The organism is Dactylosporangium sp. NPDC050688 (genome assembly GCF_040654515.1).
Classification (GTDB): domain Bacteria; phylum Actinomycetota; class Actinomycetes; order Mycobacteriales; family Micromonosporaceae; genus Dactylosporangium.
In genome coordinates this window covers 1-48,432 of record NZ_JBFAIC010000009.1, presented here as the reverse complement: position 1 = coordinate 48,432, position 48,432 = coordinate 1, and the positions used below count along the sequence as shown (strand labels likewise).

Sequence of the window (48,432 nt, the reverse complement as noted above, 5' to 3'; positions counted from 1 at the left end):
TGCCGAGAACCGTATGGCCGAGCGCATAAGCGGCACATCAGGGAGCGACCCCGAGACAACCCCGAGGGGCTTCCGGTTGCTGCTCGGGGCCCGCGGCATCTCGTACGCCGGCGACACCCTGAGCATGGTCGCGTTGATGCTGCACGTGGCCTCGTCGACCGGTCAGGCCCTCGCGGTGTCCGCGCTGCTGCTCGCCGGGGACTTCGTGCCGTCGCTCGTCGCGCCGTTCGCCGGGGCCCTGGCCGACCGCTTCGACCGGCGCCGGCTCACGATCGGCTGCGAGCTCGTCCAGGCGCTCACGGTCGCCGTCATCGCGCTGGCGCTGCCGCCGGTGGGGCCGCTGCTCGCGCTGGTCGCCGTCCGGGCCGTCGCCGGGCAGGTCTTCCAGCCGGCGTCGCGGGCGGCGGTCCCGTCGCTGGTGCCGGCCGCCGGGCTCGCCGCCGGCAACGCCCGGCTCGGGCTGGTCACCAACGTGGCGGAGCTGGCCGGGCCGCTGCTGGCCGCCGCGCTGCTGCCGTGGCTGGGCACCCGCGGCGTCCTGGCCGTGGACGCGGCGTCGTTCCTGGTGTCCGCGGCGCTGCTCACCGGCCTGCCCCGCCTGGCGCCTGCGGCGCTGGCCATCGAGTCGCTGTGGAAGGGCGCCCGGACCGGCCTCGGCTATCTGGCGCGGCACCGGACGGTCCGGGTGGTCGCGCTCGGGTTCTGCGCGGTCGTCCTGTGTACGGGCGTCGACGACGTCGCCCTGGTCGTGCTGTCGCAGGAGGACCTGCGCACGGGCGACTCGGTGGCGGCGCTGCTGCTCGGCGCGGTCGGCCTCGGCCTCACCGCCGGTTACGCGCTGCTGTCGCGGCGCGGCGCGTGGATCCGGATGACGACGCTGTTCGCCGCCGGTCTCGCGGTCAGCGCGGCCGGCAACCTGCTCACCGGCGCGCTCGCGCACGTCGCGTGGGCCGCCGCGGTCGTCTTCGCGATGCAGGCCGGCCGCGGGCTGGGCATCGCCGCCATCGACGTGGCGAGCAACACCCTGCTGCAGCGGCTCGTCCCGGACGCGATGCTCGGCCGGGTGTTCGCCAACCTGTACGGCGCCGTCGGGGCGGCCGCGGCGCTGTCGTACGTGCTCGGCGGCCTGCTGCTGGACGCCGCCGGCGCGCCCGCCACCCTGGTCGCGGCCGGCGCCGGCGGGGTGGTCTGCGCGCTGCTCACCGGTGTGGCACTGCGTGCCCGGCGCGTCGATTGAGGGTCTCGTCACGGCGCCCGGCGCGTCGATTGCGGACATTGACGCGTCTTTTGCTAGCGTCCCCGCTAGCAAACGGCTAGCAGGAGTGTGGGTTGGAAGCGACAGACAACGCGGTGGCGATGCCGCCGCAGCGGCCGCGGTTCGAGCGGGTGCAGCTCAACACGCGGGTCCGGGTGGAGATCGAGCAGACGCTCCAGCGCTTCGTCGAAGACCACAACACCACGGTGCAGAGCTCCGTGGACCTCGCGCTGGCCGAGTTCCTCGCGGCACGGGGCTACTCGCTGCCCGCAACGGATGACAGGAGAAGCCGGTGACCTCGCCGGGCAGTGCGCACAGCAACGGACAACCTGGAATCGGCCAACTCGACGCGGACCTGCAACGGACCGTCCGCCGCACCTCGTACATGCGCCAGCTCTTCTACTTCGTCGTGCTGCTGGTCGCTCTCGCCGGGCAGGTCTCCGGCGCGGTCGAGGCGCTCGGCATCCCGCTGCTGTGGGCCATCCCCGCCGTCGGCGCACTGGAGCTGGGCGGCATCGTGGTCCTGGCCAACGCCGACGTCCGGCGCCGGCTCGGCGAGCGGGCGACCGCGTCGCGGATCCTGTCCGCGGCCATTGCCGGGTTCGCCGTCACGTTCAACTGGATGGCGCACGAGAACAAGCTGCTCGCCGGGTTCTTCGCCGGCATGTCCGCGCTGGGTTACCTGGTGTGGCTGATGCACACCGAGAACCAGCGCCGTGACCGGCTGCGGGCCACCGGCGACCTGCCGCCGACCACCCCGGCGTACGAGGTGGTCGGGCACTGGATCCGGCACCCGTGGCTGACCCTGCGCGCCAAGAACCTCGCGAAGGCCGACGCCCGCCTGGGCCTCTACACCTCCCTGGCCGCGGCCCGCGCCGAGAAGCGCAAGGAGGTGCGCACCAAGGCCATCGCCAAGGTGCTGCACCGCAAGATCCGCGCCGCGGTCGACCCGACGACGGCCGACATCGCCGTCGCCGTGTACGACCTGGACGAGATCGCCGTCCGCCTCGCCGACGGTGCCGACTACGACGGTCTCACCGCCCTCATCGCCGCCGACCTGGCCCCGGCCCGCCTCGCCTCCGACGCGCGGGTCATCTCGGTCGTCGACGAGCCGGCCCCCCGGCCCGCGATCACCGAGACGGCCCAGGAGCCGGTCGAGGAACAGCTGACCCTGCCCGAGCCGCCCGCCGCCGAGGCCGCCCCCGAGCCGGCGGCCTCGCCGCAGCCGGTGGTTTCCCCGCTCGGCGAGTGGCGGGGCGAGATCGCGGAGATCCTGCCGCCTCCCACGCCGCGCCGCGCCCGCGGCCAGTCGAAGGTGGTCAGCCCCGAGCAGGCCCTGGCCGCCACCGACCTCGGCGACGAGCCGACCCTGACCCCGACCCGGGCCATCCGGGAGGGCTCCCTGCGCAGCCAGGTGCACGCGGCGCTGCACGAGCACGTGCCGGACAACGACCCCCGCGACACGATGGCCCTGACCACCTTCGTCGGCGACCTGCTCGAGCTGAACGACGTGGAGCGCCTGACCGCGTCGAACTACGTCCGCACCTGGAAGCGCGAGGTCGACGCCGGCCGCCGGTCCTCGGTGAACGGCCGCCACCTGCAGGACGTGGTCCCGACGAAGCGGTAACCGGAACCGGGGCGGGCTGACCCGGACCACCGCCGGCCCTGAGCCCGCCCGCCCCGCTGCGCCGCGACCTGCTGGTCCCCGGCGTCGAGGAGGCGGCTGCGCAGCCGCTGCTCGCGCCGACGGGCGGCGACCCGGATCGGGCCCGGGCGATCTGGGCCTTCGCGCACGGCATGGTGATCCTGGAGCTCAACGGCCGGTTCCCGCCGGATGCCGAGCTCGACGGCGCCTGGCAGCGGGGTGTCGCCGCGTTCACCCGATGATGAGCTGCTGCCGCTCGACATCGCTCGTCACGGATGCCTCGGACGAGGCTCGACCTCCGGCCGGCCCGGCCCGGCGTGGCGTGGCTGGACGAGACGACCGTGGTGGGTGACTCCCCGTGATGCGCTCCGGTGGCTGGCGTCGTCGGGGTTAGCGTTGGGCTGAGGTTGCCCGGCAGCCCCGGTCGTGCATGGCCACGCGGTTCCGCCACGACCACGGCATCCCGCTGTTGCACCGTCGAGTCCCGAGGAGCGACATGAACAGCGCGAGGGGAGGGCTGATCCGCCGGATGCTGCTCGCCGCCGGCGCGCTCCTGCTCATCGTCGGCGCCACCTTCTCCGTTCTGCTCTACTCGATCGCGGAGCAGCGCGAGACCGCCCGGATAGCGCGGCGCTCGCAGGAGATCTTCGTGGCCGCCGACCATGTCGACCGGCTGACGGCAGACATGCAGATGACGTACCAGCAATTCGTCGTCACCGCCGACCCGGGATTCCGCGCCGACTGGGAGTCCGCGCGGGCCCGGCTCCCGACGGAGGCCGCGGACCTGGAGCGGCTGGCCACCACACCCGCGCAGCAGGACCTGGCGCGGCACATCGCCGGTCTCAGTGAGTCGTACATCCAGGACTATGCGACGCCGGCCATGGCGGCGGCACAGCGGGGCGACCCGTCCGCGCGGAGCGTGGAGACCATGCAGGAGGGCCGGGGCCGCATCGACGAACTACGGACCGATCTGGACACGCTGCGGGTGAACGAGCTGCACATCATCGCGGCCCGCGAGGGGTACACCGACACGGTGATCAACCGCGAGATCATCGCCGTCGTGATCGGCATGATCGGATCGGCGATCGTCATCGCCATGGTCAGCCTGTACCAGACCCGGGTCATGGTGCAGCCGATCCGCCGGGGGGCCGTCATGGCGAACCGGCTCGCCGCCGGACACCTCGACACCCGGATGCCCGAGACCGGCAAGGCCGAGATCGGTCAGCTCGAGCGGTCGTTCAACATCATGGCCGCCTCGCTCGAGAGGAGCCACAACGAGCTCCGCCATCTCGTCGAGACGCAGACCGCGCTGCGCCGGGTCGCCGTGGTCGTCGCGAAGGGCGCGGAGCCGGCCGGGGTCCTGGCGGCGGTCGTGGAGGAACTCGGGCGGCTGATCGGCACCGAGAGTGCGCGCATCGTGCGGTACGAGCCCGACGGTAGCGCGATCATCGTGGCGTCCTGGGGCGGGCCGACCCTCGATCTCCCGGTCGGTATGCGCCTTCCCCTGGACGGCAACACCAGTCCGGGCCGTGCGCAACGCACCGACCGTCCCGTCCAGCTCGACCGCGACGAGGGCAGGCCCGGGTCGTTCGCGGCACGTCTGCGTGAGCACGGACTGCGCGCGGGGGTCGACGCCCCGATCTATGTCGCGGGGCGCCTCTGGGGCGTCGTGATCGCCGGCACGACGCGCGACGAAGCGCTGCCGCCCGACGCCGAGGAACGGCTCGTCGAGTGCACCGACCTCATCGGCACGGCCGTCGCCAAGGCTCAGGCCCACGCCGACCTCGTCAAGTCACGCGCGCGGCTGGTGCTCGCCACCGATCAGGCCCGCCGGCGCATCGAACGCGACCTCCACGACAGCGTCCAGCAGCGGCTCATCTCGCTCGCGCTGGACGTCCGGCGGGTCGAGGGGTCCGTGCCGCCGGAGATGGCGGAGCTGCGCGACCAGCTGTCCGCGGTCGTGACCGAGCTGGCCGGCACCGTCGACGAGGTGCGCGAGCTCTCGCGCGGCGTTCACCCGCCGATTCTCACCGAGGGCGGCCTGCGTCCCGCGCTGCGCACACTGGCCCGCCGCTCCAAGATCCCGGTCGACCTTGACGTACGCCTGGACTCCCGCCTTCCGGAGACCGTCGAGGTGGCGGCGTACTACGTGGTTGCCGAGGCGTTGACGAACGCCGCCAAGCACGCCCAGGCCGAGCTGATCTGCGTCAGCGTGCTGGTGAGCGACGACTGCCTGCAGCTGACGGTGCGCGACGACGGTGTCGGGGGCGCGGTCGCGGGGCGCGGCACGGGCCTCGTCGGGCTGACCGACCGGGTCGAGGCCCTGGGCGGCACGCTGACGGTCTCCAGCCCGCCGGGTGAGGGCACCTGCCTGACCGCGAAGCTGCCCCTCCACCAGACCTGACCGCCTGCCGGTCAGCAGCTGCCGCCCGGCCGTGCAGGCACCGGAGCTCGGTTCCCAGCCCTTACGGCTCGGTGCCCCGGCGCGTGAGTGACACGCACCGGGGCACCGAGGTTGCTGTTACAGGGTCAGGGTCCAGGAGTTGATGTAGCCGGTGTCGGCGCTGGCCGCGTCCTGCACCCGCAGTTTCCAGGTGCCGTTGCGGGTTTCCGAGGAGAGGTTGACCGTGTAGGTCTGGTCGATGTTGTCGGTGCTGCTGCCGGTGCGGTTGTGCAGCAGGTAGGTGCTGCCGTCCGGCGCAACCAGGTTCACCACGAGGTCACCCTTGTAGGTGTGCACGATGTGCACCTCGACCGTGCTGGTGGCGGACGCGGTACCGGTGCAGCCGGCGATGGTGATGGCGCTTTCCACCGTGGTGTTGTCCGGGATGCTCACGTCGGTCCCGTTGGTGCCGGAGCATCCGGGGACGCCACCGCCGCCCAGGTTGAGGGTCCAGGAGTTGATGTAGCCGGTGTCGGCGCTGGCCGCGTCCTGCACCCGCAGCCGCCACGCACCGTTCGCGGCTTCGCCGGACAGGTTGACCGTGTAGGTCTGGTCGATGTTGTCGGTGCTGCTGCCGGTGCGGTTGTGCAGCAGGTACGTGCTGCCGTCCGGCGCAACCAGGTTCACCACGAGGTCACCGATGTAGGTGTGCACGATGTGCACCTCGACGGTGCCGGTGGCCGAGGCGTTGCCGGCGCAGCCGGAGATGATGATGCTGCTCTCCACGGTGGAGTTGTCCGCGATCGCCACATCGGTGGCGTTGCTGCCCGAGCATCCGGGCAGGCCGTTGACGGTCAGGGTGAAGGTCGTGGTGCGGGTCGCCTCGACGCCCGTACCGGTGATGGTGACCGTGTACATGCCGCTCGGGGTCGACGCCGCCGTGCTGATCGTCATGGTCGACGAGCCGCCGTTCGAGGTGACCGACGACGGGCTGAAGCTGGCGGTGGCTCCGGACGGCAGGCCGGAAGCGGAGAGCGCCACGGTCTGCGCCGAACCCCGGATCAGGGCGGTCGACACGGTCGCGGTGGCCGAGTTCCCCGGGTCCACCGCCGCGGAGGACGGCGCCACCGACACGGTGAAGTCGTTGGCCGCGCAGCTCGTGTCATTGCCCGCGACGTTGACGGCGGTCCAGGCGGTCTGGACGGCCTTGTACTCCGTCGAGCACAGGCCGTACAGGTCGGTGGCCGCGGTCAGCGTGTACGCGCGGGCGGTGTTGCCCGGGTTGGTGGTGTTGACGTAGGAGGTGTTGGAGGTGAAGTAGCTGTCCAGGGCGCGGAACCAGATCTTCTCCGCCTTGGCCCGGCCGATACCGGTGACCGCCGGCGCCGACCCACAGACCGGGGAGGTGCCGTACGCCGTGGCGCCGCTGCCTTCGGCGAGCATGAAGTAGAAGTGGTTGGCCACTCCGGAGGAGTAGTGCACGTCGACGTTCTTCGTGCTGGTCGACCAGCAGGAGTGCGACGCGCCGTCCAGCGACGGGTTGTACATGTACCGCAGCGGGGTCCCGTCGCCGTTGATGTCGATCTCCTCGCCGACGTCGTAGTCGCCGGGGTCGCTGGGGTTGTTCGCGGAGAACTCGACCATGTTGCCGAAGATGTCGCTGGTCGCCTCGTTGAGCCCACCGGACTCACCGGAGTAGGTCAGATCGCCGGGCACGACGTTCTCGGTGACGCCGTGGCTCATCTCGTGTCCGGCCACGTCGATGGAGACCAACGGGTTGGAGTTGCCCGAACCGTCGCCGTAGGTCATCTGCGCGCCGTCCCAGAACGCGTTGACGTAGTTGTTGCCGTAGTGCACCCGCGACGCGACGCCCTGGCCGTTGCCGAAGATGCCGTTACGGCCGTGGGTGTTCTTGAAGTAGTCGAACGTCAACGCCGCACCGTAGTGCGCGTCCACCGCGGCTGACTGGTCGTTCGACGGTGACCCGTTACCCCACACGTTGTCCGCGTCGGTGAACGCCGCGCACGTCGTGGTGCCGTTGTTCATGTCGCAGGTGCTGCCATTGCCGTGCGTCGGGTCCATCAGCTGGTATGTGCTGCCGGACTGGGTCGTCGAGACGGTGACCGTGCCGGCGTACACCGAGTTGCCGGTGCCGTCCACCGTCTCGATCTCGTCGTACGAACCGATGAACTGGTCGGTCAGCGCGTCGGAGATGACGTGCAGCCGGGACGGGGTCTGACCGTCCGGGGCCAGGCCCGACACCACCGTCTCCCACGCCAGCCGGCCGAAGCCGTCTGACGCCTCGACAAACAGTTCCGGCGCGCCGACCTCGGCCACCTTGCCGGAGAACTTCGCCTTCGCGGTGTTCCTCGCCGTGCCCGCCGGCACCTTCGCCGTGGTGTCCAACGTCAACGGTGCGGACAACCCCACCGAGCTGCCGGTGTACGCGCCATCCGCGCCGGTGTGGATCACGACATCGCCACCACGCACCCGCAGACCCCGGTACGTACGCGTGTACCGCACATGCGCGGCCCCGTCAGCGTCGACCCGCGAGCTGTAGACAGCGAACCTGTCGGCGCTCGCCGCCCGCACCACACCCATGTTCGACTGCAACGCCCGCTCGGCCCGGCTGAGGGCGTTGGCAGGGCCTGGCTCGGCCGGCGGCGCTGCTGATGCTGACGTAGCGATGCTGGTCAGCAGCGCGCCCGCGAGGAACGCGACGCTCACCGCCGCGATCGGTCTCTTCACAACTTCCTCCAACGGGGACGACATGTGGCGATAACCACGCTTGTCTATATAGCCATCCGTGGATGAGAAAAGGAAGGTGTCCGGGGCAAGAAATTGAACCATCGTTAAGGTCGCTGCAGCGCCTCTTGCACGTAGCGGCAAAACGGACGCAAAATATTGTTTGCAAAGAATGTTTTGCAGCGGTACGGTCGAGACCATGACCGATCCGGACGACGTCCCGGTTGCCGCGCCGGGTTACGTGCCCGACCCTGCGGCGCTCAAGGCACTGGCTCACCCGCTGCGGCTGCAACTGCTCGACGCGCTGGCCGTTCGCGGTCGCGCGACCGCCAGTCAGCTCGCCGAGGATCTCGGGGAGACCAGCGGCGCGACGAGCTACCACCTGCGGCAACTGGCGCGACACGGGTTCATCGAGGAGCTCGCCGGGGTGGGCACCACCCGTGAGCGCTGGTGGCGGCCGGTCACGGGCGGGTGGACGATGCCCGCGAGCCTCTACCGCGATCCGGGCTCGGCCGGCGTCACCGCCGCGACCGTCGCCGGCACGCTGCTCGAGACCTCGCACCGGCGGGCGATGCAGTTCCTCCGCGGCCTGACCCGGTGGCCACTGGCCTGGCAGCGGGTGGTCACCCGGCAGCAGGCCCACCTGCACCTCGACCCCGAGCAGCTGCGGGCACTCGGGCTGGAGATGGAGACCCTGGTCGACCGGTACCGCGACCTGCCGGCGGGACCGGACAGCCGCCGGGTCCGGGTCGAGCTGCTGGCGTACCCGCTCGGCGACCCGTCCGGATCCGGCGATGACTAGCGCCGGCCTGGGCGGCCGCTTCTGGCGCCTGTTCGCCGCCAGCGCCACCTCGAACCTGGCCGACGGCATCGGCCGGGCAGCCCTGCCGCTGCTGGCCGCCACGCTGACCCGCGACCCGTTGCTGATCTCCGGCCTGTACTCACTGGCATTCCTGCCGTGGCTGATGTTCGCACTGCCCGCCGGATCGCTGGTCGACCGCAGTGACCGGCGCCGAGCAATGCTGCTGGCCAATTCCCTGCGAGCGGCCGCGGTCGCAGGACTCGCCGTCGCCACGCTCACCGGCCACGCATCGATCGCACTGCTCTACCTGACGGCGTTCATCATCGGTACCGCCGAGACGGTGTACGACAGCGCCGCCAACGCGCTGCTGCCACAGGTGGTGCGGCCCGGCCAACTCGACCGCGGCAACAGCCTGCTGGTCACCGGCGAGGCAGTGGGCCAGGTCTTCCTCGGCGGACCGGTCGGCGCGCTGCTGTTCACGCTGGCCGCCGCGGCGCCGCTGTTCACGAACGCCGCCGGCTTCGCCGTCTCCGCCCTCATCATGGTGACCCTGGCCGGCACGTACCGGCCGGCGCGCGCATCGACGAAGTCCCTGCGAGCCGACATCGGGGAGGGCGTGCGCTGGATGCTGCGGCACCCGCTGCTGCGCGGTCTGGCCCTCACCTACGGGCTGACCTCGGCACTGCAGTCGATGGTCAACGCGGTGCTCGTGCTGTACGCCCTTGAGGTCCTGCGCATCGGCGAGACCGGGTTCGGGCTGCTCCTGCTGGCCGGCGGCGTCGGCGGCCTGCTCGGTGGCCTGGTCGCGCCGGCGGTCGGCGCGTGGCTCGGCCGCACCGGCACCCTGGTCCTGGTGTCGGTCTGCGCCCCGCTCGGCGTCATCGGCATGGGCTTCGTGCACCACGCAGCCGTCGCAGGCCCGCTGTTCGGCGTGACGGCGCTGCTCGTCATGGCCGGCAACGTGCTCACCATGTCACTGCGGCAGGCCGTGATCCCGGAAGAGCTGTTCGGCCGGGTCCAGGGCGCCTGGCGGACGCTTGTCTGGGGCGGCATCCCGATCGGCGGCGTGGCCGGCGGCGCACTCGCCGCAGCCACCGACGTCTCGACGGTGTTCGTCGTGGCGGGCACCACCAACCTGCTGGTCGGCCTCACCGTCGCGGCGCTGCTGCACCGGCACCGAAGTACGATCCGCGACGCCTTCCGCACCCCGGCCGACCAGCCCGGACAGCTCATACCATCGTGATTCGTCCGCGACGACTATCAATGGGCGACCTCAAGGCCGATCCACGCGAGTGGATGGAGCGGTATTTCGACGCTCACCCCTACCTGGCGAACTGGGGTACCCGCCGGATCGCCCTCCGGCTGCCGGTGCAACTGCTGGAGCCGGCCCTGGCGGCCACCTTCTGCGTGGGAGATTCGGCGAGTTCGTGGGCCACGGACGAGCATGTGATCCTCGATCTGGTCAGCGAGGACGAGGACGGCGACGACGAGTGGTGGGAGGACGAGGGCACGCTCGCGTCGATCGTTCCCATCCGGGCCGAACTGGCCGCCGGAGATCAGCGGCTGCTCTATCTGGCGTGGTTCACGCGCGTAAACCGAGCCTGCTGGACCGGCTGGCGCGCGCAGGTCTCAGCTGAGGGCCGAGCAGCGGTCGTAGGCCATCTGGTACACCGTCGCGCGGGGCGCGCGCCGCGTCAGGCTCGGGGTGGGCTGCATTGGTCTGGTCCTCCTTGGTGCGCTCGGGCGACGGTCAGGCCGGGGTGTCGCTGGGCAGCATGTGGCCCAGCGCCCGTAGCGCCTTGCGGAACTCCGGCTCCCGGTTCACGGCCACGGCGAGGTGCCGGTCACCGACCGGCTGGCACAGGCCACGCAGCCGCCGGTCACCGGCGATCAGGGTGGCGAGCGCCGGGTCGGCGCACTCCACCAGGCGGACCACACCAAGGTTGCGGAGCCGCCCGGCGCGGGCCGCGACGTCGGCCAGCAGGGTGGTCACCGGATTGGGTAGCGCATGGGTGGCACGGGCGGTCAGGAACTCGCGCAGCTGATCCAGGCCGCGGCCGGCGTCCAGCGCGGCCAGCAGGGTCGCCTCGCGCAGTGCCCAGACCCGGTCCGCGGTGCGTTGCGCGTACGCGTCGAGCATCAGCCGGTCGGCCGGCGGCAGCTCGCCGGTGACCACGATGTCCAGGTTGGGCAGCACCTTCAACGCCCCGGCCACCGCCGCATCCGCCGCAGGCGCCTGGTAGCGGTCCGTCAGGCCCAAGGCGTAGGCGCCCAGGGCATTGAGCCGCACCGCCCGCAGCCCGTCGTAGCGGCTGAGATACTCCAGCTCGTCGGTGCCCCAGTTACTGCGGAAGTCGTCCCGGGCGCCGGCCGGGTCGGTGTAGTCCAGGTCGAACAGGCCCAGCGTGCCGGCGTACTCGAACAGCACCGCGAGGGTGTAGCGGCCCTCCAGGATCGGCCAGTCCGCGAACCCGGCGTAGCCGAGGCTGCCGTACTGCGGATCGGTGAGGTACAACCGCCACAACGCCCGGTCGCTGCGCGCCACCGTCGGCGACAGCCCGCCGCTGCGCATGGTGTCGAACAGGTCGTCGATCGCTACCCACTCGCCGACCGGGCAGCGGGACAGCGCCGCCGCAACCGTCTGCCGCCGGGTCTTCGCCGAGGTCAGCGTGTTCGCGGTGCGCTGGCCCTTGATGTGCTCGACCCGGCTCAGTTCGTCGATGACCGCCTTGCCGACCCAGGAGCGCCACACCGCACGGATCGTCTCGGCCGGCGGCCGGCCCAACGCGGCGCGACCCTTCGCGGTCAACTGCAACCGGCCGCCGGCCAGTTCGGCGAGCCCGCCGGCCTGGATCAGCAGCGGCCAGGCGAACGCCGCGATCGGCTCCGTGGGGTAGAAGTCCCCGCCGGCCAGTACCTCGGCCACCCCCGCAACGGTGGCGGCGGACGGCCGCTGGGTCTTCTCGCTGCAGCGCAGCTTGCCCGCGCCGCACAGCTGCAGCACGGCCAGCACGTTGGCCAGCGCCTCAGCCCCTGTCAAGCGGACCGTTCCGTCGTCGGCAGCTTCATCGACATCGGGCAGCTCGTTCGCGCCATGCATAGCCGACCACGTTAGGCGGATACCTACGCCCCGCGGCACCCGCCCCCCCATGCGTTGCTGATCAAGTCCGGTAGTTGCTATGCCTTGGCGAAGCCGAGTGCACGGTAGCCGGGCATGCGGCGTTGGAGCGACGCGGCGAGGATCGGGGTGTCGCGGTCGTGGTAGTCGTGGACCTCAGCGACGGCCTTCCCGGGCGCGGCGCGGATCACCCGGCCGGCGCATTGGATGAGCAGCCCGTCGTAGGAGACCGGCGCGGCCAGGAACAGCGTGTCGAGGGCAGGCGCGTCGAACCCCTCGCCGATGAACGGCGTTGTACCGACGACGAGGACGCCGTCGCCGGCCTTGGCGTCGGCGAGCAGGCCCACGGCGGCACGCCGGTCGGTGGTGGACATCCCGCCCTGCAGCACAAGAGCCCGGTGGCCGCGCGAAGCGAGCGCGGAGGTGAGCGACTCGACGTGCGCGACACGCCGGGTGAGCACCAGGCAGTTGCGACCGCGTTGCAGGGCGGCGCTCACGTCAGCGACAAGCTGCGTGTTGCGTGCCTCGTCCACGGCGAGGGCGCGGTGCGCTTCGGCGATGGCGGTGGGAGCGGACGGCTCGGCATCGTCGGAGCGGAACGCGAAGGCAGTCTCGTGCAGGTACAGCAGGCGCCGTGGTCCGGCTCCGGTCTCCAAGGCCTCCAGGAGCGTGCCCTGATCGTCGTTGCCGGGTACCTCATGGGTGATCGTGTGCCGGACGGGTCCGAGTTGCCAGAGGACGAGTTCACCGAGTCCGTCACGCCGCGCCGGGGTGGCGGTGAGGCCGAGCCAGAACTGCGCGGCGATGCGTTTGACCGAGTGGTCGTACGCGGCGGCCGCGAGATGGTGGCATTCGTCGACGATGACGTGCCCGTACCCGTTGGTGAGTTCGGCGACGTCGTCACGCCTGGCCACGGAGGGCAGCATGGCGATGTCCACCACCCCGCTGAGCTTGCGCCTGCCGCCACCGACCTGCCCTGGCTTGATGCCCAGGAACTGCTCGATCCGGGTGCGCCACTGCCCGGCCAGTGCCTTCCGGTCGACGAGCACGAGGGTCGCGCGAGCACGCCATCGTCATGCGCGAGCAACGCGCCGACCGCCGCGCTCTGTCCGGTGTCGAGCTGTGCCGTACAGGCGACGTCGATCTCGCGGCCAGGATTTCGCACGTCCGTGATGGCGAGGCGCGATCCGGCGCGCTCGACAATCGCTTCGACGGTGTGGCGCAGTCCGCGTGGCAGGAGCAGGCGGTCGTCGAGGGTGAGGTCGTACCCGCGGATGAACCGCGGCGTGTCCCAGGTGGATTTGCGCAGGCGCTGGAGTTCGTAGAACTTCGGGTTGGCCATGGATGCCGCGTGCTTGAACGTCGACAGCGCCGCAGGCGTCAGCTGGGCCGCGTCGACGCTCAGCCCGGCGCCGAGCTCCGCGTGCAGGACTGCGGGCAGCGGCGGATGAACCTTCGTGGCGTCGGATCTGCTCAGCGTGGCGACGTCGGCGCCGACGACCGCCTGTTTCGCGCGCCGGGCGACCCTGGTCGCGTCGCCCGGGCTGAGCCGGTCGAGGGTCGACAGGTACGCCCACTGATCCTCGTGCGGCTCCAGCGTCGCCAGGTCCAGGAACGCCGTCAACCCGTCCCTGCGGCGCCGGCCCTGCAGCGGCGCGGCGATCAGATTCCCGAAGCCGCCCTCTGGCAGCACGTCCTGGTTCGGGAACAGCCGGTCGTAGGAGCGCAGGTCCATCGTGCCGCGCAGCACCATGGCCTCGTGGACCAGCGCGGTGCCGACGAGGCGGGCGACGGCGGCGGAGATCGCCTCGGTGAAGAACACCCACACGTGCGCGCCGCGCCCGGACTGGGAGATCTCGAGCGCTGCCGGTACCCCGCTGGCGCGGGCCGCCTTGGTGTACGCGAGTGCGTCGAGCATCGCGGCCGGACCGTCGAAGTCCGCCACCAGGAAGTGGCATGAGTTGTCGCTGAGCAGCGGGTACAGCCCGACGAAGACGTCACCCAGCAGATGCGCCGAGACGGCCGCGGCCGTCAACGGAAGGTACGTGGCCGACCTCCTATCGGCTCCCTTCCGCCATCCGCCGGCAACCGCAGGCATCCATCCACTCGCCCCGGTTCGGGTGTTCTCCCAGCGCACCGCGTACACGTCGGTCCTGGCCCGGAACCGGTCTGCATACAGGGCCAGTTTGTCCGCCACTGGCGACGCCATATGGACCAGGCCCGGCGGCACGACGGCCGCGGACAGCTGCTCCGGCGGTGGAGCCGTGTCCTGGCCCCGGAGGTCCAACAGCCGCAACAGGCGAAGGTTCTCCGCCCGCAATCGCTCCAGTTCGCGACGCAGCCGGGCAAGCTCGCTCTCCACGGCCGCGTCAGCACCCATGACAGGATCGTCGCACGCGACTACGGAACGCCATGTCTTGGACTCGTTCCGCCAGGTCCTTCGAAGCGCGGCGCGCGGCGGGTCGAGCCCTGAATCAGTCGATTGAGCCGGGAGCTGCCAGCCAGGTGGTCAGTTGCTGGTCGTCCGTGCGATCGTCTCGAAGTCGTGGTCGTAGTCCGGACCACACTGGTCACAAACGCCGATCGGGTGACTGGTGGCCGGTCTCACCAGCCCGAACACGCCGAGGTGACGCCAGGGTGGGATATGCCGCCGCAGGCCAACGTGGGCGTCGGTGCGCTGTGCTCTGCGCCCTTGTAGCTCAGGGGATAGAGCAACGGTTTCCTAATTCCGCCGGGCCGTTGACGAACAACGGCGCGACCAGTGCATTCATGAACGTCAATTAATGTTCAGGTGTCGCGAACTACGACCGCGTGATCGGCGGTTGCACACGCTTTCCCGCCACAGCTGTCGCCCAGCGGGCTTGCGTACCGATTGCTGTCCTGACGCCGGTCCGCCGAAAGAGTGGAGGCATGATGTCAAGTCTGTAATTGACCAACTCCGTTCAGTAGTATCGCGGCAGACTGCTCTGCGACAAGTGGGGGTTGATCTTGCCGGACTGGCGCGACGAAGTCTGCGGCGCACTGGACTTCTGGATCAACTCCATGGGTGGAAGCGCACGTGACCCGAACAAGCCCATCCGCGTTGGTCGTGCACGCCAGCAGGGAGAGCCGGGTTGGTATGCGGTCGACCTGAGGGACAGTCGTGCAGATGCTGACCACGTCGAGTCATTCCGGTTGGCCGGACCCGAAAAGCCCAGCACCGGCGGGTCTTACCAGGTCATGGAGGCCATACGGGACGGGCCAGTACTCCGAGTACGAGTAGCGGAGTTCGTCGACCTCGCGAACGCATTCCTATGGCAGCAGAGGCAGCCCGCCACGCACCTTCTGGTCAAGCTCCGCGAAGGCATCGCTGGGCTGGGTGATGCGGGGCTTGCGAACGATCTCGCGCTGGGCAGGCTCGCACCCCCGCCGGATACGACGCTCGAAATCGCCGGCTTTACGACTCGGCAAAAGGAGGCCGTAGCGTCGTGCTTGGCGCCAGGCGTTCGGTTGGTATGGGGACCTCCGGGCACCGGCAAGACGCGGGTCCTTTCCGAGGCGATCAGCATCCTGCTGGCATCCGGCGCACGCGTGCTGCTGGTGTCATCGACGAACATCGCCGTAGACAACGCCCTCCTCGGTGTGGCCGGGCAACGCCGTCATCAGCAGGGCGATCTTTTGCGCGTCGGGCCTCCCCACCACCCTGGCGTACTCGATCATCCAGACATCTGCTTGCCACAGTTGGTGCGGGAGCGGCTCGCCCAGGTTGAGGACGAGCGTCGCCAGGTGGAGCGAAAAATTCTTCAGATCCAGGACCGCGAAGCTGAGCTTGCGCGGCTGGAGCAGGCAACGGCGGGATTCAGCGAGTCCGATTACCGGCGTGTGAAGGCACTCATCGCCGCTGAAACCGACATTCGCGGTCTGGCTCAAGCCGTCACGGCCGCCCAGGACTTGGTCCGTACCAGGGCTCGAGACGTAGAGGGGCGTCTCCAAAAGTTGCATGAGGTCAGCCGAAGACTCGCGGACATGCAGCCTGCCCGATCTGCGTACCTCGAAATCGATACCATGCAGCATGAGATCAGTGCGTTGGTTCGAGCTGCTGACGCGCTGAGCGGACAGGCTCTGACCGCTCGACACGAGGCCGAGATGGCCGAGAGTGACCTGCGCAGGCTCATGGAGCGTGGCCTCTTCGCGCGAATGCGCGCCGGCTCGTCAATTCAGACTCAGCAGGCGAAGGCGACCGTAGCCCGACTCAAGGCTGACCGACTCACCGTCGAATCCGAACAGGCAAACGCGCTTGTCGAGCGACGGCGTGCGGCGATGCGCCGCGAAACCAGCCGATGGACCAGTTCAGCCACATGCAGCCGAGCGAACATCGCAGAAGCCGAGCACGCAGCAACCGAGGCCGAACGCGCCCATGTCGCCGCGCAGGTGAGTCTCTGCCAAGCCGAAAACGAGCTGGACAGCGCTCAACAAATTCTCCTCGCTGCTGAGGCCCGGCCTCGAGCAACCGATATAGAGCGCGCCATGGTCATCGACGCAGACGAAGGCAACCTACCTACGCTGGCGCAAAGGGCCGAAGTTTTGCGGAAGGCTTCAGACCGAGCGAGGCCGGTGCGTACGAGCCTGGAACAGCAGCATGCCAAGGTGCAGGATCAGTTCGAACGGCTCCGGCGGGACGCAGAAGGCGAACTGATCCGGCGGGCGAAGGTCGTCGCCACGACGCTCGCACGGCTCCGCACGAACAAGGTCTTGATGGACGGACCCTACGACGTCGTCCTTGTCGACGAGGTGGGTGCTGCAAACATCCCAGAGGTGCTGCTGGCGGTCTCGCGTGCCACTAGGTCCGCGGTCCTGCTCGGCGACTTCATGCAACTCGGAGCTATCACCAACACAGTGGTCGACCAGGCCAGCCGGCCGGATATCGAACGCTGGCTTCAACGCGACATCTTCGAACACTGCGGGATTACAACGCCGACCGACGCGCAGGCGCGCCGAGGCTGCACTGCGCTCGATGTCCAGCACCGCTTTGGACCGGACATCATGGGATTGGCAAACGCAGTCGCATACGGAGGTATGTTGCGGCCAGGACCCAACGTGCAGCCGCATGCGGCAGATGACCCGGAGGTCGTGTTCATCGACGTTGACGGGCTGGGCGATCTTGCGCAAGTCCGCGCGACCGGCGGTAGAAAAGGGTGGTGGCCAGCCGGCGCATTGATCAGCCGGGTTCTCGCCGACTACCACCGCATCCGAGGCGAGCGAGTGGGGATCGTCACTCCATACACGGATCAGGTCGAGGCATCGCTTGAAGCCCTCCGCGACCAGGAGGGACCCGAGAGTCCTCCCACTGAAGTTGGCACCGCGCACCGATTCCAAGGTCGCGAGTTCCCGATAGTAATATTCGATCTAGTCGAGGACGAGTTCGACCGGCGCTGGATGGCCTCCGCGACTACATCGTCCAACAAATGGGCTCGGGATGGTGTCCGTTTGTTCAACGTGGGTGTCACACGGACACAGACTCGTCTCTACTTCATCGGTAGCCGCAAACAGGTCAACGCTGCTCCAGCAGACACACCGCTCGCGCACGTGTCGGACCTTATGCGAACTCGCCGGGCCCGCACAGTGAGCGCCACCCGTCTCATCACGCCTACCGGCACGCCGCTGCCGGTAGAACTGGGACCGTTCACCAGGGAGTTCGCGGAGATCCTGGCGACCCATGTACGGGTGGACGACATACATGATGAACACAACTTTTACGAGGTCTTCGCCAGCTACCTGAGGACCGCCCGCAGGTCTCTCTGGATCTGGGCACCGTGGACCGCCAACCGCGTCAGATCACTGCTTCCCTTGCTCGCTGACGCCAAGGTGCGCGGTGTATCCACAGTCATCTTTGTCCGCGATCCTCGTGACGACCTGCAACGCAAGGTGGAGAGCCAAAAGCACTTGGCCGATCTGCGGCGTGCCGTGGACGTCGTCGTCGAGATGAACGTCATGCATCAGAAGATTGTCGTCATCGACGAGGAAGTAGTACTGCTCGGCAGTCTCAATGTGCTTTCGCAGAGCTGGACCCGCGAGGTCATGCTCGCGATGCGGGGCAGCCACTTCGCACGGAAGCTCCTCGAATATGAGCACGCGGCAGAATTCTCGTCCCCACCGCGCTGCGGCGAATGCCACGGCAATAGCGTGGACCTCCGCCGACGCAGTGCTGGCGACTGGTACTGGCGGTGCTATTCGGAGAAGTGTCCAAAATGGACACCGGGCGGACGACGAAACTGGACCACTCCGGCACTCGACAACAAACGCAAGATTCCGCGCCAGCACAAGGTCGTGCCTTCGCCGACCGCCGCCGACGACGCGCGCCGTGTGCAGCCAGAAGCGCTGCCCGGCATGCGACCGGAGCTCGTTGACGGTCCGAGTCAGCCATCGACCGAACCGCAGCGTGCTGCGGTTCGGTCGATGGGCGGCGTTGCGGACGCGGCATGGACGACGTCGTTGTCGCAGCTCGCCCGGCCGAACGGAACACCAAGTGCCGGCCACCCGATGCTTGTCTATTGAAGAGCGATGTCAGTGGATGCTGACCCGGTATGGTGCGCCGGTGACCTCACTGGCGGCGATTCGCGGCTACCTCCTCGAGGAGGCTCTCGCGTGGCTGGTCCGGACAAGCGGGTACCGGCTGCTGGTCAACGTGCACGACGATCCTGATGGTGCGCTGACCTCAGCCGGTAACGGACTGCTGGTCAAGGGGCGCGGCGCGAACCACCAGGCAGACACGCTCGGCGAGTTCGCGTTCGTGCCGCCGTTCTCGCTGCCGATCCGGTTGTTCGTCGAGGCCAAGTTCCGCAACGAGACCACCGGCATCTACGACGTGCGGAACGCCTTCGGTGTGATCAGCGACGTGAACGAGAACTACGTCCAACTTGACCCGGGTCGGCGACCCAGGCGAAGGTACCGATACGTCTACACCTTGTTCTCGACTTCGGGGTTTTCAACACCGGCCCAGGAGTACGCGATCGCTCACCAGATCTCCCTGGTGGACCTGTCCGGCGACAGTTTCGCCTGGCTGCGGCGTACCGTCGCTATCGCTGCAGATCGGGTGTACAGCCTGGAGCAGTCACTGAAGACCCGGTCAGCCAAGGCGTCGATTCCACGGGCCAAACTCAGGGAGATAGTACGGCACCAATTGGAGACCACGAGCTCTACGCAAGTGGGCATCAACACTCCAGCGTGGTGGTCCGAGGACATCGATGATGCCTTGTCCCAGGTTGCCTCCGATCTGGGATACGGCCTGCGAACAGCGGAGGGTCGGGAACTGCTCCTAGGATTCCCACCCGCTCCGTTCGTGCTGACGTTGACAGCCCAGTCTCCGTACACCATGGAGCACTTCTTGACATTCACACAGCGTCACCCGCGCCATGCGATCGGTCTACGACGCCGGCGCGCCGACTCCCACGTCACGCAGTGGGAGTTGTTCCCACGGGAGAGCCCGGATGCGTATCGGCTGTCGTTTACGTTGCCAGACCGAGTTGAGGAGTGGATTGACGACAGCGAGCGGTACCGCATGCGGGCGCGGATGGTCGAGGAAAGTTTGCTCTCAACCATCGTCTTGTACCGTCTGGATCAGGGTGCGGTGACGGTGTACCAGCTGGACTATGAGCCCGCAGAGCTGCGACCTATGGACTGACTCGGCGCGGCGTGCCAGTCAGACCCGGATCCGTGGGTAGCGGAGAAATGATCGATATAGATTACTGACGGTCGATGGGTGGTGTGGTGGTTCTGCTGGTGGGTATGGCTGGGGCCCGGTAGCGCCGGGTTCGCTGGTCTCCGGGGAGTGCTCGGGCCTGTGGGGCCGGGTGGTCAGGTCCAGATCGGCAGGCGGCGCAGCCGGGACAGGACCTGGGCCAGGAGTTGGTGACCTGGGGGCAGCCGTAGGATGGCCTGCCCGGCGTGGCGGACCAGTCGGGCCGGCACGTTGAGCAGCCGGTGGCGCAGGGTGCCCAGATGGGCCCGGCCGCGGCCGTCGCCGGTGTCCAGGCCGGCCAGTTCCTGCAGCCAGGCGGACAGGTTGACGGCCAGCAGCGCCCCCCACATCCAGATGGTGTTCGCCGCCCTGGTGGCCGAGGGCAGGTGCCGCAGCGCGGCACCGTGCTTGGCGTCTCGGATCCGATCTTCGATGTCGGTGCGCATCCGGTGCCACGCTTCGGCCGTGACCGCCTTGGCCGGGGTGGACACGTCCAGGTTGGTGGCGATGAACGAGTACGCGTACACGTGTGGGGTCAGGCCGTCCAACGCCAGGGCGAGTTGCTCCTTGGGGATGGTGCGCCGGCGGCGGGCCCGCGGATCGGCCGAGATGTCGCTTGCGCGGACCTTGACCCGCCGCACCACGCACGCGGTGCCCGGTGGCCACCCGGCCGGGGCGGAGTCGCAGACGGCGACCTGGGCACCGCGCATCCGTTTCGCCGTGCGCCACGCACGGTCAGGGATGCTCGCCGCGGCCCGCCAGACCGCCGGGTTACGGGGCACGCCGAGGGAGAAGTCGCAGCCGGCGTGCACGGCGGCGCGGGCGATGTCCTTGGCGAAGTAGCCGACATCGCCGCGGACCTTCGGCCGGGCGGTGACCCCGGCCACGCGCAGGGTGGCCACCGAGCGGGTGATCAACGCACCAGCGCCCGGGCGCGGGTCCTCATCACCGGCGAGGAGGTCCGCCGCGGTGACCAGACCGGCCTCGGCCCAGGTGGCCACGTGCGGCCGCCCGGAACGCTGACCCTTGTAGTTGTAACGGATGCCGTCCTTGCCGGCCCCGTAGCACTCCACGTCGGTACCGTCCAGATCGATGGTCGCGCCACCGGCGCGCAGCCCGGTCTGCCGGGCGGCGGGCAGCAGCCCGACCACCCGGCAGATGAGTTCCCCGACGCCTTCCTCGATCCCGGCAACCTGCACCGGGCCGAACCGCCCGGCAAGCTGCACCGCGGTCGTCGACGCCGGCGTGGCCACCGCCGAGAGCGCCTCCCCGGCCGCATCAGCACGGCGGCGGTCCAGCCCGGTCCAGAACTGCGCCCCGAACATCTGCGCCTGCGCCACCGCGACCAGGAACTGACCGGCGGACAACCCCCGATCCCGCTGCTTGATCACACCGACCGCGTCGTCCAACGCCGCGGTCACACCCAGCCGACCGACCAACTCAGCCACCGCAACCACCCCCGAGACCGGGGTCAACGACGCATCCGGCGTGCCAACACACACCCGACCAGCCAAACCAGGTACCCTCTGCACCGAACGGGTGCCCTTCTCGCAGCAACGATTGAAGCCCTAGACAAGCCCAATCATCCCTGCCAGCAAGGCATCCGTTCATCCATGCCACGCCGTGACACACCCCTACCCACGGATCCGGGTCAGAGCTACCGCTGTCGACGACGGGCGAAAACTGGATCTGGATCTGGCCCACTTTGGTTGATCGAAGTTGGTCCCTCCGTGACCGAGTAATCGTCCACTGTGTACTGTGCTGCCGGTGCGATGATCGATGCCTTGAGGTGTTGTTGCCGCAGTTGGCCGGCGTGGCGGTCGAGCGGGTCGAGCGCAGTGCGGTTGAGCTGCGGATTTGGGCAAGTCCGAAGGCGGATCAGGCGTCCTGTCCGGGGTGCGGCGGGCGCAGCACACGGGTCCACCGCCGCTACCAGCGCCGCTTGGCCGACCTGGCGGTGGGCGAACGGCAGGTGCTGATCGTGCTGCGGGTCCGGGTGTTCGTCTGCCAAGACGACGCCTGCCCGGTGCGGCGGTTCGCCGAGCAGGTCAGCGGTCTGACCGAGCCGCACGCCCGGCGCAGCGGCGGCCTCCGCGGTGCGCTGGAAGGCATCGGGTTGGCCCTCGCCGGCCGGGCTGGGGTGCGGTTGGCGGCCCGGTTCGGTGTGCCGGTCAGCCGTAACACGATCCTGCGGCTGGTCCGCCGGCTGCCGGACCCGCCACCCACGGCGGTGCGGGTCCTTGGCGTGGACGATTTCGCGACCCGGCGCGGGCACGTCTACGGCACGGTGCTCATCGACCTGGACACCCACCAGCCGATAGACGTGCTGCCCGACCGAGAAGCCGACACCTTCGCCGCCTGGCTGCGCGCCCATCCCGGGGTGGCCGTGATCTGTCGTGACCGCGCCGGCGCGTACGCGGAGGGCGCCCGCACCGGGGCACCGCAGGCGATCCAGGTCGCGGACCGTTTCCACCTGTGGCAGAACCTGGCCGAACACGTCGAACAGGCCGTGCGCCGCCATTACGACTGTCTGACCGAGCCCGCCGAGCCCGCCGAGCCCGCCGAGCCCGCCGAGCCCGCCGAGCCCGCCGAGCCCGCCGAGCCCGCCGAGCCCGCCGCCGCTGGGGTAGCGCCGCTGCCGGACCTGGGCCGGGTCGCTGCCGACGCCGCCGGACAGCGGGCCGAGTCCGGCCGGTTGGCCGAACGCACCCGGCAACGCTTCGAGCAGGTCCACGCCCTGCTCGGCCGCGGTATGGGGATCAAGGCGATCATGCGTGAGGCCGGCCTGGCCCGCGAGACGGTCCGCCGGTTCGCCCGCGCACGCAGCGTCGAGGAACTGCTGGTCACGGCCCGGGTCGGGAGCCGCCCGAGCATCCTGGACCCGTTCGCTGACCACCTGCACCGCCGGTGGAACGAGGGCTGCACCTCCGCGACACAGCTGTTCGCCGAGGTCAAAGCCCTCGGCTACCGTGGCAGCTACGCCACACTGCGCGGCTACCTGCGGCCGTTCCGCGCCACCGCCAGCAGCCCGCCGCCCGTGGCCCGGCCACCGAAGGTCCGGCACATCACCAACTGGCTGCTGCGACGCTTCACCGACCTCAACACCGACGAGCAGGCCAAACTGCGTCAACTCCGCGGCCGCTGCCCCCACCTCGACGCGCTCGCCGCGCATGTCGCCGCGTTCGGGGACATGCTCACCGGCCGGCACGGCGATCGCCTCGACGCGTGGATCGCCGCGGTCGAGGCCGACGACCTGCCCGACCTGCACTCCTACACCAACGGCCTCAAACGCGACTACGACGCCGTCCGCAACGGACTCACCCTGACCCACAGCTCCGGAGCTGTCGAAGGCCAGGTCAACCGCATCAAGATGATCAAGAGAAAGATGTTCGGCCGCGCCAAGCTCGACCTCCTCCGCAAGCTCGTCCTTCTTTCATGACCCAAGCAAGGGACCAACTTCAATCAACCAAAGTGGGCCAGATCCAAATTTCGAGCGTCCTTGACAACCACGCCGTGGGATCAAGCGTGATCCAGCAGCGAGCTGGGAGAGGAATGGTGGCGATGAACAACTACACCGCGGTCTGCCGGCGTTCTGGCGACTGGTGGGCAGTCACCGTGCCAGAGGTCAAGGGCATTCACAGTCAAGTCCGGCGGCTCGTCGAGGCCGAGGCGATGGCTCGAGAGGCGATCGCGCTGTTTTTGGACGTCGCGCCGGACTCGTTCACGGTGACCGTTCGACCCGAAGTCCCTGACGTCGAGGAGGTCCTTGGCGCGCTCCGCGCGCGGTAAGAAGCGCAGCAGGCTGACCGGCGAGGCTGAGGCAACGAAGCGGGGCGTTGGATCGCCTGATCGCCGACGGTATAACCGTCCGCGATGCCGGTCGCGTGTTCGACCTGTCGCCGCAGCGGGTGGCGCAGATTACCGGCAAGGGCAGAAAGGCACTTGTCCGCCGCAGGCGAGCCATGTTGCACAGCAATGATCGGCTTGAAGATCCGGCCGTTACATCCCCGGATCAGCCGCGAATGTGAGCCCTGCTTGCGATTACGGCGGCAACGGCGTCGGCGGCGTCCTGGTGCATCTGCTTGGTGACGCTCTGGTAGGTGTCCCGTGTCAGTGTGGTGGTCGAGTGGCCGAGCTGCTCGGACACAACCTTGATGTCGATCCCGGCGTCCAGGGCGATGGTTGCCGCCGAGTGCCGCAGGTCGTGCAGCCGTACTGGCGGCATCCCTGCCTTCCGGGCCAGCAGCCGGAATCGCGCGCTGAACGCGTTCGGGTGCCACGGCTGTCCGTCGGGGCGGACGAAGAACAGTCCGGTGTCCGGCCACGCCTCCCCGGCCGCGAGCCGCCACGTCGCGCGAAGCACCCTGTACGCCGTGAGCGCCCGGACGGTGTCGGCGTCGAGGGCGATGTCCCGGTTCCCGGCGCGGCTCTTCGGCGGTTTCTGGATGGTCCGGTGACCCATGATGGCGATCTGGTTGTTGACGGTCAGTTCGCGCTTGGCGAGCCGCACTTCGGTGTCACGCAACCCGACGGTTTCGCCTCGCCGCAGCCCGCGGTACGCCATCAGGTGCAGCATCGGGTGGATCACCTGGTCGTGGTCGGCGACGTAGTCGAGGAATGTGGCGACCTGTTCGGCGGTCCAGACCATGACCGGTCCGGGGACCTCGCCCGTGGCCCGCCACCGTTCGACGCGTTCGTCCTCCCACACGATCGGCAGGGCCCGGTCGGCGGGTGTCTTGACGAGCGTGGCGGGGTTGGAGCCGACGATGAGTTCGTCGGCGAGGGCGTCGTTGATCGCCTTCCGTAGTACGGCTCGGATGTGGTGCCGGGTGACCGGTCCGGTGGGGCGGACTCGTGCGACGGTCCTGCGCACGGCCGGGTCCGGGCTCGCTTTGAGCGAGCGGATCTCGGCGTTGCGATGTTCCATGGCCACGAACATCGCCCGCAGGTGGCTGGTGCGCAGTTTGTCGAGGGGTACGTCGCCAAGGTGTGGGACGAGATGGTTCCGCACGATCGACTCGTACCCGTGGATGGTGTTGATGTCGGCGGTGAGGTGTTCGAGCCAGGTGGTGAGGTACTCGCCGACGGTGGGCATGTCGCCGAGCGGTCCGTCGCCGCGCAGGCGTTGCCGGACGCGGTCGACGTCGGGGAACGGGAGGCGGTGGCGTACCGCGTTCTGGATGACGTCGCCGATCTCGATCTGGCGGCGGCGGTCGCGGCCGGCGAGCGCGAGCAGGGCGCGGGCGTGGTCGCGTTCGGCGACGGCCTGCTAGCGGGTGTCGATGCCGGAGCGGCGCAGCAGCCGCCGTTGCCCGTCGAGCGTGGGTGGGAGTTCGAGTTGGTACGCCCAGTGGCCGTGCTGCGGGTTCCAGGAGCGGTTCGGGCGGCGGAGTTGGGGGCAGTGGGTGCCGTACGGCTTGTCGGTGTGCGGGTCGCGGCAGCCGCAGCGTTTGAAGATGCTTCCTTCTGCCATGGTCGGTGGTGTGCTCCGATCAGGGTGGGCAACGGTTTGTCGTGGTCCATCGACGCTCGCCTCGCCAGCGCGTTCAAGTCGTGGCGGGCGAGCGCCGGCGGTTCCTTACGCGTCGAGGTGGATGACGGCGAGCAGCGGCGCGGTCGGTACGCGATAGACGGCGCCGACCTTGAGCAGCGGCACCGGGAACGCGCCACGGCGGGCGAGCTTGTAGGCGGCGGACCGCGAGATGCCGAGGATCTCCGCTGCGGTGGCGAGGTCAGTGGTCGGTCCGAGCGCTCGGAGCCGCTCGGGAGTCCAGGCGCTACGGGCGGACATAGGAGTGAGGGAGAACGTGGTCTTCACGGTCGTGTGCCTCCGGTAGGCAGGTCAGCGAGGGAGAGCGGCCCGGGGTGGCCGTGCACCCACCAGGGGCCGGCGGCGGGGTGGGCGCCGGGGACGCGGGCCGCCGTGGCGACCGGCGCCCCGAGCGGGCCGAGGTCGGCGAGCCGCTGGTGCAGGTGATGTTCACGATCGGGGGAGTGCAGCCACAGCAGGACTGGCCATGCCGGCCCGCCGAGCGCGACGAACCGGGCGTACCCGGCGACCTTGCGCAACAGTTCGGTGAGGGATTCGCCGCCGGTGTCGTACTCGAGGAAGAACGGCACCCCGGACCAGACACCGTGCCCGTCAGGGCGGATGAGGGTCTGCGTGATGAGCTCCACCTGGTCACCCGGTCCGGCGAACGCACCCGGTGCACTGCATCGCGATTCGGGCCACCACCGTTCCAGATCGCGCGGGGCGTGGCCGGCGAGCTGGGTGAAGAAGCCGTTGACCCCGAGGCGGTGTTGCAGGATCCGGGAGGCGGTCCAGCGGCGGCGGATCGCCTTCGCGTACCCGGGTCTGGGTATCTGCTCGTCGCGTTGCGCTGCGACGACCTCGGCGCCGAGCTGGTCGATGACGTAGTGGAACGGGTACGAGCCGCCCTCGGTGCGGAACGGCCGGAACCGGTCCACCACCTTCAGCCCGGTGAGCCGGTGCAGGCGGTGCTGCGCGAAGTCCAGCGACGGGAACAGCGCCTCAGCGATCTGCCCGGTCGTCAGGACCCCATGGTCGTAGAGCCAGTCGAGGAGTTGATGGTCGCGGGCGGTCAACACCGACTGCACCCGCAAGACCTGATCAGGCACGGTGATTCCTTTCATCTGGTACAGGGGGAGAGAGGGAACGCAACGTGTCTCTGAGCCGCCGCCCGAACGGCGGGACGGGGCACGTGCTGCAGGGACAGCGACCGGCGACGTCCGTTGCGGGGTCCGGATCAAGACGGACGCCATGACGGCGGTCAACAAGGACGCCAGCACCGACGGCAAAGCGCCTGCTGACCTCACGGGGTCCGTAGCCGACGGCGACGGCACCTGCTCGATCGGCCCGTGAGACCCGCCGCCGACCGTCGAGCCCCACATCCCCCTATCCGCCTTTGTGAGCGCTGGCGAACACCCCCTCCGCTCACAGCCGCTCACAGCTGCTCACAGGCGTTCCGGGCCGGGTTTGTGAGTGCGCCGTGAGTCGCTGTGAGCGCCGGACCGGGCTCCCTGTGAGCGTCACGTGGTACGGGCAGGATTTGCGCTGTGAGTGCGTGTGAGCTGCTGTGAGCGCCGGGCGGCGAGCCGCTCACAGCAGAACCGATCGCTGTGACCGGTTGTGAGCGCCGACGGGTCGTCAACGCGCGGTGTCGATACGTCCGCCGTGTCACGCGGACTGCTGACTGCCGGCGGCAGAGCGTGGACATGCAAATGTCAACAACGAAAATCAATGACATCGCTCGCGTGTCATCACCGTGTCAACGACGCATGTCGATGTCAGGAACCGCCCGTCACGGCGCGTCGCGGGATGTCACTCGAGTGTCGATCCAGTCGCGCGCAACGCGCGGTGGGTCAATGTGACATGTCACCCCGACGTGACGGCATGTCAAACACCAGGCGAGGAATCACTTGACCTTGATGGACGCTACGCTGCGGCGGTCATGCCAGCCGTGACACCACGAATGTCAGCGAAGATTATCGATTGACATCATCGCGAGCTCGGACGTGACACGCCCTGCTGTCACAGTCGCCGCACCCGATGTCACTCACCGATCACACGATCGTCGCCAGCGCCGCGCCGCACGTCGGCGACGATGTCACAGCGTTGTCCACGCCGCATGTCATAACCGTCGCGTGCTGCGTCGTGTGACGAATCACCGTAGTTGGCCGCTCCGAGCGCCGGGGCCCTGAGTCTTGAACGTCCGGGTCAAGCAAGTTGGCCGGATCTGGTCACGGTACTTGGCCATTCCGGCGAACTGGCCACCGCAACCGGCCAGAAGCTACGCCGTCGTCTGGGCGCGACACGGCGGATCGATCTGAACGGATGCCGAGGACAACGCGACGGGCCAGCGAAAAGTCTCGGCCCTGGCCGGCTTGGCGCTGCTCGCCCTACTCGAACGGCTGACGCCGCGCCGGGCGCTGCGCACCTGGACCGCGGTCGCCGTGCTGGTGCTGCTGCCGCTGCGCTGGCGCCGCCGTCATCCACCTCGTGGTCGGCGCCGCCATCATCGCTGCCAGCGGATCAGCACCCCTGACCAGCAGGTGTTAATGCCGGCCGGCCCGAAGTGGTCCGGGCAGGCTCCAGCTCAGGTCGGGCAACGCGTGGACATGGCCGTCATCGCGGTCGACGCGAAGGTGCCCAGGTTCCCGGTGCTGTATCCGTCGCCGGCGATGTACTGCTTGACCGAGGCGAGCAGGTCGGCCATCGGTTGCCGCAGCTCGGGCTGCTGCACCTGGCCGATCAGCGGCTCCAGTGCTGCCGCCCACTCGGTGGCCATCGCCTTCTGTGCCTTGATTCCGCTGGCGGTTGCCGCGGCGTCCTGCCGCTCGCTCACCTCGACGAGCTTCTGCCACGCCTCGTGGAAGGGGAGCCACTCCCGCAGGTGCACCGTCTTGAGCTCAACACAGACAGCCGCGTCGACGGCGGACGGCGACGCGGCGGCACTGCTCGCGGGTGCCGCCGCGGTCGTTGCCTTGCCGTCGCCGCCGCTGTCGCAGCCGGTCAGCAGCACCAGCCCTGCGATGATCACACCCACCCGACCTGAACCAGCCATGCGGAGCATCGTCCCATGGTGTTTCACAGGGTTCGACCGGGCCACGTGGAAGCCGGCGGACGTGGACCATCGGAAAAATGTCTTGCAACGTGCTACAGCCAGGCCTTCGTGGCAGCAGGTCTGCCGATCTACGGGCGGACCGCGCGCTCCGTCATCGGTCGAACGACTCGTCAGGCCGCTGCTCGGCGACTGGGAACACATCGCCGCCAGCGGCGCCGTCCTCCGCCAGCTCGCCGCGTTGTGCGGCGACGTCGCGGCCAACGTCGACGCCGCCGACCGCACCCTGATGACCAGCTGGGACAGCAACGCCGCCGCGGCCGCCGACGACTATTTCACCACCCTCGCCGCGCGCACCGACAAGCTCGCCGCGCCGATCGCCGACCTCGCCGATCTCCACGAACAGGCGGCGACGACCGCGTTCACCGCCGGAAAGGCGATCAAAGCAAAGGGGCTGATCACCACGCTGATCGACCTGGCGTCGCCGCCGCGGCAATCACGGCCGTCGGGACCGCGCTCATCGAAACCGGCGTCGGCCCGCTCGTCGCCGAAATGTACGAACCTACGACCGCCGCCCCTGCGCACCGCCTACAACGTCCTGCTCGACCTCACCAGCCTCATCGAAGCCGCGATCACCCGCCGGCACAGCATCCCCGAACTCGACTCTCCTGCGCCGCGTACCACCACCCGGCCGCGACCGCCCCGTCCGGCACCCACGGCGCCTACCAGACCACCTGACCCCGACCGTCAGGAGCGCCCTAATGCCGATCCTCGATCCTGCCGCCCCAGCACCGCCTACGCCAGCGCACTCACCCCGGCCGTCGACGCGTTCACCGACCGCCACCACACCCTCGACCGGACCAGCGCCAAGAACTCCGCGAGGACCACCGCGAGCCCTCGCCCAACTCCACATCGCTACGTGATCGCGCGAGGATCGCGGCGCCAGGCAGCGAGGCGGACGTCGAGGATGGGCAGGCGCTGCCACGGCACCGAGCCCGGCACCGCGCGGTACATGCGGATCTCCCGGCACAGCAGCAGCTCCAGGGTCGCCACCGCGACGAAGTCTGAGACCGTTGGCCAACAACCATGACCCATGGCCACCTACAGTGACCCGTCACACGTGCCGGTCCCCCGGCCGGGGGTGGTGTCACGACAACGACGACTTGACTCCGCGGCAAAGGCGAGCGTTCATCGACGTCCAGCCATCCCGGAAATCCACCGGCAGGGGAGGACTCGTGTCAGACGTACCGCCACGCCACGACCCAGCAACCGCAGGCAGCTTCGGCCAGCTGATCACCCGCCGCAGGCACCAACTCGGCCTGACCCAAGGCGACCTGGCAGACCAGTTGTGCGCCAGATCCGGACGCCCGACCTTCACCCGCCACGAAATCTCGCGGTACGAGCGCGGCCTGCGCATCCCGACGGCACCGCTGCTGACCGCCATAGCCGCCTCACTCGATCTCCCCATGGCCGTCCTGCGCCGGACCGCAGCCGCCGACCGGAAACGCCGGCACGCGGGGAGCCGACGTTGAGCGCCACCCACCGGGTCGTCCGCCCATCCTGGACCTGCGGCGTCGACGGACTTCCATGGCCGTGCACTGAGGCGCAGCGGAGCCTGCGGAACAACGACCCGGCCATGCTGCGCCAGCTCATGGCCAACCTCATGGCCATCGCCCAACGAGAGCTGGACGACACCGACCCCGCAACGCTGTACCGGCGCTTCCTCGCGTGGACCCTCGAACCCGACCAGCGATGCGCCATCTGTGGCAGCCGCCGCCACGCCGTGATTCCCGGCGTACCGCCGCGCCTCGTGCCGTGCGACGGCCTGCGAGTGGCCCTCGCCGCCGACGACCTGCCCGGGTAATCCCCGAACCCGGCGGTGGGTGGCAGCGCTCATTCGCGGCCAAGAAGCAGAAGACTCCTGGCCGTACGTCGTCACGCCTGGTCGTAGTGGATGTACGGGTTCAGAATCTGTCGCTGCCACAGCTGGCTGCGCTCCGCCTTCGCCAGCTGCGCCTCGTCGGCGGCGTCGTCCCAGTCGCGGCGGATGGCTTCGAGCTGGTCCTCGATGATCTGGTCGGCGTCGCGGTCGGAGAGCAGGAACTCCGGTGCGGCCTTGCGGCACAGCCGCAACTGGCTGGCGCGCTCGCCGGGCGTCCGCGTGATGTTCAGGGCCTGGTTGGCGGTTTCGCCGCTGCGCGGCTGGGGGCACAGGTCGTACGCCGGGGTCAGTGAGAGCTGTGCGCCGTCCCAGAAGGCGGCGTGGTTGCGCAGGTGGTCATCGGTGTTGCCGATGCAGACGTTGAAGACCATCCGCGCGAACAGCTCACGCAGGTGCTGGCCGGCGTCGGTGAACTGCTTGCGGACCGCGTCGGCGAGGTCCGGGTAGCCGGCGTGCCGCGCCCCCATCTCGTCCTCGCCGAGGATGGTCAGCGCCGAAACCATCATGCGTCGCTGCCCGGGTACTGCGGTGCGGTCGAAGCGCTCCACGAGCAGCACATCACGGCCCGCGCAACGGATGACCTCGCAGGCAGCGACGTCCAGTCCCACCCGCCGGGCGAGGATCATCCCGACGGCCTCCGCCTTGACCACGGGGTAGTAGTCGCTCGTCGAGGACAGCTTGGCGATCAGGTGGCGCCCCTGGTCGAGCACGGTGACCTTGGGACGCGCACCACCGATGGACGTGCCCCGCGTCAACGCCTCTCCCAGCGCGGGCGACAGTGGCCGACCGGCCTCGAGCGCCTCGGCGGCGCCGATGAGCTCGGCCAGCTCGGCCGTCTCGTCTCGCGCGACGTACTCGGTGGCGCCGGACTGGAAGTCCAACCCGCCGACGCGGTCGGAGCCGGAGGTCAGCATGTAGGTCAGTTCGTCCAGGGCTGCGGTGTCCGCGTCGCGGTCGAGGTGGCCGAACCGGCGGGCCAGGATGACGCGCCGACCCCACGCATCGGGGCTGGCGTCGCGGAGGCAGCCCGCCAGCGGCAGGTTCCGCCGAGGTTCGATCGGCCCTTCCCGCAGCGGCAGCTCGGGCGCGTACAGCGGGACCGCGTCGGGGCGCGCCAGGTAGCTCTTGCCGTACGCGAAGACGTACCGGTCACCGTCCACCGCGACGACCCGGCCCGCGACCACTGGCTCCGTCGCGCCAGGCAGCCAAGCCCACACGAAAGCATCCCGGGGTGCTGCCATACCGCTCCTTCACACGAGGTCAGAAGTTATCGTCGACGACGATCGCCGGCTTGGTCACCCGAGCCGGCAGGAGGGCCAGTCGCTGCCTCGCGGCCGCGGCCAGGGCGGGCAGCTCACGCTCGTCCGCACCGAACAGCGGCACGCCGACGACCACCGCGGCCTCGAACGCCAGGCCGAGCGCCACGGTCGGCTCACCCCGCTCAAGCCGCCCGATGGTGTGCGGCTGCACCCCCACGCGCTCGGCCAGGTCCGCAGCCGTCCAACCGCGCTCCTTGCGCGCGGCAGCGATCTGGGAACCGAGCAGTGCAACAGCAGCCTTGGTCGTCGGCATGTAGGACCTCGTTCGCTTCGCCATCACGCCACCACCTTCGATAAAACAACGCTAACACGGCCTTGCAGTCGTTTTATCAACATCGACGAGGCCCTGGCGCGCGTGTCGCCAAGGCCGTAGGTGAGGAGTGGCCAGGTATGCCATGTACTTGACGTACGTCGAGCGCGTCGCATGCTGGTCAGGAACGTCTGGGGGATCTCATGTCCGTTGCCGCGCATTTCGACAGCTACTCAACTGCTCGAGCGCACTTCAAGGACCTCCTCGACGCCGCGCGCCGCGGCCGGGTGGCGACCGTACAACGGGAGACCGGCCAGGCCGCGGTCGTCGACGCCGAGCGGCTGCGCGCCACCCTCGTCGGTGTCCTGCCGCCGCCGCAGGTGGTGGCCGAGGACAGCGGATGGTCGGTGTTCCTGCCCGGGGTTTCGATAGCCGCGGACGCGGCGACGTTCGACGAGGCGATCAAGGAGATGATCGTGGCGTTGCGGGAGTACGCCGACGACTGGCAGGAACGCCTGCTGGATGCGCCGAACCACCGGAACAACTGGGCACTGGTCCAGGTGATCGAGCTCAGCGACGACGCGCAGCTGCGCGAGTGGCTGGTGGGCGTGGCTCGATGAGCTCGCCGGCACCAACACACCAGGATCACCGGAAGTTCTGCGAAATCGAAGGAGGGGAGCCCGCCCGGACCGCTCGTGGCCGGACCGCTCGCACCATGTGACGTACGAGCTCGCGTTGCCGGACGGCCGGATTGATGCAGACGAGACGCTGGAGTTAGGCCCTGCCGCCGCTGAGAGCGGGCGCAGTGTAACCACTGGCCGAGGAGGCTCATTCTCGCGCGGCTTTGTAAACCTCGCCGATCAGGCCTGAAAGGTCTCCGGCGTGGACATCCCGCTCCGCGAGCCGACGGTTATTTGCGGCCTGCAGGTCACGCAACCGTTCCGCGCGGTTGACCAATGCCAGCATCTGCTCTCGCATCTGCTGGCGGCGCGCGACCCGCTCGGCACCGTCCCAGATCGGGTCGGCGGCTCGAGCCCTTGCCTTCACGTCCCGCCAGTTCGAAGCCTCGGTCACGACCGACCCTCCTCTGTCACGTGATCAGCCACGGCGGCGCGCTGCCATAGGCCTCGCATGCTTGCCGTGCTCGCCACACTGTCAAGCGATCTGCCGCAGAAGGCGTTTGCGTCCTCAGCAAGGTGGAAGGTGCTGACCCACGCCTCGGTCCGCGCCCGCTCCGCGGCCAGCGCGTCGCTGTCACCGTCGTCGAGCTCGGCACGGATGCCGTCCCAGTCGTGGAACTCAGTCATGAGGCTCCCACCTGCTGCGTTCGAATGCCAACAAAGGCGGACCAGCTCTCCGCATGACATCATATGGCCTCCTCTGTAGCACACAAATAATTTTGTGCTACAGTATTGACATGCCGGTCCGGTTCACCGAAAGTGCAAGGAAGCACGGCTTTACCGAGGACGAGGCGGTGTGCGCCATCGAAAACGCGGTTGGACACGTCCAGCACTTCACGGATCCTCAGCCGCCGGCCAATATTCGACCCCATCTGTTCGTCGGTCCACGCAGCCTCACGGATCACACGTTGCTCGAAGTCTTCCTCGAGGTTCGAGGAAGTACGGTCACGGTCTTCCATGTCATGGAAGCCCAGGAGCGCAGTCTCAACCTGATCGGAAGGAGCTATCGATGACCTCCGAACCGCATGCGGCGGCTACCACCCCTCTGCCGATCGACGGCTACGAGGCAGCAGCACGGTGGGCGGAGAAGGCAACCTTTGACCCGGACGATCCCACCGTGGAGCGAGACGAGGTGGCCGCCGCCAGCGGGCGCGCCTTGCTGCAAGCCGCCCGCGTCGCGGACGAGCAGGTGCCGACTGCCGACGACTACGAAGCAGCGGCGCGATGGGCCGAAACGGCCACGATTGATGCAGACGCAACGGTGGAGTCAGGCCCTGCCGCCGCCGAGAGCGGGCGGGCGCTGCTGCGCGCCGCTCGCGCCGGCAGACCGGCGCTTGATGTGCAGAATGAACCCGGACAGGCCTCGCCAGTGCGCCGTTTCCGGCTGTCAGTAACACTCAACGCGGAACTTGACGACTTCGTGGAAGCCAGCAAAGCCCGCGGGCATGACACCACGCCGAGCGATGTCATTCGTGCCGCGCTCACTGAATACCTGCGCTCTCATCCAGCAAGCTGAGGGTTCCGTGCCGGAGGGTGCGGGGTAGCGGCCCGTCACTCTTCTGGCCGAAGAAGGTGGGCGACGCCAAAGACGAACGGCGTAATCACCGGCCGGAAAGCTCACCGCAGTGCGCCGCCTTGTAGGCCTCGCTGATCAGGTCCGGAAGGTCTTCGGCGGCGACATCCTGCCCCGCGAGCCGACGACGATTTGCCGCCTGCAGGTCGCGCAACCGTTCCGCACGCCGCAGCGACTCCATCTCCTGCAAAGTCTCCTACGTACGCCGACCGATTGCCGCCACCGATGCGCTCAACCACCGAAACGGCTACGTCACTGACATGATATTTCGGTGCTGATCCTGCGTGCGACCAAGAAGCTCCGCGACCGGATAGGCACGCCGGACCTGCGTGCGGGTGAGCAGTCCACCACCGCACTCGGTGAGTGGTACGCCACCCGGTTCGCGTGGCGACCGGACGTGTTACTGCTGGTCAACGAGCCGACCCTGCTGCCGATCCTCCTGCCGCTCGCACCCGCCGCCACCGCCCTGGCCCGCGCCGCCGACCGCATCGCCGCGACCATGGCCACGTACGGTGCCCACGACGCGATGATCGCCGCCGAGGTCGAACAGATGCGCACCCGCCGGATCGCCCCGACCACCAACCGCAGCGTCGTCGGGATCATGACCGAGTTCACGCTCCTCGCGGACCGCAGCAGAGAACGAGAACTCGGCGATCTGGAGGCATGGCTGGCCGGCACGCCGTGCAGCCCGCTGTACCGCACCCACACCAACCCGAAGAACGCCTTCATGCACCAGCTCTCACTTCACCGCCAAGTCCAACGATGACGTCCTTCCCGAGATCTCCCACGCCACCGCCGCAGTCTCGCGATGACGTCGTGGGGGAGCGTGGCGTACTCAGCGTGAGCGGTACGCAGTTCCCGTGTCGTGCGCATACCTGCGAACCGGAGCCAGACCCCGCACTGAGATCACAATGCGCATCGGATCTGTCACGTTCGGATGGTACGACGGCTCGACGCGTGCTCGGCGAAGCGTGTTCAGCGGGCGTCGAAGGTTCTGCCGAGCCAGGCGAGGTCGGTCTGGTCGCGCTGGCGGCCCTCTCGCTCGCGGGCGAAGAGCGCCTCCGTCTTGGTCAATACCAGGGTGTAGGGTCGTCCGCTACGTCGGGTTTGATGGCGTACCGGCAGCTCGTGCTGGTCGATCCGGGTGTGGACATGCCGGCGCCGTTGTTCTGCCAGCGGCCACTCGAGGGAGCGCCGCGCCTTGTCGGCGAGGAACGCGTCGAGGGTCTGGCACAGTTCGCAGTGGCAGCCCTTCGGCAACTCGATCGACCAGTCGTCAGCGGACCGGATCGGCCGGGCCAGCCGGGTCGCAAGCCGCGCGGCGCAGTGGCGCGAAACGACGTCGAGTCCTGCGGCGGCGCTGGTATCGCGGCTGGCCCTGTGGGCCGCGCGGAGCGCGGACATGGCGCATACGAGCAGATCGTCGTTGTCGATGCTCAGGAAGGCGACCATCTCGTCGCGCAGGTCCGCCGCCGCGAGGCTCGCCGTGCTCAGCAGCAGACCGGCGACGGCCGGCCCGAGTTCGCTCAGCGCCGCATGCCGGTGGCTCGGAGCGGGGTATCGCAGCGTCCTGTCCACCGATTCCCGCAGCGGGGTCCAGGCGGCGGCGGACACCAGTCGGCCGACCGATACACCGGCCTCGGACGCCTCGCGCAACGCGTCGCATACCGCTGGCAGGGTCTCCAGCCACGCCGCTCGCTGTTGCTGCGACGCCAGGTACGCCGGTCGATCGCGGCCGAACCAGACTTCGACCAGTTCGCGGGTCCAGGAATCGCCGTAGCGCGCGGCGACCCGGGCGAGCGCCGCGGCATGGGAGCGATCCAGCATCTCGATCTGGAACGGCGCGAGCAACATGGCTGCGGTGCCGGGCTTATCCAGGTCGTGGGCGACCGTGAGCGCCTTGCCCAGCAACTGCTCGGCGTTCGCCTTCGCCGCCACGCTCCAGAAGGAGGCGAGCATGGCAGCGGCATGACGAGCCTTGGCCACATCGCCCGCCCGGATCAGGTCGGCGAGCCGATCGAGTGCCCACATGGGCGAGGCCTGCGCACGGATCGCGAAGGCCCACCTGCGGGGCCAAATCACGATTGCCGCTCTGCGGTACCAGCGCTCCAGGGTGTTGCCGTAGTTGCCCATGTAGCCCTCGTACGACGAGGCGTGTGGCTGCAGGTCCGCCGTCGGTGTCGTCGCGCATACTTCGTCGTCGTGGACGATCAGTGAGGTGGGCGTGGCCTCGTCACCCTCATCGAGCCAGCAGTCGAGGCTGGTCGTCGACTCGATGAGCTCCTGCAGTTCGTAGTCCCCGTCCTCCTCCGTCTCGTCGTCATCGTCGTTGTCCCAGTACTGGCCGTATGACGCTGCGTCCTCGGCGCTCCAGTGCTCGTGCACCTCCGCCAAGGCCAGGGCCACCTCGCAGTCGGCGGCGAGTGCCGCTGCCCGTACCAGCGCGGCGCGGCTGGCGTCGTCTCCCTTGAGGCGGGCCCACCCCAGCCCACGCTGGGTGTATTCGTGGTCGAGCAGGTAGACCAGGCGGGCAGGCTCGTCCGAATCGCCGAAGTGCTGGTTGAGGCAGCCGGCCAGTTCGGCCGTCAGGCCAGGGTCGGTCCGGCCGGCAGCCGCCGCGACCGGGTCACCTTTGAGCAACAGGTTGTACGTCAGCACGACCCGGTAGCCCGACGTGACCGGCCGTACGTGGTGACGGCAGTCGGCGTAGAAGGCCACGAACGACAGTGATTCCTTCGACGACCGGTACGTTGCGGTCTGGCCGGCGTGCTCGACCACGAGGACACCGCCCGTGGCTGCCGAGGGCAGCGTGACGACAAGGGTCCCGATCATGCCGTCGGCCTTCTCCGAGTCCTGGTGCGGAGCGAAGAACTGGCCGGGCGCGTACACCAGCATCGCGTGGAACTCGGCCGTCAGCTCGCATCCCTCCGGCAGGCCGAGGTCGGCCCGCAGGCGCTCGAGGACGTGCCGCAGCGTGACGTTCCACTGCCGTTTGTCAATCTTCACGCGGCTCTTCGGGACCTGCCACGTGTCCCGGACTCTGGCATCCAGCAGCGTCTGCTCGCCCTTGCCGAACCGGGCCGGCCGACTGATCAGGCAGAGCTCCTTCGCCTGCCGGACCGGCACGGGCAGGGTGATCGGGCCGACGCCGGTGACCTCCAGCCGAAGGCCGTCGGGACGGGCGGTGCGTCGCGCACTGAATGACCCCGGAGTCGCACCCTCGCCCAGAAGACTCGCGAACCGATCGCGCGGGAAGACCGTAACCACCGTTACTCGGCCACCCGTGCCATGGGATTCGACCGTCCCCGGTCGTCGAGGATTCCGGGAAACTGGAGCTCGCCCGAGGCGTACGTGAGGCACCGCTCAGTCAACTCCGCCGGCATTGCGGTGTGCTCTGCCAGGAAGCGGATCCATTCGGGCAGCAGCGCGACGAGTTCGGCGGCGAAGTCTTCCTTGTAGTAGTTCCGCAGGTGCAGCACGGCCACCGCGACCTTGTGCGGCGAGCAGAACGGATAGAGCGTGGGGTGATCCCGCGGGGACCAGGACTCGGCCAGTTCCTCGGCAAGTTCGTCGGGGCCGACAGGACCGGCGTCGTCCCCTTCGCCGACGATCCCACCGTGATAATCAAGCTGCCGAAGTCGCTGGGCGAACTGCGCCTTGGCGTCGGCGGCCGTCAACCGTACGAAAGCCGGCCCACGCACCTGGCGCACCGCCTTCCGCGCCGTCCCGCCGAGCCGCCGGCTGCGCAGGAACTCGGCGTACTGCTCCTCGTCCTCCCCGCCGATCCGTAATCCCTCGACCTCGCCCGGTAGCAGGGCGTCGAGCGTCTCCGAGTCCTCCACCGCTGTCAGGACCGCCCCACCCGCCGCGGCCTGCCCGACCGACTCCCGCCAAGCGGCCACCGCGGACTCGGCCGAAGTATGGAAGCCGCTGTGCACGGTGAGCGCTTCGTAGCCGCAGGTGTCCACGTCCCACAGGTACCAGCGATCCGGGCCGGCGTCCGACGTGAACGGCGCGACCACCGCCCAACGGGTGCCGTGGACGTCGCGTGCCCACAACACGGGACCGGTCACGGCACGCCCGCGCGCGACCCGCTTCGCCGCGGGGGCATCCAGATGCGCAGAGATCAGGTCACTCGCGGACTCGCTGAGCGGGAACGGCAGCACACCGGCGACGACAGTCAGCAGCCGTTGGAGAACAGCCACGTCCGCACCAGCCTCCGCCGGTCTGTGGAACCGCTCGTCGAGCGCCGACAGCAACGCACCGACGAAGTCCTCCGGATTGACAATGTCCTCCACGGAGCCACGCTCGAAGTGGGCCATCGCCGCGCCGAAGCGAATGCACAAATCGTCTTCGAGGTCGTCGTCGGACCGCTCTGGGGCACTCGCGATCAAGGCGTCAATCAGCGCCCCGGCAGCATCCCCGGCCAGCGCGGTGCGATGCTCCGCGAGCTTCTGCCGATACTCGAACAGCTCACCGAAGACGCCGACCCCTGCGGACCCGCCGCGCGACGAGACCATCGACTGGCGGGAGGACCGGCTGCCGGACTGGGATTTCTTCTTCCGCTTCCGAGACACGGGCACGGCGGGCATCCTATCGGCGGGTATCCGCCGCCCGGCCGCGACACCTCGGGTATCGCGGCCCGGTCACGGTAATCAGACGGCCGCAACGCTGACACGAGCGTGCCTCCGTTCGCCAACGGGCACCCTTGTCGCGAGCAGGTCAGACCTTGAGAATCTCCACGTCGTACAGCGCCACGGACGCATCCCGGGAGGCCAACGTCAACCCTTCGGTGGCGGCCTGAGCCACCAGCATCCGGTCGAACGGGTCACGATGGTGCGGAGGGAGCCGGCCGGCGGCGATGCCATGGACGTGCGTGACAGGCAATTCGCGGAACCCCATGTCACGGACCCGCTCTGCGAGGTCAGACGGCCCGGCCAGCTTTCCGGTGGACTGCTTGATGGTGATCTCCCACAGGCTGACCGGTGACAAGAAGATGTCCGGATCGTGGCGCAGGCGATCCAGGAAGTCCTGCCCCAACATGGGGTCGCCCGTGATGGCCCACAGTGCGACATGGGTGTCCAGCAGCAGGCTCATCCGCCGATCCCGAAGTCGGCGGCGATCTCCGCGTTGGTCTGGGGTGAGTCCCAGTCACCGCTGAGGTCCAGCTGCCCTGCGAGCGAGCCGATCGCAGTGCGGTTGACCCGGCGCACCAACGGCACGACCTTCGCCACCGGCGTGCCCGCCCGATCGATGATGATCTCCTCCCCGCGCTCCACACGCTCGATGATCTTTGACAGGTTCGTCTTGGCCTCATGCATGTTGAAGTGCACGGCCTCCGCGGACATACCAACACCTCCCGGTTAGCTAATAGGTTAGTCCATAAGCGTTGCCTTCGCCACGGCTCCGCATACGGAGGGGAGCGGCTGATGTCGGCACGCGATCTACCCGCAACGGCTCGAGGAGTGCTCGGCGAAGCGAGCCACCCCGGGTCACTGCAAACCAACCGGGCATACCGGACGGACCCCGCCCATCGCAAACGCCGATTGTGTGATCGGTCCCCGCTCCCACCAGCCTGAACGAATCCAGGTCACGCCGGAGCGGGATATGCCGACGCAGGTCAGCGTGGGCGTCGGTACACTGTGCTCCGCGCCCTCGTAGCTCAGGGGATAGAGCAACGGTTTCCTAAACCGTGTGTCGCAGGTTCGAATCCTGCCGGGGGCACCAGGTCAGAGGCTTATTGCACGTTCTTCCTGATCTTGCGTGCCATTCGCGTGCCACTCGCCTTCCGCGCCACCTTGTCGAGGTGGGCCGCGACCTCTTCGTCCTTGCCGCCGAGCGGACGGGCATAGTGCCTGGTCGTGACGCTGGCGTCGGCGTGGCCGAGGCGAGCGGCGGCGACCACGATGCCGTGCGAGTCCGAGACCCAGGACGCGTGGGTGGCTCTCAGGTCGTGCGGCTTCAACCCGTCGAGACCGGCCGCTTCGGCGGCTACCCGGAACCGGCTGCGGAAGCCGTAGTAGCTCTGCTGTCGGTCGCTCGTGTGCTTCTGCCGGCCGCCGAACAGGAACACGTCCTCACCCTCGGGCAGGTTGCCGAGCAGTTCCGCTACCGCGTCGGCCACGAACTCGGGCAGGATCAGCTCCCGCTGCTGGTGGTTCTTCGGTGTGCCGATCACGGAGCCGCCACGAACCTGCGACACCGCTTCGGCGACGATGAGCCGGCGGCTGGACAGGTCGAAGGATCGGCGGCGTAGCGGGAGCGCCTCGCCGATGCGGAGTCCGGCGTACGCGAGCAGCAGGACCAGGACCCGATCGGGCAGCTCGCACTTTGCCGAAAGGCGGGCGACGTCCGCTGGCGCCAGGACCGTTGGCTTGGCCTGCGGCAGGCGGGGAAGTCCGGCGACGCGCCCACCCCGGCACGGGGTCACCGGGATCATGCCGTTGTCGACGGCCGAGGCCATGATCTGCGACAGGAGGCGGTACGCCTGCCGGACCTGCGATGCGCTCACCGTCTCGGCGAGGGTGCCGACCCACCGCGTCACCGCGAGCGGCCGGAGCGCGCCGAGCTTCACCTTGCCGAGGTGCGGCACGATGAGCCGGTCAATGACCGAGCGGTAGGTCTCCTGTGTCTTGACCTTCCAGCGCGATTGCGTCGCCGCGAACCACTGATCCGCCCATTCCGAGATCGGCGTCTTGGCCGCCGTCGGCGAGATCCAGCGGCCCGACGCGATGTCGCCCTCCATCACGCTGAGGAAGCGTTCGGCGAGCGGCTTGGTCGGGTACGTCTGCGGAGCAGGATGCATCTGGCCGTCTGGTCCGGAGTAGCGCGCCTGCCATTGCCCGGACGGAAGTTGCCGAACGGCGCCGAATCGACGTCGCTTCTTGTCGGTCATCAAGCCACCAATCCGTTGCTGTGCAAGCCCATGCGGATCGGTTCCACAGTGGACTGATCGATGTAGACAGCGAGTGCTTGCTCTTTGATCCGTACGTGCGTGCCAGCCTTGACGTACTCGATCCGGCGTTCGGCGATCAGCCGGCGCACGAACCGTTCCGTCACTCCGAGCCGTTCGGCCACCTCCGCGACCTTCAACAGCCGGTTACTCACCGTTGCGTTCCTCCTCGTTGTCGCTGGCTGTGTGCTCGTACTGCGCCGCCCGGTCTCTGGCGGCGTTGAGGGCGTTGCGCCACTGCATGCGTTGGGCGAGCGCTCGCAGGAGGCGATGTCGCATGGGTGGCATGTCGGGGTCGTTCGGCTTCGCCAGCTCCCAGGCGACCGGAGCCGGGGTGCCGGCATCGGCGGTCTCGGATGCTGGGACCTGGTCGATGCCGTCGGCGACGCCGAGGAGCGCCTTGACCCAGGCGCGGGCGTCGTGGCGGTGGTCGGCGAGGGTCTTGCCAGACCAGTCGCGGGATATGAGGATGCGCCGGCCGCCGATGCCGAGCGTTGAGCGCTGGTGGACCTTGCCCTTGCAGTTGCCGGGGCGGAGCTTGCCGTGCGTCTTCTTCGGCTGGATGCCGTACAGCAGCCAGTTCGCGCACCGTTCCGAGCAGGGCGTGACGCGCAGCTCTTGCCAGAGGCGTTCGAGATGCGCCCGCTGCCGGTCGGTGGTCACGGTGTGGCAGTCGGCCGCTGACTTGGTGATGTACTTCGTGATGTAGCCGACCGTGCGGTCGATGTCCTTGCTGCCGGCGGCAACCCCGCGAGCATCAACGTGCTTGCCGAACCGGATGACGTGGGCCGGCGCGGCGTCGGGGTCCTCGTCGATCGCATCGAGCGCTTCGTCCCACGTCTGCAACGGCGCGCCGCTGTCCGGGTCGCACCACGCTTCGGCGTCGGCGTCCCAGAGCGGACGGCACGTGGGCTGGTCGACGCGCGGCCACCAGACCTGGTGGTAGGTGGCCGCCGCGACCTCGCGCAGGACCGTGCGGGAGACGGTGCCGCGGATGGCGAAGTGCGCGTGTGGGGCGAGGCGTCGTTGGGGCTCGACGCAGCCGGCGTACTGGACGTTCCAGCCGACGCAGCGCCGCAGGTTCTGCCAGAACCGGTCGAGCAGCCGCGGGAACGTGATCGCGTCCCAGGCCGCGCGCCGGTAGTCGTAGCGGGACGGGTCGAGCGGCGAGCCGTCGTCTCGTACGGGGCCGTATGAGTCGAGGGTCATGGTCAGCCACATCGACGGCCGGTGCTCGGTGCCGTCCGGGGCGGTGTAGACGCGGCCGACCGTGCGCGGCTGGACCTTCTGCCGTGGCAGCGCGGGTGCGTCCTGGCGCCGGCGGGTGGACCGCTGCCGCTTCGGTTCGTCGGGCTTGTTGTGCGACGGTGCCACCGTGCCGCGCAAGCCTTCCGCTGCGATGGCCTCCTCCACCTCGCGGATTGCTTCGTCGACCTCGCCGACCTCATCCCACTTCGACTCCCGGACCGCCTGGTCGCGGAAGTACTCCAGGTGCGCGCGGAGGCTGATCAGCGACCGGTGTTCCTCCGTGGTCGGCTTCGGGGCAGGGGCAGGTTCGTCGACGCGGTGCCAGCCCTCCCGGATCTGCGTCTTGCGCAGCCGCCGAGCCCGCTTCGCGCACGGAACGCACTTGTCCTCGCGGGTCGCGCCGCACGGCACGTCGATGATCTCGGTCTGGCCGGTGGCGAGGTCGGTGCGGCGCAGCCCGACCGGGCGGAGGCAGACGCCGTACTCGGTCGCCATGTCCTTCACGACGTCAGCGGCGAGGGGCATCAGCATGCGGGCAGCGCGCGAGCCGGGGCGCGGCCCGGCCTCGGGTTCGGTGTCGAGGCCGGGCAACGTGTCGACGGTCATCGGCGACCCGCCGGCTGCTGGACGTCAAGGAACATCCGGTCAATGGCGTCGGCGTCGCCGCGGAGCAGCCGTTCGCGGCGAGCAGCGGCGTACGCACCGACCATCGGGTGACCGATCCGCCGAACGCCCCACGGCAGCCGCTGCACCACGAGGCCCTGCGCGCGGGCGTGAGCGTCGGCGGAGGTGTGCAGCCGGTCGGCGACTGCTTCGACGAAGGCTTGGAGCAGGTGCATGGTGGTGGCCTCCTTCACTTGACGACACCGGATGGGATCGCGCCGTTGAGGCGCTGGAACACCGGAACGGCCGCTGCGACCGGTTCGGGCACCGGAACCTGGTCGACAACCATTGCCGCCGGCTGCTCTTGCGGCGCAGGCTGCGGCTTCGTGGACAGCACGAGCTTCACGAGGGCCATGAACGCCAGCGCCGGAACGGCCGCGAGCAGGCCACCGGAGATGCCCGGCTTCGCCACCGCCAGCTGCGCCGACAGCGACAGCACGACCGCCGCCGTGAGGACCGCGAACGGGTACCGCGTCGACTCGCCGGAACGACGGCGCCGCCGGATGACGAGCGCGCACGCGATAGGGACGAGTTCGGAGATGGCGGCGTTCGCCCAGCCGAACCAGTCCGCCGTGCCAGCGGGGGAGTTCGCCATGGTCCAGTCGTGGACGTGGGTGAAGGACGCGGCGCCGGCCATTCCCGCGACCACCAGGAGGATGACGACCAGGACGACGCCCTCGATGTGCTGACGCATGTGACGCACCTCCGTTCTCACTTGGCCTTCGGGGTGATCGGGACGCGGATCCAGTCGGGCGGCTCACCGGTCGACGCGACGGCTTCGGACAGGCACCGCCACAGCGCCCATGCCTCTGCCGGGGTGAGGTACATCCGCCGCCGGCCCGCACCCACGGCCAGGTAGAGGTCTTCGTCGTCGGTGACGCGGACCGTGACGGCGGATGAGCCGTTGCTGACGTGCGGTGCGCGGAGGCGGTAGAACCGGCGGGTCATGCCGCCTCACCGTCGAGGAGGTTCGTCAGCGCGTCCGGGAGCAGCGGACCCTGTGCGTGGCGTCCGGGCTTGTAGACGTGCCTGGGTTCCCGCCGTGGCGCCGGTACCGCCGCAGGCTGCTCGACGACGACAGGGGCGGCGTAGGTGGTGGCCATGGCGCGGATCTCGTCGTCGGTGACGTACGCGAACCGGACCCGCTCCGGTTCCGGGCGGTCGTCGAGGACGACATACCCGATGCCCCGCATGGACGGCCGCGCCGACAACTGGTCGCACAGCGCACCCCGAGCGCGGGAGCCTTGCCCGAGGACAAGGTCGACGTGGTTGGGTTCGTTGAGCCGCAACGCGATCCGGGTGGGGAAGAAGTCGCGCAGCTCGACGACCTCTTTGCGCGGGTCCTGGGTCGCGCCGATGACGAGCACGCCGAGGCCGGCGCCCTGCGTGAGCAGCATGGCGAGCGCGGCCTTGGCCCGGGCGCGCAGCTCGGTGTCCTGCAGCAGCGCGACGAGCGCGAGGATCTCGTCGACCATGAGCACGTAGATCGGTTCGTCGAGGGTCGGCGTGTGCACGCGGGTCTTGCCCTGCATGCGGGCCTGCCGGTCGCGCATGACCTCGACGAGTTCCTCCAGCATGGCCACCATCGGCGGGACCGTGGCGTACTCGTACCGGCTGAACAGCTCCCGACCGAGGGACAGCTCCACGCCACCTTTGGGGTCGATGCCCCACAGCCGCACCAGCCCGGAGCGGATCGCCGGGGCGAGCGCGCGGATCAGCGACCACTGCACCGAGCCCTTGCCCGCCCTGGTCGCGCCGACGATCAGGACGTGGGTGGCGAGCAGGCGCAGCACGTACCGGACGAGGTCCTCACGCAGGCCGAGCGGCAGCGCCTCCAAGTCGGTGGCCTCCGGGATGTCGAACGCGGGCACGGTGCGGCGCAGCGGGTCGCGCCGAACGAAGACGAGCCAGACGAGGCGCGGCCGGTCGCGGTAGCGGAACCGGTCAACGAGCCGCAGCAGCCGGTTTGTGCGTGCGGGTGGCTGCTCCCGCCGACCCGAGTAGACCCGGCAGATGCGCGCGCCGAACGAGTACGCCAGGTTCGCCGCCGCCGCGTGATAGTCGTCCGGGTTCTGCCCGCGCGGCATACGCAGCAGCACCTCATCCGTGGCGTACGTGCAGCGCACCCGCAGCAGCCGCGGCACGTTCAGCTTGCCGTCGAACCGTTCGGCGAGGCGGCAGACGGTCATCGCCTCGCGCCAGTGCAGCTGGTACCCGAACAGCCGCTGCCACCAGGACAGCACCGGCAGGACGACCCAGCGTTCGCACCAGGGACGCCAGCGCCACCACCAGACCCCGACCGTCGCGCCGGCGACCCCGGCGAACAGCGCGAGGATCTCCCAGCCGTGCCGGTGCCACAGCCACACCGCGAGGACGGCGAGGGTGACGGAGGTGCGGTTGCGCCACAGCACCGGCAGCGACCGTACGAGCAGGACCGTGGCCTTGAACAGCAGGTACGGGATGACGATCCACATGACCAGCCACCACGGCGCCGGGACGGACAGGCGCCGGACGTTGACCAGCGGGACGTTGTTGTTCTTGTTCACCTTCGACCTTTCCTACGACGGCGCCAGCGCTGCGAACCGCCCTCTCCCGTCCCGGCGGACCGCCAGCAGTTGCAGCGGCATCCCGGTGAACCAGCGGGTGAAGCGGCCGCGCGTATCGCGCGCAACAGGCATGAGCAGCAGGAGTTGGCCGGGGCAGGTTTGGCGACGCCGCCCAGAAATGGGCATGATGAGACCCGCCTTCCACACCTCAGCGATGGGCTTGGTTGGCAGCGGGGCGGTCCGGCTTCCTACGGCATACAGACCGCCCCGCGCTTGCGTTGCTTACGCGGCCTTGCGGGCCGGCTGCGACGAACGGAACCCCGTCGCGCGGTACGAGTACGCGAGCCGACCGGTCGGCCCGACGTACGGCGTGACCGTCATCCCCTCGAACTCGACCGGGGAGAACCCCGCGCCATCCGGGACCGGCTGCACGTTCGCCGAGATCTTGACCGCGACCTCCCGGGACCGGCCCGCAAGATCCGGGTCCATGTCCATGACCCGGACCGTCCACACCCGCGACCCGGACAGCTTGTCCACCGCCGGTGTCCGGGCCTTGGTCACCTCGTTGTAGTCCTGCGCCTCGACGATCGAGTCCGGCACCAGCACGCAACCGGCCGGGAAGACGTCCTCGAACCGGACCGAGAACCGCGTACCACCTTTGAGCGCCACAACCATTCCTCTCAGACAACCACTTAACTTGTTATGTGTGACTCAAGTGTAGCGACGGAACCTAGCTTGTTAAGTGCTCAGACAGAGAAACTTGGCGATGGCTCGCATTTCGAGTAACGCGAGCCATCCACCTAAGCAATCGAGAAGGAGTCCTCGAACTCGTGCCGGGCCGGCGGCACCGCGATGTCCAGTGCGAAGGCAGGCTTGCCGCCCCGGGCGTACACAGCGAACAAGGCGGTGAGCAGCCAACCATTGGGGTCGACGTCGAGCAGTTCCGCCTCTTCCTCGGTCGCCGGCCGCGCCGAGATCCGCTCCGTCACGTGGTCGAAGTGCATGCCCTTACGCACCGCCAAGTGCTGCAGGACGCCCTCGCTGAGCGGTGCCGCCGAGCCGATGCCGGTGCCCTTGGCGAGATCGAGCGGCACGTACACCGTGCCCAACTCGACCGGCCCCAGCCCGTCAACGCTGACGAGCCGGCGACGCACCACCACGGGCGCGCCCTCGTCCAAGTCGAGCGCGGACGAGGCCCGCGCGGGAGCAGGCAACTCGCCGACGTCGAGGATTCGTAACCGGCCCCCAGCCTCACTGGCAAGCAGCGACGCCGCGTGGGCCGGCAGGGACCGCGGTTCAACCGGCTTGGACCGCACGAACCGACCCTTACCCTGCTGTGTGTCGATCCAGCCGGCCTGCCGCAGGATCTCCAGCGACCGCACGACCGTGGGCCGCGACGTGTCGAACTCGTTCATGAGCGCTGTCTCGCTAGGCAGCATCTCGCCGGACGCGTACGTGCCGTCCTCGATGCGGGCCTGCAACGCGTTGACGATGGTTATGTACTTGGGAGGTCTGTACTCGATCGGCACGGAGACCCACCATTCGAAGACGACAACATACCTTGTCAAGACCTTAACTGTGTGAGCGTCGCGCTGTCGATCCTTCGAAGGGAGGGACCAGCGCGGCACGGCGAAGCCTCGGCACCGAGCGATGCCGAGGCCCTGTTCGTCAGTCTGTGGCAGCCCTGCGCAACGCGTCAGCGTGCCGCCGCCACAGCGCTTCCATCGCGCTCTCGTACCCGCGCGAATCCAGCTCGTCCGCATCCGGACCGCCGGCCTCGACCGCCTCGACATAGTCGCACGTGTACGCGCACAGCGCCGCCCGCAGGTTCGAGCCGTAGCCTCGCTGCTGGGCGGCATCGAGCGCCTCCCAGCCCCGGGCCGCGTCGTCGATGACGAGCCGCCGGTCGTCCTGGTCGGTCAGTCGGTTGCCCCGGTGCCCGACCGCTTGGTCGTCCCGCAGCTGCACGACGCGACCGACGAGAGGGAGAAGCGCGATGGCGATCTCCAGCCGGAGCGCGTCACCGCGAAGGTCGTCTTGCACGATCATGCTGCGCCGCCCTTCCACGTGTTCCGGGCGTCGCCCGGAGGTGTCACGATGGGTGGCGGTCCCTCGGTGATACCAGCATCGAGGGGCCGCCTCCACGCCATCGCGCCTACTTGACCCGGTTGAACTCGCCGCCCTGGACGCCCTCGACGAACGCGTCCCACTCGCCCGGCGTGAACGCCAGCACTGCGCCGTCCGGGTTCTTCGAGTCCCGCACCGCGATGAGCGGCCCGTCCAGGCCGGTCACCTCGACGCAGTTGTCGGAGTACGGGCCGCTCTTGCTGCTCTTGACCCAGCTCGCGCCGGTCAGGTCGATGGTCACGCCGTCCTTGCTCACCTGCATGGTTCCTCCTTGTTCTCCGCCGCCGGCTCCTTGTCGGCCGGCGGCGCCTGTTGGGCGGCCATCAGTTGCCGCAGCTTCGACGCGTACAACAGCGCCTCGTCGCTGAGCCGCTCTGCTGCCCGGATCGCGGCGTCCCATGCGCCGCCGAACCCGAAGTCGATGACCACGGTCACGTCGTCGTCTTTGAGCACGAGGACCGGGTCACCGTCCTCGTCGACCGCACCCCAGCACCGCAGCGTCCGGACATCCAGGTCGAGGTCGGGTTGCGGCGCCACAGGCACCTCCGCCACACGGAACGTTGTTGCTCTCATTCGGTCGCCTCCGTCTCCTGGCCAGGGCCGTCCTGGTCCGGCGCCGGGATGCCGCCGCAGTCGACGCACGGCCGCACCGCGTACACCACGCTGTCCTCGGCCATCGTCAGCGCCCCGCGGCGACTGACCAGCTTGACGCCGCGCCCCTCACACGAACGGCACGTCGAAGTCGAAGCGCGGTGAACCGTCACGCGCCACCGCCGATGGCTCCCTGGAGCAAGACCGCCCGAAACATAGATGAAGCGTCTACCCATCGAGGGCCTTCACCCCGGAAAATTGTTCCGGGGTCAACTCGGAGGGTGGTGCGACGCT

50 protein-coding genes and 1 tRNA gene are annotated in these 48,432 nt (G+C 69.0%); 21 read left to right on the top strand and 30 right to left on the bottom strand.

What is annotated here, in order from left to right; all coding sequences use genetic code 11:
• From AB0H83_RS11305 to AB0H83_RS11285, 5 genes are all read left to right on the top strand, one after another.
• Positions 1-1,237: MFS transporter (locus AB0H83_RS11305; protein ID WP_360090633.1), on the top strand; the 1,237-nt coding region annotated here is incomplete at its 5' end.
• A 92-nt stretch (positions 1,238-1,329) separates the two neighbouring features.
• Positions 1,330-1,551, top strand: a complete 222-nt coding sequence (locus AB0H83_RS11300; protein WP_360090630.1) for a hypothetical protein — start codon at positions 1,330-1,332, stop codon at positions 1,549-1,551.
• Positions 1,548-2,882, top strand: coding sequence for a hypothetical protein (locus AB0H83_RS11295; protein WP_360090627.1), 1,335 nt, complete (start codon positions 1,548-1,550; stop codon positions 2,880-2,882). Before AB0H83_RS11300 ends, AB0H83_RS11295 begins: the two co-directional genes overlap by 4 nt.
• Before the next feature lie 38 nt (positions 2,883-2,920).
• Positions 2,921-3,142: a TetR-like C-terminal domain-containing protein gene (locus AB0H83_RS11290; RefSeq protein WP_360091048.1), complete on the top strand. Its 222-nt coding sequence runs from the start codon at positions 2,921-2,923 to the stop codon at positions 3,140-3,142.
• Positions 3,143-3,396: 254 nt separating this feature from the next.
• Positions 3,397-5,304: a CHASE3 domain-containing protein gene (locus AB0H83_RS11285; protein ID WP_360090624.1), complete on the top strand. Its 1,908-nt coding sequence runs from the start codon at positions 3,397-3,399 to the stop codon at positions 5,302-5,304.
• 117 nt (positions 5,305-5,421) lie between these two features.
• On the opposite strand, the gene AB0H83_RS11280 is transcribed toward AB0H83_RS11285, so the two are convergent.
• Positions 5,422-8,031: a M4 family metallopeptidase gene (locus AB0H83_RS11280; RefSeq protein WP_360090621.1), complete on the bottom strand. Its 2,610-nt coding sequence runs from the start codon at positions 8,029-8,031 to the stop codon at positions 5,422-5,424.
• Positions 8,032-8,227: 196 nt separating this feature from the next.
• On the opposite strand from AB0H83_RS11280, the gene AB0H83_RS11275 reads away from it, so the two are divergent.
• The gene (locus tag AB0H83_RS11275) at positions 8,228-8,830 is read left to right on the top strand and encodes a helix-turn-helix domain-containing protein (RefSeq protein ID WP_360090618.1); all 603 of its coding nucleotides are present in this window, start codon (positions 8,228-8,230) and stop codon (positions 8,828-8,830) included.
• Positions 8,823-10,073 carry an MFS transporter gene (locus AB0H83_RS11270; protein ID WP_360090615.1) on the top strand — a complete coding sequence of 417 codons (1,251 nt, stop codon included), beginning with the start codon at positions 8,823-8,825 and terminating at the stop codon, positions 10,071-10,073. Before AB0H83_RS11275 ends, AB0H83_RS11270 begins: the two co-directional genes overlap by 8 nt.
• A gap of 507 nt (positions 10,074-10,580) precedes the next feature.
• Here AB0H83_RS11270 and AB0H83_RS11265 read toward each other — a convergent pair.
• Together AB0H83_RS11265 and AB0H83_RS11260 are read right to left on the bottom strand one after the other, a co-directional pair.
• A complete protein-coding gene (locus AB0H83_RS11265; protein WP_360090612.1) occupies positions 10,581-11,870 on the bottom strand; it encodes a helicase-associated domain-containing protein in 1,290 nt (429 codons plus the stop codon).
• Between the two features lie 137 nt (positions 11,871-12,007).
• On the bottom strand, positions 12,008-12,997 hold the full coding sequence (locus AB0H83_RS11260) for a DEAD/DEAH box helicase family protein (protein WP_360090609.1): 990 nt from the start codon (positions 12,995-12,997) through the stop codon (positions 12,008-12,010).
• A gap of 26 nt (positions 12,998-13,023) precedes the next feature.
• On the opposite strand from AB0H83_RS11260, the gene AB0H83_RS11255 reads away from it, so the two are divergent.
• The 3 genes from AB0H83_RS11255 (at position 13,024) to AB0H83_RS11245 (ending at position 19,608) form a co-directional block, all read left to right on the top strand.
• A complete protein-coding gene (locus AB0H83_RS11255; RefSeq protein ID WP_360090607.1) occupies positions 13,024-13,908 on the top strand; it encodes a hypothetical protein in 885 nt (294 codons plus the stop codon).
• A gap of 1,022 nt (positions 13,909-14,930) precedes the next feature.
• The gene (locus AB0H83_RS11250; protein WP_360090604.1) at positions 14,931-18,482 is read left to right on the top strand and encodes an AAA domain-containing protein; all 3,552 of its coding nucleotides are present in this window, start codon (positions 14,931-14,933) and stop codon (positions 18,480-18,482) included.
• 40 nt (positions 18,483-18,522) lie between these two features.
• Positions 18,523-19,608 carry a hypothetical protein gene (locus AB0H83_RS11245; protein ID WP_360090601.1) on the top strand — a complete coding sequence of 362 codons (1,086 nt, stop codon included), beginning with the start codon at positions 18,523-18,525 and terminating at the stop codon, positions 19,606-19,608.
• A gap of 173 nt (positions 19,609-19,781) precedes the next feature.
• Here AB0H83_RS11245 and AB0H83_RS11240 read toward each other — a convergent pair whose 3' ends face one another.
• The gene (locus AB0H83_RS11240) at positions 19,782-21,167 is read right to left on the bottom strand and encodes an IS1380 family transposase (RefSeq protein WP_360090598.1); all 1,386 of its coding nucleotides are present in this window, start codon (positions 21,165-21,167) and stop codon (positions 19,782-19,784) included.
• Positions 21,168-21,454: 287 nt separating this feature from the next.
• On the opposite strand from AB0H83_RS11240, the gene AB0H83_RS11235 reads away from it, so the two are divergent.
• From AB0H83_RS11235 to AB0H83_RS11225, 3 genes are all read left to right on the top strand, one after another.
• Positions 21,455-23,104 carry an ISL3 family transposase gene (locus tag AB0H83_RS11235; protein ID WP_360090595.1) on the top strand — a complete coding sequence of 550 codons (1,650 nt, stop codon included), beginning with the start codon at positions 21,455-21,457 and terminating at the stop codon, positions 23,102-23,104.
• Positions 23,105-23,226: 122 nt separating this feature from the next.
• On the top strand, positions 23,227-23,454 hold the full coding sequence (locus tag AB0H83_RS11230) for a type II toxin-antitoxin system HicB family antitoxin (RefSeq protein WP_360090592.1): 228 nt from the start codon (positions 23,227-23,229) through the stop codon (positions 23,452-23,454).
• Positions 23,455-23,501: 47 nt separating this feature from the next.
• Positions 23,502-23,693 carry a hypothetical protein gene (locus tag AB0H83_RS11225; RefSeq protein ID WP_360090589.1) on the top strand — a complete coding sequence of 64 codons (192 nt, stop codon included), beginning with the start codon at positions 23,502-23,504 and terminating at the stop codon, positions 23,691-23,693.
• On the opposite strand, the gene AB0H83_RS11220 is transcribed toward AB0H83_RS11225, so the two are convergent.
• The 5 genes from AB0H83_RS11220 to AB0H83_RS11200 form a co-directional block, all read right to left on the bottom strand.
• Complete coding sequence (locus AB0H83_RS11220) at positions 23,678-24,760, bottom strand: site-specific integrase (protein WP_360090586.1); 1,083 nt, start codon at positions 24,758-24,760, stop codon at positions 23,678-23,680. The two genes, AB0H83_RS11225 and AB0H83_RS11220, sit on opposite strands and share 16 nt — an antisense overlap.
• Before the next feature lie 174 nt (positions 24,761-24,934).
• Entirely contained in the window at positions 24,935-25,138 is a 204-nt protein-coding gene (locus AB0H83_RS11215) for a hypothetical protein (RefSeq protein ID WP_360090583.1), read from the bottom strand.
• A 105-nt stretch (positions 25,139-25,243) separates the two neighbouring features.
• Positions 25,244-25,483, bottom strand: coding sequence for a helix-turn-helix domain-containing protein (locus AB0H83_RS11210; protein ID WP_360090580.1), 240 nt, complete (start codon positions 25,481-25,483; stop codon positions 25,244-25,246).
• Entirely contained in the window at positions 25,480-26,304 is an 825-nt protein-coding gene (locus AB0H83_RS11205) for a replication-relaxation family protein (protein ID WP_360090577.1), read from the bottom strand. Before AB0H83_RS11205 ends, AB0H83_RS11210 begins: the two co-directional genes overlap by 4 nt.
• Before the next feature lie 1,478 nt (positions 26,305-27,782).
• A complete protein-coding gene (locus tag AB0H83_RS11200) occupies positions 27,783-28,250 on the bottom strand; it encodes a hypothetical protein (RefSeq protein ID WP_360090574.1) in 468 nt (155 codons plus the stop codon).
• 82 nt (positions 28,251-28,332) lie between these two features.
• Between AB0H83_RS11200 and AB0H83_RS11195 the strand changes: the two genes are divergently transcribed.
• Genes AB0H83_RS11195 through AB0H83_RS11185 form a run of 3 tightly spaced genes read left to right on the top strand, consistent with a single transcriptional unit; the run spans position 28,333 to position 30,111 of the window.
• Positions 28,333-29,337, top strand: coding sequence for a hypothetical protein (locus AB0H83_RS11195; RefSeq protein ID WP_360090571.1), 1,005 nt, complete (start codon positions 28,333-28,335; stop codon positions 29,335-29,337).
• Between the two features lie 16 nt (positions 29,338-29,353).
• Positions 29,354-29,779 carry a helix-turn-helix transcriptional regulator gene (locus tag AB0H83_RS11190; RefSeq protein WP_360090568.1) on the top strand — a complete coding sequence of 142 codons (426 nt, stop codon included), beginning with the start codon at positions 29,354-29,356 and terminating at the stop codon, positions 29,777-29,779.
• Positions 29,776-30,111 (top strand): hypothetical protein, encoded by a 336-nt coding sequence (locus AB0H83_RS11185; protein ID WP_360090565.1) that lies wholly within the window; start codon positions 29,776-29,778, stop codon positions 30,109-30,111. The genes AB0H83_RS11190 and AB0H83_RS11185 overlap by 4 nt, the downstream gene beginning before the upstream one ends.
• Positions 30,112-30,182: 71 nt before the next feature.
• On the opposite strand, the gene AB0H83_RS11180 is transcribed toward AB0H83_RS11185, so the two are convergent.
• Together AB0H83_RS11180 and AB0H83_RS11175 are read right to left on the bottom strand one after the other, a co-directional pair.
• On the bottom strand, positions 30,183-31,430 hold the full coding sequence (locus tag AB0H83_RS11180; protein WP_360090562.1) for a type II toxin-antitoxin system HipA family toxin: 1,248 nt from the start codon (positions 31,428-31,430) through the stop codon (positions 30,183-30,185).
• 19 nt (positions 31,431-31,449) lie between these two features.
• Positions 31,450-31,761 (bottom strand): helix-turn-helix transcriptional regulator, encoded by a 312-nt coding sequence (locus tag AB0H83_RS11175; protein ID WP_360090559.1) that lies wholly within the window; start codon positions 31,759-31,761, stop codon positions 31,450-31,452.
• A 200-nt stretch (positions 31,762-31,961) separates the two neighbouring features.
• Between AB0H83_RS11175 and AB0H83_RS11170 the strand changes: the two genes are divergently transcribed.
• Complete coding sequence (locus AB0H83_RS11170) at positions 31,962-32,378, top strand: hypothetical protein (protein WP_360090556.1); 417 nt, start codon at positions 31,962-31,964, stop codon at positions 32,376-32,378.
• A gap of 208 nt (positions 32,379-32,586) precedes the next feature.
• Here AB0H83_RS11170 and AB0H83_RS11165 read toward each other — a convergent pair whose 3' ends face one another.
• Positions 32,587-32,832: a hypothetical protein gene (locus tag AB0H83_RS11165; protein ID WP_360090553.1), complete on the bottom strand. Its 246-nt coding sequence runs from the start codon at positions 32,830-32,832 to the stop codon at positions 32,587-32,589.
• Complete coding sequence (locus AB0H83_RS11160) at positions 32,829-33,065, bottom strand: hypothetical protein (RefSeq protein WP_360090550.1); 237 nt, start codon at positions 33,063-33,065, stop codon at positions 32,829-32,831. The genes AB0H83_RS11165 and AB0H83_RS11160 overlap by 4 nt, the downstream gene beginning before the upstream one ends.
• Before the next feature lie 110 nt (positions 33,066-33,175).
• Between AB0H83_RS11160 and AB0H83_RS11155 the strand changes: the two genes are divergently transcribed.
• Together AB0H83_RS11155 and AB0H83_RS11150 are read left to right on the top strand one after the other, a co-directional pair.
• On the top strand, positions 33,176-33,451 hold the full coding sequence (locus tag AB0H83_RS11155) for a hypothetical protein (protein WP_360090547.1): 276 nt from the start codon (positions 33,176-33,178) through the stop codon (positions 33,449-33,451).
• Positions 33,448-33,954, top strand: a complete 507-nt coding sequence (locus AB0H83_RS11150; RefSeq protein WP_360090544.1) for a hypothetical protein — start codon at positions 33,448-33,450, stop codon at positions 33,952-33,954. The genes AB0H83_RS11155 and AB0H83_RS11150 overlap by 4 nt, the downstream gene beginning before the upstream one ends.
• 85 nt (positions 33,955-34,039) lie before the next feature.
• Here AB0H83_RS11150 and AB0H83_RS11145 read toward each other — a convergent pair whose 3' ends face one another.
• Positions 34,040-34,192 (bottom strand): hypothetical protein, encoded by a 153-nt coding sequence (locus AB0H83_RS11145; protein ID WP_360090542.1) that lies wholly within the window; start codon positions 34,190-34,192, stop codon positions 34,040-34,042.
• Between the two features lie 90 nt (positions 34,193-34,282).
• Here AB0H83_RS11145 and AB0H83_RS11140 point away from each other — a divergent pair, with 90 nt between their 5' ends.
• Complete coding sequence (locus tag AB0H83_RS11140) at positions 34,283-34,777, top strand: hypothetical protein (RefSeq protein ID WP_360090539.1); 495 nt, start codon at positions 34,283-34,285, stop codon at positions 34,775-34,777.
• A 209-nt stretch (positions 34,778-34,986) separates the two neighbouring features.
• On the opposite strand, the gene AB0H83_RS11135 is transcribed toward AB0H83_RS11140, so the two are convergent.
• From AB0H83_RS11135 to AB0H83_RS11120, 4 genes are all read right to left on the bottom strand, one after another.
• Positions 34,987-37,278, bottom strand: a complete 2,292-nt coding sequence (locus AB0H83_RS11135) for a 2OG-Fe(II) oxygenase (RefSeq protein ID WP_360090536.1) — start codon at positions 37,276-37,278, stop codon at positions 34,987-34,989.
• A gap of 2 nt (positions 37,279-37,280) precedes the next feature.
• Positions 37,281-38,594 carry a hypothetical protein gene (locus tag AB0H83_RS11130; RefSeq protein WP_360090533.1) on the bottom strand — a complete coding sequence of 438 codons (1,314 nt, stop codon included), beginning with the start codon at positions 38,592-38,594 and terminating at the stop codon, positions 37,281-37,283.
• A gap of 139 nt (positions 38,595-38,733) precedes the next feature.
• Positions 38,734-39,108 (bottom strand): type II toxin-antitoxin system VapC family toxin, encoded by a 375-nt coding sequence (locus AB0H83_RS11125; protein ID WP_360090530.1) that lies wholly within the window; start codon positions 39,106-39,108, stop codon positions 38,734-38,736.
• The gene (locus AB0H83_RS11120) at positions 39,105-39,359 is read right to left on the bottom strand and encodes a type II toxin-antitoxin system prevent-host-death family antitoxin (protein WP_360090527.1); all 255 of its coding nucleotides are present in this window, start codon (positions 39,357-39,359) and stop codon (positions 39,105-39,107) included. Before AB0H83_RS11120 ends, AB0H83_RS11125 begins: the two co-directional genes overlap by 4 nt.
• A 303-nt stretch (positions 39,360-39,662) precedes the next feature.
• Between AB0H83_RS11120 and AB0H83_RS11115 the strand changes: the two genes are divergently transcribed.
• Positions 39,663-39,738: transfer RNA gene (locus AB0H83_RS11115), tRNA-Arg, on the top strand.
• Positions 39,739-39,748: 10 nt separating this feature from the next.
• Here AB0H83_RS11115 and AB0H83_RS11110 read toward each other — a convergent pair.
• From AB0H83_RS11110 to AB0H83_RS11055, 12 genes are all read right to left on the bottom strand, one after another.
• Complete coding sequence (locus tag AB0H83_RS11110; protein ID WP_360090524.1) at positions 39,749-40,906, bottom strand: site-specific integrase; 1,158 nt, start codon at positions 40,904-40,906, stop codon at positions 39,749-39,751.
• Positions 40,906-41,118 (bottom strand): helix-turn-helix domain-containing protein, encoded by a 213-nt coding sequence (locus AB0H83_RS11105; RefSeq protein ID WP_360090521.1) that lies wholly within the window; start codon positions 41,116-41,118, stop codon positions 40,906-40,908. Before AB0H83_RS11105 ends, AB0H83_RS11110 begins: the two co-directional genes overlap by 1 nt.
• Complete coding sequence (locus tag AB0H83_RS11100) at positions 41,111-42,817, bottom strand: replication initiator (RefSeq protein WP_360090518.1); 1,707 nt, start codon at positions 42,815-42,817, stop codon at positions 41,111-41,113. Before AB0H83_RS11100 ends, AB0H83_RS11105 begins: the two co-directional genes overlap by 8 nt.
• Positions 42,814-43,050, bottom strand: coding sequence for a hypothetical protein (locus tag AB0H83_RS11095; protein WP_360090515.1), 237 nt, complete (start codon positions 43,048-43,050; stop codon positions 42,814-42,816). Before AB0H83_RS11095 ends, AB0H83_RS11100 begins: the two co-directional genes overlap by 4 nt.
• A gap of 14 nt (positions 43,051-43,064) precedes the next feature.
• Positions 43,065-43,568 (bottom strand): DUF2637 domain-containing protein, encoded by a 504-nt coding sequence (locus AB0H83_RS11090; RefSeq protein WP_360090512.1) that lies wholly within the window; start codon positions 43,566-43,568, stop codon positions 43,065-43,067.
• 17 nt (positions 43,569-43,585) lie between these two features.
• A complete protein-coding gene (locus AB0H83_RS11085) occupies positions 43,586-43,822 on the bottom strand; it encodes a spread protein (protein ID WP_360090509.1) in 237 nt (78 codons plus the stop codon).
• Entirely contained in the window at positions 43,819-45,420 is a 1,602-nt protein-coding gene (locus AB0H83_RS11080; protein WP_360090506.1) for an FtsK/SpoIIIE domain-containing protein, read from the bottom strand. Before AB0H83_RS11080 ends, AB0H83_RS11085 begins: the two co-directional genes overlap by 4 nt.
• 282 nt (positions 45,421-45,702) lie before the next feature.
• Positions 45,703-46,089: a transcriptional regulator gene (locus tag AB0H83_RS11075; protein WP_360090503.1), complete on the bottom strand. Its 387-nt coding sequence runs from the start codon at positions 46,087-46,089 to the stop codon at positions 45,703-45,705.
• 131 nt (positions 46,090-46,220) lie between these two features.
• Positions 46,221-46,988: a GntR family transcriptional regulator gene (locus tag AB0H83_RS11070; RefSeq protein ID WP_360090500.1), complete on the bottom strand. Its 768-nt coding sequence runs from the start codon at positions 46,986-46,988 to the stop codon at positions 46,221-46,223.
• Between the two features lie 100 nt (positions 46,989-47,088).
• On the bottom strand, positions 47,089-47,487 hold the full coding sequence (locus tag AB0H83_RS11065; protein WP_360090497.1) for a hypothetical protein: 399 nt from the start codon (positions 47,485-47,487) through the stop codon (positions 47,089-47,091).
• 88 nt (positions 47,488-47,575) lie between these two features.
• On the bottom strand, positions 47,576-47,809 hold the full coding sequence (locus AB0H83_RS11060; protein ID WP_360090494.1) for a DUF397 domain-containing protein: 234 nt from the start codon (positions 47,807-47,809) through the stop codon (positions 47,576-47,578).
• A complete protein-coding gene (locus tag AB0H83_RS11055) occupies positions 47,800-48,099 on the bottom strand; it encodes a hypothetical protein (protein ID WP_360090491.1) in 300 nt (99 codons plus the stop codon). The genes AB0H83_RS11060 and AB0H83_RS11055 overlap by 10 nt, the downstream gene beginning before the upstream one ends.
• Between the last annotated feature and the right edge of the window lie 333 nt (positions 48,100-48,432).

Coding starts and splice junctions, on each gene's coding strand:
- AB0H83_RS11285 (WP_360090624.1), top strand. CDS start 3,397: ATGAACAGCGCGAGGGGAGGGCTGATCCGCCGGATGCTGCTCGCCGCC.
- AB0H83_RS11275 (WP_360090618.1), top strand. CDS start 8,228: ATGACCGATCCGGACGACGTCCCGGTTGCCGCGCCGGGTTACGTGCCC.
- AB0H83_RS11270 (WP_360090615.1), top strand. CDS start 8,823: ATGACTAGCGCCGGCCTGGGCGGCCGCTTCTGGCGCCTGTTCGCCGCC.
- AB0H83_RS11255 (WP_360090607.1), top strand. CDS start 13,024: ATGCGCGAGCAACGCGCCGACCGCCGCGCTCTGTCCGGTGTCGAGCTG.
- AB0H83_RS11230 (WP_360090592.1), top strand. CDS start 23,227: ATGAACAACTACACCGCGGTCTGCCGGCGTTCTGGCGACTGGTGGGCA.
- AB0H83_RS11220 (WP_360090586.1), bottom strand. CDS start 24,760: ATGCCCACCGTCGGCGAGTACCTCACCACCTGGCTCGAACACCTCACC.
- AB0H83_RS11215 (WP_360090583.1), bottom strand. CDS start 25,138: ATGGCAGAAGGAAGCATCTTCAAACGCTGCGGCTGCCGCGACCCGCAC.
- AB0H83_RS11200 (WP_360090574.1), bottom strand. CDS start 28,250: ATGGCTGGTTCAGGTCGGGTGGGTGTGATCATCGCAGGGCTGGTGCTG.
- AB0H83_RS11180 (WP_360090562.1), bottom strand. CDS start 31,430: ATGGCAGCACCCCGGGATGCTTTCGTGTGGGCTTGGCTGCCTGGCGCG.
- AB0H83_RS11175 (WP_360090559.1), bottom strand. CDS start 31,761: ATGCCGACGACCAAGGCTGCTGTTGCACTGCTCGGTTCCCAGATCGCT.
- AB0H83_RS11170 (WP_360090556.1), top strand. CDS start 31,962: ATGTCCGTTGCCGCGCATTTCGACAGCTACTCAACTGCTCGAGCGCAC.
- AB0H83_RS11160 (WP_360090550.1), bottom strand. CDS start 33,065: ATGACTGAGTTCCACGACTGGGACGGCATCCGTGCCGAGCTCGACGAC.
- AB0H83_RS11155 (WP_360090547.1), top strand. CDS start 33,176: ATGCCGGTCCGGTTCACCGAAAGTGCAAGGAAGCACGGCTTTACCGAG.
- AB0H83_RS11150 (WP_360090544.1), top strand. CDS start 33,448: ATGACCTCCGAACCGCATGCGGCGGCTACCACCCCTCTGCCGATCGAC.
- AB0H83_RS11145 (WP_360090542.1), bottom strand. CDS start 34,192: ATGGAGTCGCTGCGGCGTGCGGAACGGTTGCGCGACCTGCAGGCGGCA.
- AB0H83_RS11125 (WP_360090530.1), bottom strand. CDS start 39,108: ATGAGCCTGCTGCTGGACACCCATGTCGCACTGTGGGCCATCACGGGC.
- AB0H83_RS11120 (WP_360090527.1), bottom strand. CDS start 39,359: ATGTCCGCGGAGGCCGTGCACTTCAACATGCATGAGGCCAAGACGAAC.
- AB0H83_RS11110 (WP_360090524.1), bottom strand. CDS start 40,906: ATGACCGACAAGAAGCGACGTCGATTCGGCGCCGTTCGGCAACTTCCG.
- AB0H83_RS11100 (WP_360090518.1), bottom strand. CDS start 42,817: ATGACCGTCGACACGTTGCCCGGCCTCGACACCGAACCCGAGGCCGGG.
- AB0H83_RS11095 (WP_360090515.1), bottom strand. CDS start 43,050: ATGCACCTGCTCCAAGCCTTCGTCGAAGCAGTCGCCGACCGGCTGCAC.
- AB0H83_RS11090 (WP_360090512.1), bottom strand. CDS start 43,568: ATGCGTCAGCACATCGAGGGCGTCGTCCTGGTCGTCATCCTCCTGGTG.
- AB0H83_RS11085 (WP_360090509.1), bottom strand. CDS start 43,822: ATGACCCGCCGGTTCTACCGCCTCCGCGCACCGCACGTCAGCAACGGC.
- AB0H83_RS11060 (WP_360090494.1), bottom strand. CDS start 47,809: ATGCAGGTGAGCAAGGACGGCGTGACCATCGACCTGACCGGCGCGAGC.